The organism is Nitrospirillum guanabarense, assembly GCF_034653355.1.
Classification (GTDB): domain Bacteria; phylum Pseudomonadota; class Alphaproteobacteria; order Azospirillales; family Azospirillaceae; genus Nitrospirillum.
Window position 1 is genome coordinate 1,890,876 of record NZ_JAYEER010000004.1, and the last position, 55,185, is coordinate 1,946,060.

Genomic DNA, 55,185 nt, shown 5'->3' on the forward strand with positions numbered 1-55,185 from the left:
GGTCGGCTGCGCCTTCGACCGTAAGCGCCGGGGCCTGCACGTCGTCGGCTGATTTTTTTTGCGCCGCGGCTGGTAGCGCTACCTCAGCGCCCAAAGAACTCCTTCAGGCGCATGACGGCGCTGTCCAGGATGGCGTCCTGCTTGCTGAAGCAGAAGCGGATGAGGTGGGTGGGCGCTCCCTCCTCGTAGAACGCGCTGACCGGGATGGCGGCCACGCCGGCGTCGGTCGTCAGCCGCCGGCAAAAATCCGCATCGTCCTCGCCTGGGCGCAGGCCGCGGGCGCCGGTGATGTCGGCCACCACGAAGTACGTGCCCTCCGACGGCAGCACCGGAAGCCCGGCCGATTCCAGGCCGGCCGCCAGCCGGTCGCGCTTGGCCTCCAGCGCCGCCGCCAGCAGGCCGAAATAGGCGTCGTCCTTGGCCAAGCCATAGGCCACCGCCGCCTGCAGATTGGGCGGGGTGGTGAAGGTCAGGTACTGGTGCGCCTTGGCCACCGGCTGCAGCAGGTGCGGGGGCGCCGTGACATAGCCCACCTTCCACCCCGTCAGCGAAAAAGTCTTGCCGGCGGAGCCGATGCGCAGGGTCCGCTCCCGCATGCCGGGCAGGGCCATCAGCGGCACATGACGGCGGCCGTCGAACACCAGGTGCTCATAAACCTCATCGCACACCGCCAGGCAGTCATGGGCGATGATCTGGTCCGCCAGCACCCGCAGTTCGTCCGCCGACCAGACCTTGGCCGCCGGGTTCAGGGGGTTGTTCAACACCACCAGCTTGGTCCGCGGGCTGAAGGCGGCGGCCAGCTCATCCGGATCCACGGTCCAGCCCGGCGGTCGCAGGCGCACGAAGCGGGGGATGCCGCCCGCCCGGCGGATGATGGGAACATAGCTGTCGTAGAGCGGCTGGAACAGCACCACCTCGTCGCCCGGCTCGATGAGGCCGAACAGGCAGGCGCCCAGCGCCTCCGTGGCGCCGGAGGTCACCATCACCTCCCTTTCCCAGTCCACGTCCAGGCCGTAGAAGCGCGCGGCGTGGGCGGCCACGGCCTGGCGCAGGGCCGGCAGGCCCATCATGGGCGGGTACTGGTTGTTGCCCTCCAGCAGGGCGCGGGCGGCCACCTGCAGCACATCCTCCGCCCCCCGGTCGTCGGGAAAGCCCTGGCCCAGGTTGATGGCGTTGTGCGCCCCCGCCAGCCGGGACATGGCCTCGAATATGGTGGTTCCGTATTCCGACAGGATGGCGTTACCCGATCGCACCAACGTTCCTCCCACCCGTCTCCGGGCCGCCTCATATCCGACCCATGCGTGATGCCTATCGTCCCGGTCAATCAAGGAATGGTCAAGGCGTTGAAAAGACAAAGGGCCGCAGCGTGATATCCACGCCACGGCCCTTGCCGGGATTGTCAGGACGGGAAGGACGCTCAGGCGTTGCCGGCCGGCGCCTGGAAGGCCAGGCTGGGCACGCTGTCATTGGCGGCCACGTCGTTGGCGGCGGCCAGCACCTGGGCGGGCACGCGAACCTGGGCGCGATGGCGATGACGCCAGGCGTCAAAGCGGCCAAACAGGGGACGCACCAGCCGCGGGGCGTGGTCGCGGGCCCGCACATAGTGCCGACGGGCGGAGACCGAGCTGCGCAGCACCATCAGGCCGCCCACCGCCAGCAGCGGCGTGGAGACCGGGCCGGGGATGGGCAGCGACAGCACGCCCAGGCCCATGACCAGCCAGCCGGAGGCCTGCAGCGCCGGACGGCGCAGGCGGGCGATCTCGACCCTGGGCAAACTGGCAACGGTCAACATGGGGGTGGGTCCCGGCGGAAGGTCGCGGCGTCGGATCGGCCGCGTGGTGAGTGATGACGGGAGATTTGGCCGAAATTGAGATGGAAGCTAGGCCCCCCTGGGGCAATGCCGATTTGTGTGCGCTGCAACCCGATTGGGTAATCCGGTGGAGGCAGCAAAGAAAAAGGGCGGAACCCAAGGATTCCGCCCCTTTCCCAATGATACACCCGGGCCACGGTGGCGGCCCGGAACCGCACTCACGCCGCGGGCGGCGTCCAGCGCAGGACTGGCTTGCGCGCCGCGGCCGTTTCGTCCAGGCGACGACGCGGGGTGTACCGGGGAGCGGCCAGGAAGTGGGCGGCGTCGCTCGCCTTGGCCTTGCCCGCCAGGTGACGCATGGCGCCGATGAACTGGTCCAGCGTGGCCTTGGACTCGGTCTCGGTCGGCTCGATCAGGAAGGCGCCGTGCACGACCAGGGGAAAATACATGGTCATGGGATGGAAGCCTTCGTCGATCATCGCCTTGGCGAAGTCGAGGGTGGTGACGCCCGTGTCCTTCAGGAAGCGGTCGTCGAACAGGGCCTCATGCATGCAGTAGCCGTCGAACGGCACGCTCATCAGGTCCTGCAGCCGCGCCTTCACGTAGTTGGCGTTCAGCACGGCGTCGCTGGAGGCCTGGCGCAGGCCGTCGGCGCCGTGGCTCATGATATAGGCCAAGGCGCGGACGAACATGCCCATCTGGCCGTGGAAGGCCTTCAGGCGGCCGAAGGGCTGGGCATCCCCCTCCACCTCGCCCGCATGCTCCACCAGGCGGAAGCCGTCAGCCCCGTGCACCACGTAGGGCAGCGGGGCGTAGGGGGCCAGCGCGTCCGACAGGACCACCGGGCCGGAGCCCGGGCCGCCACCGCCGTGCGGGGTGGAGAAGGTCTTGTGCAGGTTGATGTGCATGGCGTCCACGCCCAGGTCCGCCGGACGGACCCGGCCGACGATGGCGTTGTAGTTGGCGCCGTCGCAGTAGAAATAGCCGCCGGCGGCATGCACCGCGTCCGCGATCGCCTTCACCTGGGGCTCGAACAGGCCGCAGGTGTTGGGGTTGGTCAGCATGATGCAGGCGACGTCGGGGCCCAGCTTGGCCTTCACCGCCTCGACGCTGACGCGGCCGTTGGCCTCGGCCGGGATGGCATCCACGGTGAAACCGCAGAAGGCCGCCGTGGCCGGGTTGGTGCCGTGCGCGGACTCCGGCACCAGCACGCGGGTGCGGTTGCCCTCGCCCCGGGCCTGCAAGGCGGCACGGATGGCCATCAGGCCGCACAGCTCGCCATGGGCGCCGGCGGCCGGCGACATGGCCACCGCCGGCATGCCGGTCAGGGTCTTCAGCCAGTGGGCCAGCTGGTCGATCAGCTCCAGCGCCCCCTGGACGGTGGACTGCGGCTGCATCGGGTGGATGTCGCCGAAGCCCGGCAGGCGGGCCAGCTTCTCGTTCAGGCGCGGGTTGTGCTTCATGGTGCAGGAGCCCAGCGGGTACATCGCGCTGTCGATGCCGAAGTTCTTCTGGCTGAGGCGCGTGTAGTGGCGCACCACCGTCGGCTCCGACAGGCCGGGCAGGCCGATGCCGGTGCGGGCCTTCAGGCCGCCCAGGCGGCTGGCGACGGCCGGGGCCGCCTCAAGATCCACGCCGGTGACGCCGGGGTTGTCCAGTTCGAAGATCAACGGCTCTTCATGCACCAGGCCCTTATGCCCGGTGAAGGTGCCGACATCGGTGCCCGCCGTCGACTCCGCGTCGGGGGTGGTCTTGCGTCCTTGGGTGTTCATCACAGCGTTCCTCCCAGGGCCTTAACCAGGGCATCCATGTCGTCTTCGGTGGTCGTCTCGGTCACCGCCACCAGCAGCAGGTCGGCGAGGTCCGCCTGGCCGGGGTGCAGGCGGGAAACGGGCACACCGGCCAGGATCGGTTCCGCGGCCAGCGTGTCGACCAGGGCCGCCGCGTCGCCCTTCACCTGGACGGTGAATTCGTTGAAGAAGCCCTGGTTCAGCACGGTCACGCCGGCCGCGGCCAGCTTGTCCGCCAGCTGTACCGCCTTGGCGTGGTTGAGAGTGGCCAAACCGGTGAAGCCCAGCTCACCCAGCAGCGACAGGTGCATGGTGAAGGCCAGCGCGCACAGGCCGGAGTTGGTGCAGATGTTGGAGGTGGCCTTCTCTCGCCGGATGTGCTGCTCGCGCGTGGAGAGGGTCAGCACGAAGCCGCGCTTGCCGTCCGCGTCCACCGTCTCGCCGCAGAGGCGGCCCGGCATCTGGCGCACGAACTTGTCGCGGGTGGCGAACAGGCCCAGATAGGGGCCGCCGAAGTTCAGGCCGTTGCCGATGCTCTGGCCCTCGGCCACCACGATGTCGGCCCCCATGGAGCCGGGCGACGGCATCAGGCCCAGGCTCACCACCTCGGTCACCACCACGACCAGCAGGGCGCCCTTGGCGTGGCAGGCCTCGGCCAGCGGGGTCAGGTCGGCGATATGGCCGAACAGGGTGGGGTTCTGCACGACGACGCAGGACGTCTTGTCGTCGATGGCCGCCGCCAGGTCCTCGATCCCCTTCGGATCAGCCGGCAGGGTCACCAGCTCCACGCCCAGTACGCCGGTGGTGGTGGCGGTGACGTCGCGGTAGTGCGGATGCAGGCCGCCCGACAGCACGGCGCGGTTGCGGCGCGTGACGCGGTTGGCCATCAGCACCGCCTCGGCGCAGGCCGTGGCGCCGTCGTACATGGAGGCGTTGGCCACATCCATGCCGGTGATCAGCGCCACCTGGGTCTGGAACTCGAACAGGTATTGCAGGGTGCCCTGCGTCACCTCGGGCTGGTACGGCGTGTAGCTGGTGAGGAACTCACCACGCGTCAGCAACTGGTCCACCGAGGCCGGGACATGGTGGCGGTAGGCGCCGGCGCCCAGGAAGCTGGGGCAGCTTCCGGCGGGCACGTTGCGGGCGGCCAGGCGCGACAGGGCGCGTTCCACCTGCAGCTCGCCCTGGTGCGGGGCCAGACCCGCGATGGGCTGGGTCAGGTGGGCCGCCGCCGGCACGTCGCCGAACAGCGCGTCCACCGACGGGGCGCCGATGGCCGCCAGCATATCCCGCCGGTCGGCCTCGGTCAGGGGCAGATACCGCATCAGTGCTGACCTTCCACGAAGGCGTCGTAGGCGGCCTGGTCCATCAGGCCGTCCAGCTGGGACGGGTTGGCCAGCGTCATCTTGAAAAACCAGCCAGCGCCCTGCGGGTCGCTGTTCACCAGGGACGGGTCCTCGACCACGGCCTGGTTGCCCTCGACCACCGTGCCGTCCACGGGCGCGAACACCTCACTGGCGGCCTTCACCGATTCCACCACGGCGGCGTCCTTGCCCTTGGTCAGGGCGCGGCCGGCCTCGGGCACCTCGACGAACACGACGTCGCCCAGTTGCCCCTGGGCGAAGGTGGTGATGCCGACAGTGGCGACGTCGCCGTCCAGGCTGATCCACTCATGGTCTTCGGTGAAACGGATGGTCATGGTTCTGCTCCTCGGGGGAAAGGCGTTCAATGGCAAGGCGGGCCCGGCACCGGCCGGGCCACGCGATAGGGATCAGCCGCGGTAGTAGCGCTGCGGCACGAAGGGCATGGCGGCCACCTTGGCCGGCAGGGCCTTGCCACGCACCATCAGCGATAGCGGCGTGCCCACGGCGGCGCTGGCGGCGGTGACGTAGCCCATGGCGACCGGGGCGTTGGCGCTGGGACCGAAGCCGCCGGAGGTGACCTCGCCCACCGTCTGGCCGGCGGCGTCCTGCACTTCGGTATGCTCGCGCGCCGGCGCCCGGCCCTCGGGCTGGATGCCGACGCGGTAGCGCGCGGCGCCCTCGGCCAGCTGGCGGCGGACGATGGCGTCGCCGGGGTAGCCCCCTCCTCCCGCCGGCGCTTGGAGATGGCCCAGGTCAGGCCGGCCTCCACGGGCGTGGTGGTGGTGTCGATGTCATGGCCATAGAGACACAGGCCGGCCTCTAGGCGCAGGCTGTCGCGGGCGCCGAGGCCGATGGCCGCCACCTCGGGCTCCGCCAGCAGCAGGCGGGCCACATCCTCGGTGCGGTCGGCATCGATGCCGATCTCGTACCCGTCCTCACCGGTGTAGCCGGAGCGGGCGATGGTGACGGGGATGCCCTTCAGGCTGGCGGTCACCATGGACATGAAGGGCATGGTGGCGACGTCGGGGATGAAGCGCGCCAGCACGGCGGCGGCGGTGGGGCCCTGCAGGGCCAGCAGGCCCCGGTCGTCGCCCAGGTATTCCACCTCGATGCCCGGCAACCCCGCCGTCAGGTGCGCGATGTCCGGCACCTTGCAGGCGGCGTTCACCACCAGGAACAGGTGATCGCCGCGGTTGGCGATCATCAGGTCGTCCAGGATGCCGCCCTGGTCGTTGGTGAAGAAGCTGTAGCGGATGCGCCCTTCCTTCAGGGCCTTCAGTTCGCCGGGCACCAGCCTTTCCAGGGCATCGACGACACCGTCGCCGCGCAGGATGACCTGGCCCATGTGCGACACGTCGAACAGGCCGGCCTGCTCCCGGGTGTGCAGGTGCTCCTTCAGCACGCCCAGGGGGTATTGCACCGGCATGTCATAGCCGGCGAAGGGCACCATCTTGGCGCCCAGCTCGCGGTGCAGGGCGTTCAGGGGAGTAACGAGCAGGGGCGAATTGGTTTCACTGGCCATAAGCGCTGGGACTCCCGGCGGACGAGTTCCTCCCGCACGGACGGATTCCGTGCGGGCTCGCCCCCCTCTGTCCCGGACCCTGAGAGATTCACGGGCGGCAACCTGTCACCAGGCGTGGCCCGCTTACTCCGTCGGTGGGCTTGTGGCCTCGAACGCCGGAAAGCCACCCCGGTGCCGGGATGGTTCAGGCGTTGCTATGAGGCCGGGCCGCTTTCCAGATGCGCTTCTTCCTCGCGGTCCTTTTGCCTGAGAGTTTCCGGGGGCGGTTGCTCCTTCGGCGCCGGCCCAAGCGGGTAGCCCACTGGGGCCGGTCTCTCCCGCGAGGTGTCATCAGCTTCGCGAGCGCACCCTAATCCAAAGGGCCCCAAAAAGTAAAGGCGGGCCGCTGCCCCGCGACCCGCCTTCCTGGTGGTTCCCCGGCCCTGGCGCCCCTGCCCGGCCGGCCGAACCCTTGACACCGTGCCTTCTATCTCACTTCGCGGCCGGAACCGGCGGCGCCGGCGGCTTGGAATTGAAGCGGATGTTGGCCTCAAGCTGCTCCGGCGTCAGCTGGAAGCCCACCAGCACCTCGTAGTAACGGCCGTCGACTTCCGGGCTCAGCGGGATGAACTGGGTCAGCCGCTCCACCGAACCACCGCTGCCGGTGCTGACGTCCAGCGTGATGTTGTAGGTCTGCTTGGTCAGGATCTTGCGGTCGGCGTCGGTGACGGCGACGAAATAGGTCAGCGGCAGCGGGCCGCCGGTATAGGCCGAACCGGTGCTGGCGCCCACCCGCAGGTTCTCGGTCATGGTCACGCCCTTCTCGCTGTACTCGCAGCGGCCCTCGATATTGGGCATCACCGCGGTGTAGCTGAGCTGCCCATTGGCGCCGGGAACGCCCACCGATGAGGCGTCGCGCACAATGGCCACGGTCGGGCAGCCGGGACGGTAGCCGACGTTCTTGTTGGCGCATGCCGCCAGCGACAGCATGAGAGGCATCCCCAAAAGCAGGGCCAGGCGGCCGCGGGTGCCTTTCCTGGTGGGCGAACCTATATTAGTGTCCGTGTGGATGTTCATTGAAGCGGGGCTCGTCTGGAGTTGGACGCCGGCCGGCGTCGGGGCCACGCGACAATAGAGAAGCAGCCATACCGGCACAAGACATCGCCTGCGCCGTCCCTATATTGAGGGGCGACAAGATTTAACGTAACGGCGCTGGCGATCGACGGACGCGCCGTTTTATGATCCGCCGCCATGATCGGCCCCGTATCCGGGGCTTACCGGAACCGAGTAGACCCAATCACCATGACCAAGCCGACGCTCAACATCCTCCTGGCCTCCCCGCGTGGTTTCTGCGCCGGTGTGGACCGCGCCATCCAGATCGTGGAGGTGGCGTTGCAGCGGTATGGCGCGCCGGTCTATGTCCGGCACGAGATCGTGCACAACCGCTTCGTGGTGCAGGGCCTGGAGGCCAAGGGCGCCATCTTCGTGGAAGAGTTGGACGAGGTGCCGGACGGCCGCCCCGTGGTGTTCTCCGCCCACGGCGTGCCCAAGTCGGTCCCGGCCGAGGCCGAGAACCGGCAGATGCTGTACCTCGACGCCACCTGCCCGTTGGTATCCAAGGTCCATCGTGAGGCGGAGCGTCATTTCGCCGATGGCCGCCAGATCATCCTGATCGGCCACGCCGGCCACCCGGAAGTGGTGGGCACCATGGGCCAGCTGCCGACCGGCGCCGTGCTGCTGGTGGAATCGGAAGAGGATGTGCGCACCGTCCAGGTGGACGACCCGCTGAACCTCGCCTTCGTCACCCAGACCACCCTGTCGGTGGATGACACCGTGCAGATCGTGGCCGCGCTCAAGGCCCGCTTCCCCGCCATCGCCGGCCCGCGCAAGGAAGACATCTGCTACGCCACCACCAACCGCCAGACGGCGGTGAAGGCCATCGCCGAGAAGGCGGACGCCATCCTGGTGCTGGGCGCGCCCAACAGCTCCAACTCCATGCGTCTGGTCGAAGTGGCGGCCAAGCACGGCTGCACCAATTCCATGCTGGTGCAGCGCGCCACCCAGATCGATTGGTCCCTGATGGACAATGTGAAGACCCTGGGCATCACGGCCGGTGCCTCCGCCCCCGACATCCTGGTGCAGGAGGTCATCGAGGCCTGCCGCGAGCGCTATGATGTCCGGATCGAGGAAGTCGCGACGGCGGTGGAGAACATCACCTTCAAGCTGCCGCGCGGCCTGGCTGCTGAATAGATGGTCGGGCGCCGGAGGGGCGTCCGCCCCTTGGGCTAGTCCTCGCGTTTCAGTCCGCTGACGCTCCCAAAACGCTCCGGCGGCCGCGGTCGCCGCCTACGGGGCGTGGCCGAGCGAGAGTCCATGGCATGACAACACGCGCCTACATCCTGTTCGACACCGCCATCGGCACCTGCGCCGTGGTGTGGGGGCCGGATGGGATCGTGGGCGCGCAGTTGCCGGAGGGTGCCGCCGAGCGGGCGGAAGCCCGGCTCGCACGACGCTTTCCCGGTGCCACGGTGGCGGATGAAGGCGACCTGCCGTCCGTCATCATGGAGGCCAGGGCCCGCATCCAGGCCCTGATGGCGGGGAAGGCGGTGGACATCACCGACATCCCCCTGGACCTCACGGGCCTCGATCCTTTCGCCCTCCGGGTCTACGCCGTCACCCGCGCCATTCCGCGGGGGGAGACCCTGACCTATGGCACCGTGGCCGGCCGCATCGGCGCGCCCAGGGAGGCGGCACGCGCGGTGGGCCAGGCGCTGGGCAACAACCCCATCCCCATCCTGATCCCCTGCCACCGCGTCCTGGCGGCGGGCGGCGGCACCGGCGGCTTTTCCGCCCGGGGCGGCATCGACACCAAGTTCCGCATCCTGGCCATCGAGCAGGCCAAGACGGAGAACGAGCCGCCCAGCCTGTTCGACAGCCTGCCGTTGGCGATCAAACCCAGAAGCTGAGAGTTGGACGCCGAAAATGGAACCGGCCCCCGCCGCGCTGCCGGGCGTCCCTGGCCTGGTGGCCGGGTTCCCGGGGCGGCGGGGGCCGGTCGGGACGGTCCCCCGCGAACCGTCCGATGGCGCTATCCGATGACGCCACTGGGGCGACGGCCTTACCAGTGGGCGCGGTAGAAGCTGCGGCTGACGTAGATGTCCTCGCGGTCGGCGTATTGGCTGTCCAGCACCAGGGCCAGGGCGGCATAGACCAGCAGGGTCGAACCGGCGAAGCAGAAGAGGCTGATGACGGTCAGGATACGGACGAACAGGACAGGCAGGCCGGTGTAGCGCGCCAGGCCGGCGCAGACGCCGAACAGGACGGCGCGGCTGGGGTCCTTGGCCAGGCGGTTGCGGCGCATGGTGGCGGAAATACGCTGAAAGCTCCTCATAATCCCCTCTCCACTGTTCAATATGGGCGGGCGTATCGCGCGCCCGGGTCGTTTCGGATGGTCTTGTGATCAGGTCTGCGGGTTGGCGCGGCCGGCCACCCGGGCCTTCAGCGCCTCAAGCTCGGCGGTCACCTTGTCGTCGCCCAGGGCGTCGATCTCGGCGGCCAGGCCGCGCGGTTGGCGCCCCATCTCCATGACCTCGGCCTCGCTTTCCAGCAGGTCGATGTCGCGCTCCAGGGTGCCGTAATGCGACAGCGCCTCTTCCAGGCGGTGGTCGTGGATCTGGCTGCGCATCCGCAGGCGGGCGGTGGCGCTGCGATGCCGGGCCATCAGGCTGCCCTGGCGGGCCCGGGCGTCGGCCAGCTTGGCTTCCAGCCGCGCCACGTCGTCGGCGCCCTTGGCCAGGCTGTCGCTGATGGCCTGGATCTCGCGGCGGATGGGATCGGCGGCGTCGGCCAACCGGGCCTTGGCCACCAGGGCGCCCCGGGCCAGATCCTCGCGGCCCTTGGTCACCGCCAGCTCGGCCTTGCGGTCCCATTCCAGCAGTTCGAACTCGACATCGCGGTAGCGGGCCTCCAGCTCCTTGCGGCGGGCCATGGAGCGCACGGCTTCCGCGCGCACCTCCACCAGCGTGTCCTCCATCTCCTGGATGACCAGGCCGATCAGGCGCTCCGGGTCTTCAGCCCGATCCAGCATGGCGTTCAGGTTGGCATCGATGATGTCGCCGAGGCGGGAAAACAGTCCCATGGCAGGCGTCCTTGAGATGAGGCGGTGGCGGACGAAGGCGGTACTAAGGGAACGCTCAGAACAGGCTGACGATGGCGACCGACAGCAGGGCGGTGACGGCCAGCAGCGGCAGGTGGCGCACGAAGGACGACAGGGCCCGGCGGGTGTGGCCGGTGGAGGTGTGGGCGGTGAAGGTCCGGGTGGCGGCGGTCATGGTCAGGTCGGTCATTTCAATCCCCGTGAACGGAAGCTCGGTTGTCTCGGGGGCCGGTCGCCGGCGGCGGTGTCGGCCCATGTCCCCTTAAAAGCAACCGCCGTGCCAGTTCGGAACTGGCGCATTAACTGTTTGTTTTTGCTGCATAAAAATTTTCACCCCCTGATGCGAAAGGCAATGCTGTGTTCGTTTGCGCCACTAAATCGCCAAATTCACCATTCATGCCGCCAGCGGGCCGCCCTCCGGCCGGAAAAGGCGCGCGCCGGTCCCGGCGGCCATTGACCCCGGCTGGAAATCCCGCTACCTCGCAAGGCATGGCCGTCTATACCGAAGTCACCGATGAGGAACTGCGCGCGTTCATCGCCGATTACGCGATCGGCGAGGTGATCTCGTGCAAGGGCATCGCCGAGGGGGTGGAGAACTCCAATTACCTGCTGGTGACAACGGACGGGCCTTACATCCTCACCCTCTATGAAAAGCGGGTGAACCCGGCCGACCTGCCCTTCTTCCTGGGCTTGATGCGCCATCTGGCGGCGCGCGGCATCGTCTGTCCCCAGCCGGTCCCCGGCCGTGATGGCGAGGCCTTGCGCGTGCTGGCCGGCCGGCCGGCGGTGATCGTCACCTTCCTCACCGGCATGTGGCCCCGCCGCATCCTGCCGGACCATTGCGCCGCCTTGGGCACCGCCCTGGCCCAGTTGCACCTGGCCGGCGCCGACTACGCGACGCCCCGGCCCAACAGCCTGTCGCTGGACGGCTGGCGCGCCCTGGTGGCGGCGACGGCGGACGGCGCCGATGGCGTGAAGCCCGGCCTGAAGGCGGCATTGGCGGACGAGCTGGCGGCCCTGTCGGCGCTGTGGCCCGGCCGCGACGGCCGTCCCGGCCTGCCGCGGGGCGTCATCCATGCCGACCTGTTCCCGGATAACGTCTTCTTCCGCGACGGCGCCCTGTCCGGCCTGATCGACTTCTATTTCGCCTGCAGCGACATGCTGGCCTACGACGTGGCCATCTGCCTGAACGCCTGGTGCTTCGAGCCCGACGGCGCCTTCAACGTCACCAAGTCGCGCCTGCTGCTGGTCAATTACGCCAAGGTGCGACCGCTGACGGCGGCGGAGATGGCGGCCCTGCCCCTGCTGGCGCGGGGCAGCGCCTTGCGCTTTCTGCTGACCCGCCTCTATGACTGGGTGAACACACCCGCCGGCGCCCTGGTGAAACGCAAGGACCCGCTGGAATACCTGCACAAGCTGCGCTTCCACCAGCAGGCCCGCAGCCTGGCCGACTATGGCTTGGCGCCGGAGGATTTGACGTGACTGATACGCCCGCCGCCGCCAAAGCGCCCAGCCCGCGCGTGGAGATCTTCACCGACGGCGCCTGCAGCGGCAACCCCGGCCCCGGCGGCTGGGGCGCCATCCTGCGCTGGAACGGCACGGAGCGGGAACTGAAGGGCGGGGAGCCCGACACCACCAACAACCGCATGGAACTGATGGCGGCCATCCAGGCGCTGGAGACGCTGAAGCGCCCGGTGAAGGTGGACCTGCACACCGACAGCCAGTACTTGCGCGACGGCATCACCAAGTGGATCCACGGCTGGCGGGCCAAGGGCTGGCTCACCGCCGACAAGAAGCCGGTGAAGAACGTGGATTTGTGGCAGCGGCTGTCCGCCCAGGCCGACCGGCACGAGGTGGTGTTCCATTGGGTGCGCGGCCACGCCGGCCACCCCGAGAACGAACGCGCCGACCAGTTGGCGCGGGAAGGCCTGGCGGAAGCGCGCGGGCGTTAGTTCGTTCGCCTCAAACGCCGGCGGGCCATCCGGCCCCTGGCTTAGTCCTCGAATTCCCAGTCCGCCTTCGGCTCCCCGGAAATCTCCGGCGGCTGCGGTCGCGGCCTAGCCGGCTTCCGCCGGCGTGGCGGGTGCGCAACAAGATGGGTGGCGTCATAACAAAGGCCCGCGCCGGTTGGTGGAACCGGCGCGGGCCTTTTGGCGTTATGAGCCTGGTTTTACAGGTTCTTCAGCACCGCCTCGGCGCTGGACACCTCGAAGGCGCCGGGCTTTTCCACGTCCACCCGGGTCACGACGCCGTCGTCGATGACCAGGGCGAAGCGCTGGCTGCGCTGGCCCAGGTTGTAGGCGGTGCCGTCCATGGTCAGACCCAGCTCACGGGTCAGCGTGCCGTTGCCGTCGGGCAGCATGAACACGGTGTCGCCCACGTCATTGGCCTTGGCCCAGGCCTGCATCACGAAGGGGTCGTTGACGGCCATGCAGATGACGGCGTCGACACCCTTGGCCTTCAGCGCGTCGGCGTTCTGAATGAAGCCCGGCAGGTGCTTGGCGGAGCAGGTGGGGGTGAAGGCGCCGGGCACGGCGAAAAGGACGACCTTCTTGCCCTTCAGCAGGGCATCGGTGCTGGTCTCCTGCATGCCGGCATCGGTCAGGTGCTTGATCGAGACGCTGGGGAAGGTATCGCCAACCTGGATCGTCATGGACTGGAACTCCCGTTGATGTTTGGCCTGGAGCATAAAATGCCAGAGGTGCTGGATGGTTCAGGCCCTGTGGTTCTATGTCCCGCGGGGCGCGATGGGCAAGGGAAACGGTTTCCACCCCTTGTCACCCGGCGGCGCCGCGCAATATGACCTGAATAGGGACGGTTCCCCGCCCCCAGGGGCGACGGAACCTTACAGCCATGCTACGCTGAACGCATGGACAGGCAGTATGACAGCGCCGGCCAAGTGGGCCGGCCCCCGTCGGCCTCCTCTGGCGGAGGCCCGGGTGACAAGGGAAGGCGCCGGCCATGAAGGACACCACCATCCGACGTTTCCTGACCGGGCAACTGCTGGTCGCCATGCCATCCATGCCGGATGAGCGTTTCGCCCGCACCGTCATCTACGTCTGCGCCCACACCGACGACGGCGCCATGGGCCTGGTGATCAACCGGCTGTTCGATGGCATCGACGCCGGCGGCCTGCTGGAACAGCTGGGCATCGACGGCGGTGATCCCGAGGATCGGCTGCGCGTGCATTTCGGCGGGCCCGTGGAACCGGGCCGGGGCTTCGTGCTGCACAGCACGGACTATCAGCGCGAGGGGACGCTGCGGGTGGAGGATGAGGTGGCGCTGACCGCCACGGTCGACATCCTGCGCGCCATCACCGAGGGACGCGGCCCTCGCAAGTGCCTGCTGGCCCTGGGCTACGCCGGCTGGGCCGCCGGCCAGCTGGACCAGGAGATGCAGGCCAACGGCTGGCTGCACGTGCCGGCCGATGCCACCCTGCTGTTCGACGACGACATGGACACCAAGTGGGAGCGGGCCATCGCCAAGCTGGGCGTCAGCCTGCCCATGCTGTCGGCCGAGGTGGGACACGCCTGACGGCCCCCCCCGTGCCCGCCTTGCCGCCGCCATCTTCAGCCCGGAGGACGGCGGGCATGACGTCCCTCGCCCTCCGCCGCTCCGTCCGCATCGCCGCCCTGACGCTGGCTCTTCCGCTATGCGCTCACGCGGCTGAAACCCCTCAGCATCTGCGCCTGGGCTACGACGTCTATGTCGGCGGGCTGAAGATGGGCCGCATGACCCTGGAGACGGAGATCAAGGGCGACGACTACCGCGTCACCGTGGCGGCGGCGGCCGGCGACATGCTGGCCCGGCTGATCAAATGGTCCTACACCGCCGAGGCGAACGGGCGTTTCGGCGGGGTCAACGGCGTCGCCCCCCGCCACTTCCACAGCCTGCGCACCCTGCGGGACAAGAGCTGGGACGCGACCTTGAGCTACGCCGCCCCCTACGGCGCGCGCGACACGACCGTGACCTTCACCCAGACGCCGCCCCCCTCGCCCGACGACGCCAACGCCGTGCCGCCGGACCAGCGCCCCGGCACGGTGGATCTGCTGAGCGCCGCCGTCGCCATCAGCCGCCATGCCGAGGGTGGGGACTGCGCCAGCCGCCTGCCCGTCTATGACGGCCGTCGCCGCTATGACGTGTTGATGGAAAGCCGGCCCGGCCGCCACATCGAGAAGTCGGAGTACACGGTGTTCGATGGCGAAGCCATCGGCTGCCACGTCGCCATCCTGCCGGTCGCGGGCTTCCAGCCGGCGGGGCGCGGCAGCCAGAACTTCTGGACGGCGGCGCCGGATGGCAAGCCGCGCGGCTTCGACCTCTGGATCGGCCGGCCGGTGCCGGGCGGCCCGGTGGTGCCGGTGCGGCTGGAGGCGGGCGAGCTGTTCTTCACCCACGTCATCGGTCACCTGGCCCAGGTTGACGTCCTGCCGCCCTCACCCTGAGTCCGTCAGCATCGCGTCCGCCGAAGTCGGCCCCGGCCCACCGCCCATCCCCGTCAGGGGCGCCCCTTCCCACCCCTGACCATCTGGTCAGGATAGGCCGGATGGCGCGATGTCGGCCGCATGGGCCCGCCCGCGCGAATTTTGGTCTTAGACGGCTGAAAACGTTTACGGCTTGGCAACTGTTCAGGGATTATATGAAACAAGGACGCGGGTGTGCGATTGTGGCATGCCGCTACCGCCGCCCCGCTGGCTTCGACCCTTCAGACACCACCCTTTTCGATAAGGTGCCGTCCCCCTGTCCCACGCCGCCCCCTTTCTCGTTTCGGATCAACCGGCCATGAGCTGCGAGGCCACCGAACGCCAGTACGCCGCCATCCCCGTCCGGGTGCAGGACGGGCAGCTGCAGGTGATGCTGATCACCTCGCGGGAGACGCGGCGCTGGGTGGTGCCCAAGGGCTGGCCGGAGAAGAAGCTGAACGCCCGGGGCGTGGCCGCGAACGAGGCCTTCGAAGAGGCGGGGCTGGTCGGCACCATCCACAAGAAGCCGCTGGGCACCTTCCACTATTACAAGGTCATGCCCTCCGGCAAGCGCCTGCCCTGCGCCGTCGACGCCTATCTGTTCGAGGTGGAGCGGGAGTTGGACAACTGGCCGGAAAAAGGCCAGCGCGAACGCCGCTGGGTCAGTCCCTCGCAGGCGGCCCTGATGGTCGCGGAAGGCGGCCTGGTCAGCATCCTGCTGTCCCTGGCCAGCATGGCCGTGGATGAGGAAGGCTGAGGCATTCCCACCCGAGTCCCTGGCACCGGCCTTCCCACACCCTGGCGCGGGCCGCGTCCTGCGCCAGATGCGCTACACTGGTATTCCATTTTTTAAATACACCGTAGCTGGGCGATCACCCTCCGGCGCGCGTATCTAAATTCGCAAAAATGAATTAACAAATCATCCGTTTGCTATATTGTCTCAGCCAAAATGCATAAGAGATGGGCTGTGAACCGACATGCATGATCCAGGTCGCATTCGCCTGAGGTCCCCCGCGCGCCGGCGAGCGCCAACTGCGTGCGCGCACCGAACTTCTTCGTGCCCGGTACCGCCGGGCTAAGCCCCGCATTCCTCCGCAATCCACCTCCCCACCAGGGCGCATCCCGCCGCTGGACCGATTCTCGACACTGAAATCCATGTTTTCAGGAGCATTTGCCGCCATGCATACCGCCACCCCGACCCGTTCCAAGGCCCTTCTGCTCGGCGCCTCTGTCCTGGCGCTCGCCACCTCGTGGCAGGGCCCTGCCCGAGCCGATACCGTGGTTACGGGCAACTCCGGTCCGGTGACCATCACCTCGGGCGGACTGCGGAACGGCGGTCGCATCACCGGCAACTCATACAACGCGGCGGTAACCGCGTCCGGCTCACTGGGATCCATTGTCAATAGCGGCATCATTAACCTGAGCGGCAGTGACTACACCGTCAATTATGGCACGGCAATCGCGCTGCACGGCTCGCTCGACCTGTTCGACAACACGGGAACGGTCTCCAGTCTCATTGCCGCCACCCAAGCCACCATCGGCGCGTTTCGTAATGAAGCGGGTGGATCTTTGACCGCCGTCGCCGCCACCGGCGGTAGCATCGGCAGCTTCGTCAACGGCGGGATCATCGCGCCCCCGCCCAACAGCTACGCTTATCCCGCCGCTATCAATCTCGGCGCCGCAACTATATACGGGTCCAATACTACCTCCGTATTGCCCGCCACCATCGGTACAATCGATAATCAGGCGGGCGCCGTCATCAGGGGAGGCCTGGCGGCGACGGCGGCGTCCATCGGAACGTTGAATAACGCCGGCGTCATCACTGGCAACGTGAACCTGAGCGGTGGTTCCACATACACCGGCACCTCTACCAGCACCTATTCCGGCAGCAATTACAGCAACTACTCGTACTCCAACTCGGGGGCGGTAATCTCCACCATCGGCCTGTTAACCAACGCGGCCGGTGCCACCATCACCAACAGCCTGACCGCCAACGGGGCATCCATCGGAACGCTCGTTAACGCCGGCCTCATCATGGGTGGTGTGAGCCTTGATACAATCTCCACCTCCACCTACACGTCTTCCAGTAACGGTTCCAACAGCGGCACAGATTACAGCTACAGTTCCACCAATGGGGCCGTGACCTCCACTGTCGGCGCGCTCATCAACGCAACCGGCGCCACCATCGACGGCAACGTGGTGGCCCAAGGCGCCTCCATCGGAACATTCAGCAACGCCGGCCTCATCACCGGCCGCATCTACCTCGGCGCTGCCAGCGTCTGGTCCTATTCTTCTTCCTATTCTTCTTCCAATCCGGAAAACAACCACAGCAACAGCACCTACTCTAGCATCGCTTCCTCCATCGGCCTGTTCAGCAACGCTGCCGGCGCCACTATCGCGACTGGGGTCAATATCGGGGGCACGGTCGGGACGCTGGACAATGCCGGGCTGATCGGGTCGATCGACGGCGGTCAGTACTATTACTCCGGCGGTCTCAGCTTTGGGTCTAATTCCCAGGTTGGCGTGATCGTGAACGAGGCGGGGGGAGCATCGGTGGCTATACGGGCCTGGCCCTGGGCGCGACCATCGGCACGCTCAGCAACAGCGGCCTAATCAAAGGGTTAAGCGCCGCAGCCATCACCAGCAGCCTCTCTTCCCGCTACAACTCCGTCACCTCACGTTATGAGTATTCCGGGGCCAGCATCGATACACTGGCCAACTCAGCCGGTGGCAGCATCGTGGGTGCCTATGGCGGCATCTTGTATCAGGGAACTATCGGCACCCTGGTCAATGATGGCCTGATCACCGGGGGCACCACATACGGTACCGGCATTTCCATCAGCAGCTATATGGATAGCCAGGGGCCCGCCTTCAGCGCATCGATCGGCGCGCTGATCAATGGCGCCCATGGCACCATCAGCGGCGGCGGCGGCGTCTCCGCGGTCGGCGCCACCATCGGCAATCTTCAAAATGCCGGTCTGGTCGCCGCCGGCACCTCTGGCAGCGCCATCTTCATTTCGGGTATCTCGAATTACGTTTATGACTACGCCCACGGTACCAGCAGCATCGTCAGTCTCTCCGGCCAGATCAACACCCTGGGCAACAGTGCATCCGGAACCATCACCGGCTACGCCGGCGTCCGGTTGTACGGCGACAGCCACATCGGGACGCTCACCAACGATGGCTTGATCCAGGGCGTGGGTGGTTCTGGTGTCGGGCTGGCCTATAGTTACAACTATAATAACAGCATTCAGAACTCCCGCCTGGACACCCTGGTCAATGGGGTAACCGGCACCATCGCGGGCAACACAGGTATATTTATCGAAGCTGGAACGCTATCCACCCTGATCAACAAGGGCCTGATCAGCGGCACGGAGGCCGGCGTAAATGTACAGAATAACTATTTCTATAGCGGAGCGACCCCACCGCAAATTGACATGTTGGTGAACACCGGTACTATCGCGGCGGCCGGAACCCTGATCGGAACGGTGGTCTACAACGGAACCGGCATCAACTTATTCGGCGCCAACGTCGGCACCATCAGCAACAGTGGTCTAATATCCGGCACTACCACAGCCTTATCGGCATTAGGCTATGATAACGGCCCCTCTGGCACCATCGGTACCATCGGCCTGATCGACAACCTGGCAGGTGGCACGATGGTCGGTGCGGGACAGTCCGCAGCGGTCTTTCTGCAAACCGACATCGATACCTTCCGCAACGCCGGCCTGATCGCCGACCAAGGCGCCTCCACCATCGGGGCAGGTGTAGCCCATTCCGGCGGCACATTGGGCACGCTGCTGAATCTCGCAGGTGGAACAATCGCCGGGGTGGCTAGTGCACTCGCGCTGTCGGCCCAAATCGGCACACTGAGCAATAGCGGCCTGGTGCAGGGCGGTACCATCGGTGTCCGCCTGACCAACTTTGTCTCCAATCTCTCGTCCACCTCGATAGCAACCCCGACCTCCACGCGCATCGCCACGCTGGCCAACAGCGGCACCATCACCGGCGGCGCGAAAGGTATCGAATCCAGCGGCATCATCGGCGACCTGCACAACACCGGCACCATCGCTGGAAGCACCAGCACCGGCGTGGCCAATGTTGGCGGCCTGTACAGCTACTTCTTCTCCTATGACTATTCGCCTTACTTCGGCTGGGGAACCACCATCACCCGGACCTCGTCCAGCGGTGGTGGCACCATCGGCACGCTGGCTAACAGCGGTGTCATCACGGGCGGGCAGAGCGGCATCGTCAACGGGATAGCTTCCACAAGCAGCACCATCGTCACGTCGGTGACGAACCCCTATTGGTACCCCCCTACGGTAACCACCGTGGTCAGCACCACCGGCCCCATCGGCGGTACCATCGGCACGCTGCAGAACAGCGGCACCATCCTGGGCACGGCGACCGCCGGCATCAACAACGGCGCCGCCAACGCCGTCATCAGCACCCTGATCAACAGCGGCCTGATCCAGGGCGGCCAGACGGGCATCATCAACGCCGGCACCATCGGAACCCTGACCAACAGCGGCACCATCACTGGCGCCGTGGCGGCCATCCGCGACAGCGGCACGCTGGGCCCGGTCACCAACACCGGTGTCATCGCCGGCGACATCGTCCACACCGCAGCGTCCGACCTGTCCATCACCGGCGGCAGCGGCACGGTGTTCGGCACCCTGACGGGCGTCAGCGGCGCCCGTGGCACCCTGGCCAGCACAGCCGGTAATGTGACGCTGGGCGGCAACCTGGTGCTGAACGACAGTGTCAGCATCGCAGGCCATACCCTGGTGGAGAATGGCGGCAGCCTGGTGCTAACGGCCCCCACCACCATCACCGGCAACTATGCCCAGACGGGTGGCACGCTGATGGCCCTGGCGGCCGGCGGCACCGTGGGCGGGCTGCAGGTCAGCGGCGGCGCCAGCATCAGCGGCGCCACCGTCGTGCTGACCTCGCAATACGCCTTTGGCCTGACCAGCGGCGCCAGCTACACCATCGTGGCGGCCGGTGACACCGCCTCCAGCTATGCCAGCGTGACCGCGCAGGCGCCGGGCTATACCTCGACCACCGTCACCAGCACGGTGGTGGGCGGACAGACCGACCTGATCGTCAGCGTGGGCAACAGCAGCCTGACCGCCGGCGGCACGGCCACCATCGCCGGCGGCGCCGGCGTCCTGGACCAGATGACGGGCGGCACGCTGGCCATCACCGGCGGCACGCCCACGGTGGGGTCCATCGCCGGCGGCACGCTGACCCAGACCAGCGGTTCGGCCAGCCTGGGCACCGTCACCGGCGGCACCATCACGCTGGCCGGCGGCAGCGCCACCCTGGGCACCATCAGCGGCGGCACACTGACCCAAAGCGCCGGGTCCACCATCGCCGGCACGACGGCGGTGCAGGTCCAGGGCGGCAGCCTGAACCTGGGCGGCACGGTGCAAGCGCCCCTGGCCATCGACGGCGGCCTGGTGGCCTTGAACGGCACCGCCTCCGGCACCGTCACCGTGGGCAGCGGCGGCACCCTGCGCGGGTCCGGCGTCATCACCGGGGCGGCCACCGTGGCCGGTGTGCTGCGTCCGGGCAATTCGCCCGGCACGCTGACCTTCACTAACGGTTTGACCCAGGCGGCCAAGTCGGTGCTGTCCATCGATATCGATGGCACGGGCACCGGCAAGGGGGCTGGCAACTACTCCCGCGTCCTGGTGATGGGCGGCAGCTACGTCATCGGCTCCGGCGCCGTGCTGCAGCCCAACCTGCGCGGCATGACGGGCAGCGCCAGCAACACCTACACCCCGGGCCTGGGCACGGACTTCGCCATCGTGCAGGCGGCTGGCGGCGTGCAGGGCACCTTCGCCGGCATCACCCAGCCCGGCAGCGGGCTGCTGGCCGGCACGCAGTTCACGGCACTGTACGGCAGCAACGCCATCGACCTGTACGTCACCCCCACCTACGGCTCCCTGGCCAGCCTGGGCGCCAGCGCCAACCAGCAGACCATGGGCCGCGTGGTGGCGGGCCTGAGCAGCACCGGCAACGCCGACCTCGCCGCCGTGCTGAAGGCCCTCTACGGCCTGCCCACGGTGGGGGCGTCGCTGGATGCCCTGGCGCAGATCGGCGGCGGCAGCCAGGCGAACATCGTGGCCTACAGCCTGAACCGGGGCCTGGCGGTGACGCAGGTGCTGGGCCAGCGCCTGGCGGCGGTGCGGGACGGCGTGGCGGGCGGCATGCAGGGTACGATGCAGGCCCAGCTGGTCGGCCGCACGCTCTACACCAGCGTCGCCAGCGGCGGCGACGCCGTGGCGATGCCGGTGGCGGACGAGCGCGGGGCGGCGGCCGGCTCGGCGCCGGAGGCGGGCTGGCACTTCTGGGCCCAGGGCCTGGGGGCGTTCACCCGGGTGGACAGTGACGGCAACGCCGCGGGCGGCCACAGCAACACCGGCGGCGGCCTGTTCGGCGGCGACCGCACGGTGGCGCCAGGGGTGACCGTGGGCCTGGCCGGCGTGCTGCTGCAGAGCACCTCGGGCGGGTCCAATGAGACCAGCAGCTACGGCCTGTCGGCCTACGGCAACGTCGACCTGGGGGATGGCCTCTTCGTCACCGGCAACGCCGGCTACACCTACGACCAGTACGACACGGCGCGGACCCTGGGCTTCGGCGGCCTCAGCCGCACGGCCTTCGGCCACACCAAGGGTGACGAGCTGTCGGCGGGTGTCACGGCCGGTTACCGGGTGCGGGTGTCCAACCTGACCTTGGAGCCGCAGGCCGGCATCCAGTGGCTGAAGGTGGGCCGCGACGGCTTCACCGAGACGGGGGCGGGCGCCCTGGACCTGGTGCTGCAGGACCTGGACGCCACCGCGCTGCAGAGCAGCGTGGGCGGCCGGGCCTCGGCCAGCTGGAAGACGGACGGCGGCACGGTGATCACGCCCACGGTGCGGGCGGCCTGGCTGCACGACTTCCGCGACCGGGCGCTGACCAGCCAGGCCGCGCTGGCGGGCACCACCTTCGCCGTGACCGGCCCCGACACCGGCGCCAACGCGCTGGGGATCGGTGGCGGCCTGACGCTGCAGGAAGGCGACAACCTGAACCTCTACGCCAACTACGACGGCACGCTCCGCCGGCACGAGACCGACCACGTCTTCACCGCCGGCTTCCGCCTCAGCTGGTAAGACGGGCGTAAGGCGCACAGATGGCAACGGCCCGGGCGGCATCCACCCGGGCCGTTGCCATATCCTGGGACATAACCGCCTGACGCGGTCTGGGCCAGCCCATCGCCAGCGAGCGGCCCACGCCAAGCCTGGCCAATGACGACATTTCGGCGCTGGCACGCGACCAGCCGGCGGGCATCGGCATCGACCGCCACCATGGTATCCTGAAGGCGCTGAAGGGAATCTAACCGCGCCAGTCGTCGCGCAGGATGCCGTACAGCACATGGTCGGCCCAGCGGCCGTCGATGCGCAGGTAGCCCCGGGCATAGCCCTCCCGCACGAAGCCCACCTTTTCCAACAGGCCCTGGCTGGGCTGGTTGGTGGGCAGGCAGGCCGCCTCCACCCGGTGCAGGCCCAACTGGCCGAAAGCGAAGCCCAAACTGGCCTTGGCCGCCTCGCTGGTATAGCCGCGGCGGGCGTAGGGCTTGCCCACCCAATAACCCATGGTGCCCATCTGGGCCACGCCCCGGCGGATGTTGGACAGACCGATGCCGCCCACCAGCCGGTCGCTGGAGCGCTCGAAGATCAGGAAGCTGTAGGCCTCGTCATTGCGCCATTCCGCCGTGTGCCGGCGCACCCGGCGCAGGAAGGAGGAGCGCAGCAGGGCGTCGGCCGGCCAGGTGGGTTCCCACGGGGCCAGGAAGTCCCGGCTGCGCTCGCGCAGGTCCGCCCACTCCCGCCAATCCTTGACCTGGGCCGGGCGCAGGTAGACCTGCGGCCCGTCCAGGCGGATGGCCGGTGTGCTCAGGATATCGGCATGTAACAGCCGTATCACCGCCTCAAGCCCCTCCCTACCCCCATCACCGCCGCCCCACCGTTACCGGCTTCAATGGCCCAGCCGGGCCCGGATGCGGTCATACGATTCCAAGCCGGCCAGCGGCCCCAGGGCCGTCACCACCGGCTCACTCTCCAACAGCCGGAGGGCGCACCGTTCCACGGCGTCCACGTCCACCGCGTTCACCCGGGCCAGCATCTCCGCCACCGGAATGGGGCGGCCGTGGATCAGCATCTGCTGCCCCACCTGCTCGCACCGCGCCATGCTGCTTTCCAGGGCCATGACCAAGCTGGACTTCAGCTGGGCGCGGGCGCGCGCCACCTCATCCTCGCGGATGCTGCCCACCAGGTTGGCGACCTCGCCACAGACCACGGGCACCAGTTCAGCCACCTGTTCCGGCCCCGTACCGGCATAAATGCCGAACAGGCCCGTCTCGGCGAAATGGCTGGCGAAGCTGTAGATGCTGTAGACCAGCCCGCGCTTCTCCCGCACCTCCTGGAACAGGCGGGACGACATGCCGCCGCCCAGCAGGGTGGACAGCACCTGCGTCGCGTAGTTGTCCTCGTGATGGACGCCCACCGCCTCGAATCCCAGCACGACGTGGGTCTGTTCCAGATCGCGCTCGTCCCGGAAATCGCCGCCGTGATAGCTGGCCTTTTCGTGCGTCCAATCCCGATGCTCCGGCAGGGCGCCGAACATCTCGGCCGCCATGTCCACCATACGGGCGTGCTCGATGCGGCCGGACGCCGCCACCACCATCGCCGGGCCGGAATAGTGACCCTGGACATAGGCGTTCAGGTCATCGCGGCTGAGCCTCTCCACGATCTCCGGCAGGCCCAGCACCGGGCGGCCCAGCGCCTGGCCGGGGAAGGCCGTCGCCTGGAAATGGTCGAAGATGATGTCGTCGGGCGTGTCTTCGGCCTGGCCGATCTCCTGCAGGACGACCGTGCGCTCCTTGGTCAGCTCGTCGGCGTCCAGGCTGGCGTGCTGCACCATGTCCGCCACGATGTCCAGGGCCAGGCCCGCATCCTCCTTCAGCACCTTGCCATAATAGGCGGTGTGCTCCCGCGTGGTGTAGGCGTTCAGGTGCCCGCCCACGTCCTCGATCTGCTGGCTGATCTGATAGGCGTCGCGCTTGGGTGTGCCTTTGAACAGCATGTGCTCCACCAGGTGGGCCACGCCGTTGACCTCGGGCGCCTCGTCCCGCGTGCCGACGCCCACCCAGACGCCCAGCGACACCGTCTCCACCCCGGTCATGCTGTCGGTGACGACGCGCAGGCCGTTGTCCAGCGTGGTGACCTGGATTCCGCCGCCGTCGCTCATCGGGCGGCTCCCGTGACGCGGGATTTGGAGCGCACGAAGGCTTTCACCGCCTCGACGTCGTTGGGCAGCACGGACACCCGTTCCTCCCGTTCATAAAGGTCGGCCAGATGGCGGGGCAGCGGCGGGTGCACGCCAGTGGCGGCCTTGACCGCGTCCGGAAACTTGGCCGGATGGGCGCAGGCCAGCGACACCAGCGGCACCTCGGCCGGCACGGTGCCGGCGGCGCGGGCCTGGGCGGCGGCGTGCACGCCCACCGCCGTGTGCGGGTCCAGCAGATAACCCGTGGTCTCGAACACCCGGCGCATGGTTTCCGCCGTCTCATGCTCATCGGCGCGGAAGCCGTCGAACAGGCCGCGCGCCTCGGCCAGCTGGCGCTCGTCCACCGTGAAGCGGCCGCTGGCGGCAAAGCCATCCATCACGCCCGTGACGGCGGCACCGTCACGGCCCAGCAGGTCGAACAGCAGGCGTTCGAAGTTGCTGGACACCTGGATGTCCATGCTGGGGCTGATGGTGGGAACCACGCCGTTGGTGGCCATGGTGCCGGATTGGAAGAAGCGGGTCAGGATGTCGTTGCTGTTGGTGCCCACCACCAGGCGCTGGATGGGCAGGCCGAGGGCCCGGGCGCCGTAGGCGGCATAGACGTTGCCGAAGTTGCCGGTGGGAACCGAGAAGGCCACCGGCCGGTCCGGCGCGCCCAGGGCCACGCCCGCCGCCACGTAGTACACCACCTGGGCCAGGATGCGGGCCCAGTTGATGGAGTTGACGGCGGAGATGTTCAGCTCATCCCGGTAGGCCTGGTCATTGAACAGGGCCTTCACGATGGCCTGGCAGTCGTCGAAGGTCCCTTCCAACGCCACATTATGCACGTTGGGCGACAGCACGGTGGTCATCTGCCGGCGCTGCACCTCGGACGTGCGGTCCTTGGGGTGCAGGATGACGATGTCCACCAGCTCACGGTCGCGGCAGGCCTCGATGGCGGCGGAACCGGTGTCGCCCGAGGTGGCGCCCACCACGGTGATACGACGGCCGCGCTTGGCCAGCACATGGTCGAACAGGCGGCCCAGCAGTTGCAGCGCCACGTCCTTGAAGGCCAGGGTGGGGCCGTGGAACAGTTCCAGCACCCAGTCCTCCTGCCCCAGCTGGGTCAGGGGGGTGACGGCGGCGTGGGCGAAGCTGCCATAGGCGTCATGCACCAGGGCGCGCAGCTCATCCTGGGATATCGCGCCGCCCATGAAGGGGGCCATCACGCGGGTGGCCAGCTCGCCATAGCTGAGGCCGCGCAGGGCGCGCAGAGCGGCGGCGTCGAAGGCCGGCCAGGCCGACGGCACGTACAGGCCGCCGTCACGGGCCAAGCCCGCCAGTAGCGCATCCTCAAAGCCCAAGGCCGGCGCCCGGCCCCGCGTGCTGATATAATCCACCCTAGGCATCCATCCCTTGGCCCAACTCGAACCCCTACAGTAGCCAGTGGCGCCAAGGTCCCGCAAGCCCGCCAGCCACCCATGGAAACATGGGTGATTCGCATGGGAAGACCAGCGGCGTGTCAAGGCCCCGGCGCGGCGTTCCAGGACATCCAATTTTCCCGGAAATGACACTTGGAAACCGCCTCCCGTTGCGTTGCAATAGAACCGACGGCCGGGGCTCGCCTCCGCCGTTCAATAGCAACATTCCCCGCCAGGATGGACCGGACGAGGCATCGTTCCGGAACGCCGTGGGGTCTTCGAGATGGGGCGTTCCGCGGCACCATGGGGCTGATGCACGCGATCATGCTGGCCGGCACCCTGGCGGTGGTGGCGGGCCTGATCATCCTGGTTCTGGGCAAGTTGGGCGAGGCGGCGGTGGAACGCCAGCCGGACTTCCGTCATGCCCTCGGCCGCCTACCCCTGGGTGCCCAGATCGAGAATTGGTTGGAGGCGCGCGAGGCGGAGGTGCGCGCCGAGCTGACGGTCCTGCAAGGCGCCCTCGGCGAGGTGCGCCGCCGCCGCTACGCCCTGGACAAGGACCTGGAGGACGCGCGCCGCAGCGCCCAGGCCCCCGTGCGCGTGGTGGGGCGCGAGGACGCCGGCCTGAACCGCTTCGTCGCCTGGATGGTCAACCGTCTGGTGCAGCAGGCCCAAGGCGACGCCAAGACCGCCGTGGCGCTGGACCCCGAATGGGCCGGCCCGCAGATGATCGAGGTGTGGTCGGAAAACCTGGCCGACGCCCGGCGCGACCTGCAGCGCTATTTTCCGGCACCCTTGGGCTATGTGCTGTTGAGCATCCAGCTGGCCAACAGCGGCAAGGCCGACGCGGCCGCGCAGAAGGAGAGCACGGCATGATCGCCTTGATGCTGACCCTGCTGGCGGTGACGGTCACGGCGGGCCTGACAGGGGAACGCGCCTGGAGCCGCGTCAGCGAGGCCAAGGCCCGCCGGCGCCAGGCCCTGAACCGGCAACGTGAGCAAAGCCAGCGCATCCGCCGCCTGGCGCGCGCCACCTACAGCCTGAAGCAGCAACGCCGCCACATCCAGCTGACCATGGAGACATTGCAGGACGAATGCGCGCGGCTGGAGCAGGACATCAAGCGCATCGCCCGCCCGGAAAACCGCATCTTCGTGCTGGAAGAGCGCCGCAACCCCGCCGACGCCGCCTGGATCGCCACGGTGGAGGTGGGCGGCACCGTCGCCGACAGCGCCCTGCCCGCCGCCGTGCCGTGGCAGCGCCGCCGCTTCCTGCTCTGGGCCGGCGACGACGAGGGGGCAAGGGCACGCCTGGAGCGCCGCTTTCCCCATGGCAGCGGCTTCCGCGTCAGCCAGCTGATGCTGCGCCCCAGCCACGCCGCCGCCCCGCCGGTCGCCACCAGCGGCGGCTTGGAGACGAGGGCGGCGAAGGCCGCGCGCATTGCGGCGAGTTAGGGCAAGTGCGTTCAGCCGGAGACGTACTCAACTCTAAATCAATTCCGCTCTCACCGATTATTCCTCTTTCAAATAGTAGTCCGTTATCGTGCAGGTGGAAGATTCGTAGGTTATCCCCATCTTTTTGCCAGCAGTCTTAGCCGTCATAACGGTCGACCAAAATCTGTCCATCAAATCAGCAGATGCAGTGCTGGGTAGGTTCAGCTGACCACTTGGGCATTGACTCGCAGAGGTGTACCAAACGACCACGTGGGGCATGTAATCCTGCAGCCGCCACTTTGTAGGCACTTCCTCGATAACGGCCCCTGCCGCATAAGATGCGGTGGGTAGAAGTAAGAATGACGAGACCAATAGGCCGACAATTCTCTTCATAAAAAGCCCCCAGATGACTGCGACCGCCGCTCACGCCCGCAGGGGCCTTGATATCATGGCGCTCCCCGCTCCGTCTCCACCCGGCTGAAGCGCAAGTAGGCGATGACCGCCAGGGCCACGGCCAGGCAGTACCAGGTGATGGCGTACTGCAGATGGTCATTGGGGATGGTGACGCGGGTCTGGCCGCCCACGGGGAAGCCGCCGGGGTTGGGCGTGGCGCCGGCTTCGACCACCACGGGCTCCGGCACCTCGGTCCCCGCCTTGGCCGCCATGGCGGGCAGGTCGTACCATAGCCAGAAATTGTCGTTCACCAAGTTGTCCGGTTGCATCCAGCCGCGCGGCGGCGGCACGCGGGCCACCCCGTCCACCGTCACCTCGCCTTCCAGCTGGCCTTCAGGCCGGCGCGCCGGGTCCTTGCCCTGGGTGGGGACCCAGCCGCGATCGACCAGCACCACACCGCCGCCGTCCGCCCGCACGAAGGGCGTGACGACGTCGTAGCCGGGGGCCCCCTTCAGCGAGCGGGCGCCCAGATACAGCTCATGATCGTTCAGGAAATGGCCGGTAATGCGCACCCGGCGGTAATCCCAGGCCTTGGGATCATCGATCTTGGCCGGCAGCTCGGCCGGGGCGGCCGCCATCTGCTGCTGGATGTGGTCCAGGATGCCCTGCTTCCAGAACAGGCGCTGCACTTGCCAAGTGCCCAGGCCCGCCATGAACAGGATGGCGCCGCCAGCCACCAAGCCGCCCCAGAAGGTCGGGCGGAAGCGCCGACGGCCCTTCGCGACGGGGCCCGGGGTGGCGCCGGTGGGGGAAGCGGTGGACGAAGAAGTCATGCGCCAGGATTCCTATCGCTGTCACTATCGCCATGTCCGGGCGTGTCTTCGGGAGGCCCCTCGAATTCGGCCCGGCGGTAGCGGTATTGCAGGGCGAACACCACGCCCTTGGCCGGGCGCAGCAGGCCCAGCGTGCCGCCCAGGATGACCACGCCCCAGACCAGGGCGGTCAGCCACAGGGGCCAGTCCACCCGCATGGACACCATCAGCGCGATGGGCACGATGACGAAGCCCAGGATGAAGATCAGGAAGACGGCCGGGCCGTCGCCGCTGTCTCCCCGGGCCAGTTCCAGGCCGCAGACGGAGCACCGCTCCGCCACGGTGAGGAAGCCCACGAACAAATCGCCCCGACCGCAGCGGGGACACTTGCAGCGCAAGCCCGCCAGGATCGGGGCGACGGTGGAGGCATCAGAGTCCAAGGTTCATTTCCGTCAGGAACGGAACGACGGTCCCGGCATCAGTGCGGGATCACGCCGCGCGGCGTGGAACCCCACCAGTAGATGCTGACGAACAGGAACAGCCAGACCACGTCCACGAAGTGCCAGTACCAGGCCGCCGCCTCGAAACCAAAGTGGCTCTTGGGTGTGAAGTGGCCGGCGCGGGTGCGGAAGAAACAGACGATCAGAAAGATCGTTCCGACGATGACATGAAAGCCGTGGAAGCCGGTCGCCATGAAGAAGGCCGAGGTGTAGGCGTTCTGGGCGAAGCCGAATTCCGCGTGGATGTATTCATAGGCCTGGAAGCAGGTGAACAGCAGGCCCAGCAGGATGGTGAAGCCCAGGGCCTTGGCCGCCTCCTTGTTGCGGCCCTCGACCAGCGCATGGTGCGCCCAGGTGACCGTGGTGCCGGACAGCAACAGGATGACGGTCATCAGGATGGGCATGTCGAAGGGGTTGACCGGCTCGATCCCCTTGGGCGGCCAGACGCCGCCGTTGGCGGCCACCCGCCCGATCTGCTGCGCCTCGTTGAAGTAGATGCTGGTGTCGAAGAAGGCCCAGAAGAAGGCGACGAAGAACATCACCTCGGACGCGATGAACAGCGTCATGCCGTAGCGCAGGCCGATCTTCACCACCGGGGAGTGGAGCTTGCGCACCACCGATTTGCCGATAACGTCGCGCCACCATAAGAACATCACGCTCAACACGCCCAGGCCGCCGATGATAGCCAGGATCCAGCCATGGCCGTGCATTCCCAGCACGGTGCCGCTGGTCAGCAGGCCGGCCGCGATGGAGGCGACCAAGGGCCAGGGGCTGGGGTCCACCAGGTGATAGGGCTGCTTTATGCCCTCAGAATTCCCGGGAGCGGAGTGAGCCTGGACATCAGCCATGTTCTTGTTTCCCTCGGATCAAAACAACGCGGTGGTCGTCAGATAATGGCGGACATTGCCGCCCCGGTCCTTATCGGTGCCCTCCCTGATCCCCCGCGTTCGGGGGACTGGACACTCCCTTGGTAAACGTTCCTGCCCCGCCCGTCCAGAGGTTGTACAGTGGCGAAGCCGTTGCCCGGGTACGCTTTAGCCGCCGGGGCGCCCCGTAGGCGCCTGGTCCTGAACGGCTGCCGCCGTCTGGTCGGCCGCCAGGAAGAAGGTGTAGGACAGGGTGATGGTGGCCACGTCCTTCATGTGCGGGTCGTCGGCCAACGAGGGGTCGACGAAGAAAGTCACGGGCATGTCCAGTTCCTGCCCCGGCTCCAGCCGCTGGCGGGTGAAGCAGAAGCACTGGATTTTGTTGAAATAAATGCCGGCCTTGTCGGGCGTGACGTTAAAGGTGGCGGTGCCCACCAGCGCCTTGTCCGACAGGTTCTTGGCGTGGTAGCGGATCTCCCGAACCTCTCCCAGCTTGACCTGCACGGCGTTCTGGTTGGGACGGAATTGCCAAGGCAACTCGCGGTTCACTTCGGCATCGAAACGAACGGTGACGGTGCGGTCGATGACGCGGTCGGCCCCCTTTTCCGCCACCTGGGTGGTGCCGCCGAACCCCGTGGCTTTGCAGAACACCTGGTAGAGCGGAACGGCGGCGAAGCTGAGCCCGACCATGCCGGCCACGATGGTGAGCGCCCCCACCAGCATACGGCGGTTGCGCCGGGCCAAATCAGGCCCTGCTGGCGGTGTGGGTGGGGAATCGGGACCTGGTGTGTCAGCCAACCTGTCGCCTCCCTGGCTTTGACGACGGCCTTCCCGGTGGACGGCCGTCCTTGCACGCCGGTGGCGGGTTCGCCCCGCCTAATTCTCTTTTGAAAAAAGCGGTGTTACTGGCCTTGCGCGTGCAGGCCCATGCGAACGATGGCCACGACATAGATCAATGCCACGAAGCCCAGCAGCGAGAAGAATAGCGCCAGGTTCTTGCCACGCTGGCGGCGCGCCCGCTCGGCCGCGTCGAGGACTGGCTCAGGCGAGGAGGTGCCAGCGGGGGTACCAGTGGGATTGAAGGTGTTGGCCATGCGGTCAGGGTTCCTATGCGGAGGGGCCCTCAAAAACGTGAGGGTCAGGCCACCAGCTTCTCACCGATCAGGATGGCGAGCAGCAGGAAAAGGTAGAGGATGGAATAGGCGAACATCTGCTTGGCGGCGCGGTGGGTCTTGTCCAGCATGACCCGGACGGCGCAGAGGATGAACAGCAGGCTCAGTACCGTGGCGCCCACCAGATAGGCCATGCCGCCCACGCCGAACCAGTGGGGCGCGATGGCGATGGGCAACAGCAGCAGGGTGTAGACCAGCATCTGCCGCTTGGTCGCGGCCTCGCCCGCCACCACGGGCAGCATGGGCACGCCGGCGCGGCTGTAATCGCCGCTGCGGAACAGGGCCAGCGCCCAGAAGTGCGGCGGCGTCCAGAAGAAGATGAGGCAGAACAGCAACACGGGGCCGATGCTGACGTCGCCCGTCACCGCCGCCCAGCCGATCATGGGCGGGAAAGCCCCGGCGGCGCCACCGATGACGATGTTCTGCGGCGTGCGGCGCTTCAGCCACATGGTGTAGACGAAGACGTAGAAGGCGTTGGCCACGCCCAGGATGGCGGCGGCCACCCAGTTGACCGCCAAGCCCATCAGCAGAACGGAGGCGACGGACAGCACGACGCCGAAGGCCAGCGCCTCATCCGGGTTGACCTTGCCCTGGGGGATGGGCCGGCCACGCGTACGCTCCATGACCGCGTCGATGTCGCGGTCGTACCACATGTTGATGGCGCCGGCGGCACCGGCGCCCACGGCGATGCACAGCAGGGCCACCACCGCCAGCACCGGGTGCAGGTTGCCCGGGGCCACCACCAAGCCGGCCAGGCCGCTGAACACCACGAGCGACATGACCCGGGGCTTCAGCAGGGCGATGTAGTCGGCCACACTGCCCGGCAGGCTGGCGGCCTGGGCGGGGACGGTCTGGCCTTCGAAGGCGGTATCAGTCATCTGTCTTCGCATCTCATCCGACGTCGTCGGCTCCATGCGGGGAACCGACGGCGTCTTTAATCAGGCAAAACCGCGCGGGAAGCCACCCCTCCCGCGCGGTCGTCGCCTATGCAGCCGGTGCCACCCTCAGCACCTCACTTGATGCGGGGCAGAACCTCGAACTGGTGGAACGGCGGCGGGCTGGACAGGGTCCATTCCAGCGTCGTCTCACCCGTGTTCCAGTAGTCGGCGCCCACGCGCCGGCCGAACATCAGGGTATAAAGGGCCATCACGACGAAGAACAAGGTCGAGCCGAAGGAAATATAGGCCCCGATGGAGGAGATCTGGTTCCACATGTGGAACGCGTCCGGGTAGTCCGGGATACGGCGCGGCATGCCCTGCAGGCCCAGGAAGTGCTGGGGGAAGAAAATCAGGTTCACGCCGATGAAGGTGGTCCAGAAGTGCAGGTGGGCCGCCCATTCCGGATGCTCGCGCCCCGACATCTTGCCGATCCAGTAGTAGTAGCCGGCGAAGATGGCGAACACGGCGCCCAGGCTCAGCACATAGTGGAAGTGGGCGATGACGTAGTAGGTGTCGTGCAGCATCACGTCCAGGCCGCCGTTGGCCAGCACCACGCCGGTGACGCCGCCCACGGTGAACAGGAAGATGAAGCCGATGGCCCAGACCATGGGCGGCTTGAACTCGATGGAGCCGCCCCACATGGTGGCGATCCACGAGAAGATCTTAACGCCCGTGGGCACGGCGATGATCATGGTCGCCGCGGTGAAGTAGGCGCGCGTGTCGACGTCCAGGCCCACGGTGAACATGTGGTGCGCCCAGACGATGAAGCCGACCACGCCGATGGCGACCATGGCGTAGGCCATGCCCAGATAGCCGAACACCGGCTTGCGCGAGAAGGTGGACACGATCTGACTGATGATGCCGAAGGCCGGCAGGATCATGATGTACACTTCGGGGTGCCCGAAGAACCAGAACAGGTGCTGGAACAGCAGCGGGTCGCCGCCGCCGGCCGGGTCGAAGAAGTGGGTGCCGAAGTTGCGGTCGGCCAGCAGCATGGTGATGGCGCCGCCCAGCACGGGCACGGCCAGCAGCAGCAGGAAGGCGGTCACCAGCATCGACCACACGAACAGCGGCATCTTGTGCAGGGTCATGCCCGGCGCCCGCATGTTGAAGATGGTGGTGATGAAGTTGGCCGCCCCCAGGATGGAGGAGGCGCCCGCCAGGTGCAGGGCGAAGATGCCCATGTCGACCGAGGGGCCGCTGTGGCCCACGGTGGAGGACAGCGGCGGGTAGATGGTCCAGCCGGTGCCGGCGCCGGGTCCGATCAGCGAGGACGAGACCAGCAGCAGGAAGGCCGGGACCAGCAGCCAGAAGCTGATGTTGTTCAGGCGCGGGAAGGCCATGTCGGGCGCGCCGATCATCAGCGGCACGAACCAGTTGCCGAAGCCGCCGATGACGGCGGGCATGACCACGAAGAACACCATGATCAGGCCGTGGGCGGTGATCAGCACGTTCCACTGCTGGCCGATGTCGGCCGACAGGTGGTTCAGCACCTGGATGCCCGGCTCCTGCAGTTCCATGCGCATGATCACCGAGATGGCGCCGCCGATGAGGCCGGCGATCACGGAGAAGATGAGGTAGAGCGTGCCGATGTCCTTGTGGTTGGTCGAGAACAACCACCGCTTCACGAACCCGGGCTTATGGTCGTGATGCGCGTCGTGAGCCGTATCGTGGGCTGCGTGCGCCATAATTCCAGTTCCCCTCGTTAATCTCTGCCGGGGTTAAATGTCAGACGGGGCGGGCTCAGCGCGCGGCGCCATTGTCCGTCGCCAGGGCGGTCTTGGTGGCCCCTTTCGCCGCCTCGAGCGACGCGAGGAACTCGCGGCCCGCGTCGATGCCGGCGGTCTTGGTCTTCTCGGCCCAGGCCTTGTAGTCCTCCTTGCTGACGGCATGGACGACGATGGGCATGAAGCCGTGGTTGGTGCCGCAGATCAGCGTGCACTGGCCGTAGAAGGTGCCTTCCACACTGGCCTGCAGCCAGGTCTCGTTGATGCGGCCGGGCACGGCGTGCAGCTGCACCCCCAGCGAGGGCACGTACCAGGAGTGGATGACGTCGGCGCCGGTCAGCAGCAGGCGGACGGGCGTGCCCACGGGCACCACCATCTCGTTGTCCACGGTCAACAGGCGGGGCTGACCCGGCTTCAGGTCGCTGTCGGAGACGATGTTGCTGTCGAAGGAGATGTCGTTGTTGTCCGGATATTCGTAGGACCAGTACCACTGGTGCCCGGTGATCTTCACCGTCATCTCAGGGTTGGGCGTGCGGTCGCCGTAGTAGAGGACGCGGAAGGACGGCACGGCCACGATCACCAGGATCAGCACCGGCACCACGGTCCACGCCACCTCAAGCAGCGTGTGGTGGCTGGTCTTTGAGGGGACCGGGTTCGCGCGCTTGTTGAAGCGCACCATGACCGTCAGCAGCAGCAGCGACACGAAGGCGACGATGCCGACGATGATGTAGAGCAGCAGGTTGTGGAAGTTCTCCAGCTGCACCGCCACGGGCGAGTAGGCATGCTGCATGCCCAGCTTGCCCGCCTCGGGCAGGCTCACCACCGGGTCGGCCAGCGCCACCGAAGCGCGCCCCGCCAGGGCCGTCAAAAGGGCCGCGAAGGCGGCGGCGTTCTTGCGTACGGACATCCCTTACCACTCTCTCGTTGCCGGGGACGCGTGACACGTCCCACCCGAAGATTGTCCTGGTGACCCACGCCGGCCCCACACGCCCCCTGTTCAGGCGCCGCGCCAAACGCGGGATGCCGTCCCATCCTCCCGTTTATTATGGGGGCCCGTCCTGGATCGACCCGCCCCCGCCCCCACCTCCCGTTGCGGGGACGAAGCGGCGACGGCGTCGGCTATCGGGGCACCTGTCCGGGAGTTTAGACCCAGCATCGCAAGCACCCCCGATGGTTAAGGGACACCTGCATCGTGGCAGACCATAACGTTCCCAATCCTTGACGTAAAGCGGACAACGCGTCCCAGCGCATACCGTTGGGCGCACTGACCCGCCCGCCGGACCCGCCAGGGTGGCGCAAAACCGGCCCGGCGCTACAGCCTTGGCGTGCTTGAGGATTCCCGGTCTCATCCACCCCTGCTTTAGAAGGACGGCCTTTCCCCTGGCGATGGCGGCACCGACACGCCATGTTATGGAGGTTACGCCCCGCCCGGGTGGCCAGCCCCGCCGCCGCCCCGGCTTTTCGGCCCGTTCCTTGGAGTTTCGCGACCATGAGCCTGCTCGCCCAGACCGACGATCTGTTCTTCACCCGGGCCGGACTGGACCGCGCGCGCACCGAATTGATCGTCGCCGACGCGCTGAAGGGCGGCGACGATGGCGAGCTGTTCCTGGAGTACGCCCAGTCCGAAGGCGTGTTCTGGGACGATGGCAAGCTGAAGAGCGCCAGTTTCGACACCACCCAGGGCTTCGGCCTACGCTCCGTCGCCGGGGAGACCACCGGCTTCGCCCACGCCTCCACCCTGACGGAGGAGGCGCTGAAGCGCGCGGCCGCCACCGTGCGCACGGTACAGGCCGGCCATGGCGGCACCTATGCCGAGCCGCCGGTGGGCACCAACCGCGCCCTCTACGCCGCCGACAACCCCTTGGCCCTGGTGCCGTTCGAGGCCAAGGTGAAGCTGCTGGCCGACATCGATGCCTATGCCCGGGGCCGCGACCCCCGTGTGCGCCAGGTCAGCGCCAGCCTGTCGGGCGAGTGGCAGGCGGTGCAGATCATCCGCGCCGACGGCCACCGCGTGGCCGACATCCGCCCGCTGGTGCGCCTGAACGTCTCCGTCGTCGTGGGCGAGGGCGACCGCATGGAGGCCGGCAGCTTCGGCGCCGGCGGCCGCCTGGCCTATGAGCGCTACATGCAGCCGGAGACCTGGCGCCACTATGTGGACGAGGCCCTGCGCCAGGCCCTGGTCAACCTGGCCGCCATCCCGGCGCCGGCGGGCGAGATGCCCGTGGTGCTGGGCCCGGGCTGGTGCGGCGTGCTGCTGCACGAAGCCATCGGCCACGGGCTGGAGGGCGATTTCAACCGCAAGGCCACCTCGGCCTTCTCCTCCCTGATCGGGCAGCGGGTGGCCGCCCCCGGCGTCACCGTGGTGGACGACGGCACCCTGGAAGGCCGCCGCGGCTCCATCACCGTGGATGACGAGGGCACGCCCAGCCAGTGCAACACCCTGATCGAGGACGGCATCCTGGTCGGCTACATGCAGGACCGCATGAACGCCCGCCTGATGGGGGTGAAGCCCACGGGCAACGGCCGGCGCCAGGGCTTCAGCAGCGTGCCCATGCCGCGCATGACCAACACCATGATGCGCTCCGGCGACCGCACGAAGGAGGAGATACTGGCCTCGGTGAAGCGCGGGCTGTACGCCGTGAACTTCGGCGGCGGCCAGGTGGACATCGTGTCGGGCAAGTTCGTCTTCTCCGCCTCGGAAGCCTATCTGATCGAGGACGGCAAGATCGGCCCGTCGGTGAAGGGGGCCACCCTGATCGGCAACGGCCCGGACGCGCTGACCAAGGTCACCATGATCGGCGACGACAGCTGCCTGGACGAAGGCATCGGTGTCTGCGGCAAGCAAGGGCAGAGCGTGCCCGTTGGCGTGGGCCAGCCGACACTGCGCATCGACGGCCTGACCGTCGGCGGCACCGCGGCCTGATCCGAACGGGCGGGAAGCGGCCATGGGCAAGAGTCCCGATGAGATGATGGCCGCCATCCTGCGCAACCTGCCGGCCAAGACCGGGCGGGACGCCGCGGCGTGGGCCATCCTGATCAAGGCGGAAGGGCCGTCCGATCCCAAGGCCTGCGCCCGCTGGCTGAAGCAGGCCCACGGCCTGGGCGGCGCCACCGCCCAGGTGCTGGCGGCCCATGCCCTGGGCGGCATCCACGACATGGCCCCGGAACAACGGCTGGACAAGTTGTATGAGGGGCGGGAGGCCTTGCGTCCCATCGGCGACCGGCTGACGGCGCTGGCCCACGGCCTGGGCGCCGATGTCACCAGCACCGTGCTGTCCACCATGGTCTCCTTCAGCGCCGGGCTGAAGTTCGCGGAGGCCAAACCGGCGGGCAAGGGCCGAGTCGACCTGGGCCTGGCCCTGGGCCGCGAGCCCCTGCCCCTGACCCCGGTCAAGACCGCCGACCCCAGCGACCGCATCACCTATCGCATCCCTCTGGCCTCGGTGGACGACATCACCGGCGAGGTCGCCGCCTGGCTGGCCCGCGCCCACGCCAGGGCCGCCGCCACCCGCGCCTGAATTTTCATCGCCGCCACGACAGCCGGCCCCATCATCCCGCGTGCTTTAAGGGCGCGGGCGAACGGAGGGGCCAACGGCATGGGTGCACGATTGATGTCATCAATTCTGGTCACAGCCTTGCTGGCGATGGAGCCCATGGGCATGGCCCTGGCACAGGATGCCGGCGGCCAGGACACGCCCGGCAAGGACACCACCAAGGACCCGGCCGCGCCTCCGGATACCGCCGCCGCCGAAACCAAGGCGGCGGACGCCCCCGCGACCACGGATGCCCAGACGGCCCGGAAGCCGGCCAGGAAGCGGTGCGCCACCACCGGCAGCCGCCTGGGTGGCGACTGCCAGGCCGGCACGCAGGCCGATCCCCGGCAGGTGCTGGAGAACCGCACCAACCCCTCCGGCATGCCCCCGCATTAAGCGATCTTTGCACCTTTTGGTGTTTCCTGCGGTGCGGATGCGCCAGACGCAGGACTGGATGGAAACCGGTATCAATTTCGCAACGCTTCCGGTCAAAAGACCGGTTGCCCACGTCACCACAGTGCGCATAAATCCGTTTGTTGCATCTTTGATATCGAACGGAGTTTTTATGCGTCACCATCCGTTATTGGCAGCAACTTTTGGCTTCGCTTTGCTCACCGTCGGCTGCCAGACCCAGCCGGACACCGCCCAGACGGCAAACGCCGCCGCGCCCAAGGCCGCCCAGCAGCGTTGCGTGAACACCGGCAGCCGCCTGGCCGGCAATTGCAACGATGTTAGCCACGCCGACCCCAAGGATATGCTGAACCGCCCGCTGGGCACCAAGGTCCCTGGGTCTTAAGGCCCGCTTCGCCGCCTTTCACAAGGGTCGCCACCGGTTTCCGAGGGGAAGCCCGATGGCGATAGGGAGGAATCCCCGGCCTGGCCGGGTAAAACGACAAGGTCCGCTATACGGCCATTCTCAGTTCAGTAGGCGTATTCGGCGTAGACCCGATCGATATCGCCGCCCCATTCCCCGTTGAACTTGTTCAGCAGTTCCGTGGCCGGCGAAACACCGCTGTCCACGATCTCCTGCAGCGCCTCCAGGAAATGGCTCTCGTTGTCGCCCATGCCGGCCAGGCGCGCCCGGTTGTCCAGGCCACTGCGCGAAATGGCCACCGTCCGGCGCGCCAGATCCAGGACGGTGCCCTTGCGGAAGGGCGTGTCCAAGCCCAGGCGTGGCACGTTGTTGCGCAGCTGCGCCCGCTCCTCCTCCGTCCAGTCCTTGATCATGTCCCAGGCGGCATCCAGCGCCGTGGTGTCGTACAGCAGGCCCACCCAGAGGGCCGGCAGGGCGCACAGCCGAGCCCACGGGCCGCCGTCGGCGCCACGCATCTCCAGGAAGCGCTTCAGCCGCACCTCGGGGAACAGGGTGGTCAGATGGTCCACCCAGTCGGTGATCCGCGGCCGCTCCCCCGGCAGGGCGGGCAGTTCGCCCCTCAGGAAGGCGCGGAAGTCCTGGCCCGACGCGTCGATATATTGGCCGTCGCGGTAGACGAAGTACATGGGCACGTTCAGCGCGTGGTCGGCATAGCGCTCGAAGCCGAAGCCCTCCTCGAACACGAAGGGCAGGTCGCCGCAGCGGTCGGGATCGGTGTCCGTCCACACATGGCTGCGCAGGCTCTGGAAGCCGTTGGGCTTGCCTTCCTTGAAGGGGCTGTTGGCGAACAGGGCCGTGGCGATGGGCTGCAGCGCCAGGCTGACCCGGAACTTCTTCACCATGTCGGCTTCGGAGCTGAAGTCCAGGTTGACCTGCACCGTGGAGGTGCGGGTCATCATGTCCAGGCCCATGGTGCCCTTCTTGGGCATGTAGTCGCGCATGATGCGGTAGCGGCCCTTGGGCATCCAGGGAATCTCTTCCCGCTTCCACTTGGGATTGAAGCCCAGGCCGATCATGCCTATGCCGAGGTCGGCGCCGATCGCGCGCACCTGGGCCAGGTGCTCCGACACCTCGCCGCAGGTCTGGTGGATGGTGCTGAGCGGCGCGCCCGACAGTTCGAACTGCCCGCCCGGCTCCAGCGTGATGCTGGCCTGGCCCTTGGTCAGGGCGATGATGTTCTCGCCCTCCTTCACCGGTGTCCAGTCGTAGCGGGACGCCATCTCAGTCAGGATGCGGCCGATGCCCTGCTCGCCCTCATAAGGCAGCGGGCGGTTATCACCCAGGCGGAAAGCGAACTTCTCGTGTTCCGTGCCGATGCGCCAGGCATCCGCCGGCTTGCAGCCCTGCTCCAGGTATTCGACCAGCTCGCGGCGGTCGGTGACGGGGGTACCCGGGCTCTTCGGCGGCGCAGACATCTGGTCGGTCCTTCTTTACAAGGCTTGGCTTCACAAGGCTTGGGTATCAAAGCGCGGCTGGGGGCCGGGAACAGGGAACGGGACACTCAACGGAACGGCGGGCGCGCGTCCTGCCCTGGGGCGGCGGTCCAGTCGCCCGCCAGCGCCTGCCACAAGGCAAGCACAGCGAAAGCGGCCGTGTCCGCCCGCAGGATGCGTGGACCCAGTCCTACCGGGACAACAAAGGGTGTTTTGGCAAGCTGGTCAAGCTCACCGGGATGGAGGCCCCCCTCCGGTCCCACAAGGAACGCCGCTTTGCGCCCTAACGCAGTAGCATCCGTCACAGCCGCCGCCAGGGGCCGGGCCGCCCCCGTCTCCGCCGCCACGAACAGGGTGCGATCCCGGGTCAGCGGATGGGTGGGCCAGCCGGCCAGCACGGCCGACAGGTCGGCCAGCGGATCGACCACGGGGACGGACAGCCGCTCGCACTGCTCCGCCGCCTCCATCGCGTTCGCGCGCAGACGGTCCAGGTTCACGCGCGGCACGTCGCCCCGGCGGGTCAGCACCGGGCACAGGCGGGCAACGCCCAGCTCCGTCGCCTTTTCCACCACATATTCCGTGCGCCCGCCCTTCAGCGGGGCGAACAGCAGCCAGACGTCCGGCACGGCCACCGGCGGCCGGGTCTGTTCCAGCAGGGTGACGGCGCCGCCGGACTTGGTGAGCGCCGATATCTCCCCCAGCCATTCGCCCCCAGCCTCGTTGAACACCAGCAGCCGGTCGCCTGGCGCCTGGCGCAGCACCCCCCGCAGATAATGCGCCTGGTCGCCCGACAGGTCGGCGGTCTGGCCGGCCGCGAGGGGGGCGTCGAGATGCAGGCGGGTGCGGGGGCGGTCGGCCATGGTCGATCGTGCGGATGGAAAGGAGGCGGAACAGGAGAGGTCTAGATGCGGAACAATCATTCCTTTGTCCATTCTACCATTTAACACTCAAGCATTTTTCGAGGGTCAGCCCGGCCGGCTGAAGGGTGACCGGCCGCCCTGTTCCCGCTAAGGTCCCTGCACACGGACCCGAACAAGGCTTCCCCGCATGCCCAGCGAGACCAGCGGCTCCATAGGCGCCGGCCACACCGACATCCGCCAAGGCGACTGGATCGACCGCCATCTGCCCGCCTATGCCCGCCCCTACGCCCGGCTGGCGCGGCTGGACCGGCCCATCGGCACCTGGCTGCTGCTGCTGCCGGGGCTGTGGTCCATCGCCCTGGCGGCCGAGCCGGGACACCCGCCCAACCTCTGGCTCATGCTGCTGTTCGCCATCGGCTCCGTCGTCATGCGCGGGGCGGGGTGCACCATCAACGACATCATCGACCGCAAGTTCGACGCCCTGGTCGAGCGCACCCGCGTGCGCCCCATCCCCAGCGGCGCCGTCAGCGTGCCCCAGGCCATCGCTTTCCTGGGGGCCCAGTGCCTGGTGGGCCTGGGCGTGCTGGTGCAGATGAACCGCGCCACCATCGTCATGGGCGCCGCCAGCCTGGTGCTGGTGGCGGCCTACCCCCTGATGAAGCGCGTCACCTGGTGGCCCCAGGCCTTCCTGGGCCTGACCTTCAACTGGGGGGCCCTGCTGGGCTGGGTGGCGGTCAGGGGCGACCTCGCCTGGCCGCCCGTGTTGCTCTATGCCGGCGGCATCCTGTGGACCCTGGGCTATGACACCATCTACGCCCACCAGGACCGCGAGGACGACGTCAAGGTGGGCGTCAAGTCCACGGCGCTCCGCCTCGGCGCCGCCTCCAAGCGCTGGATCCTGGGCTTCTACGCCGGCGCCACGGCGCTGTGGGCCTTGGCCCTGCTGACCGCCGGCGTCCACCCGCTGGCCTACCTGGGCGTGGCCCTGACCGGCGGCCTGCTGCTGCGCCAGGCCTGGCAGTGGCGGCCGGAGGACCCAGCCGACAGCCTGGCCGCCTTCCGCGCCGCCCGCGTCGCCGGCTGGGTGTTCCTGGCCAGCGTCATCCTGGGCATGGCGGCCGCGTCTTGAGTGACATCGACCGCGCCGCCTTCATCCGCGCCAACACCGCCCCCGAGGCGCCGGCTCTGGTGCCGGAGCTGACCCTGCTGACCGCCAGCGAGATCACACCCCTGTGGCAGGCGACGGAGGCGACGCTGGCGGCCAAGGATTTGCCGCCCCCCTTCTGGGCCTTCCCCTGGGCCGGCGGGCAGGCCGTCGCCCGCCATGTGCTGGACCATCCGGAGCTGGTACGGGGCGCCCGGGTGCTGGATTTCGCCGCCGGAAGCGGGCTGATCGCCATCGCCGCCGCCAAGGCGGGGGCGGCCTCCGTCCTGGCGGTCGAGATCGACGCCTACGCCATCACCGCCATAGGCCTCAACGCGGGGCTGAACGGCGTGAGCGTGACGGCTGTGGAGCGCGACGTCGTGGACCAGCCCCAGCCCGATATCGACGTCGTTCTGGTGGGCGACGTCTGTTACGAGCGGCCGATGGCGGAGCGGGTCATGGCCTGGCTGCGCGGCCTGGTCGGCGCCGGCGCCCTGGTCCTGATGGGCGATCCGGGACGCACCTACCTGCCCAAGCAGGGCCTGACCCCGCTGGCCACGTACCGCGTGCCCACGACGCTGGAGCTGGAGGACCGCACCCACCGCGACAGCGTCGTCTGGCGGGTGGAGGCTTGACCTGGCGGGGCCGTATCCGCTCCTTTACCGCCTATTCCTACCCTGGACGTTTCCCCATGCCCTATGCCTCCTTGCGTGAGTTCATCGACCGGCTGGAACAGGCGGGCCGCCTGGTGCGGGTCAAGACCCCGGTATCGACCGTGCTGGAGATGACCGAGATCCAGACCCGCCTGCTGGCCGAGGGCGGCCCCGCCGTGATCTTCGAAAATGTCATCAAGGCGGACGGCACGCCGTCGGACATGCCGGTGCTGGTCAACCTGTTCGGCACGGTGGAGCGGGTGGCCTGGGGCATGGACCGGGAACCGCATGAGTTGCGCGACGTGGGGGAGACGCTGGCCTTCCTGAAGCAGCCGGAGCCGCCACGCGGCCTGCGCGACGCGTGGGAGATGCTGCCCCTGGTGAAGACCGTCATGGCGATGCGCCCGCGTACGGTGGGCAGCGCGCCCTGCCAGGAGGTGGTGCTGACCGGCGACCAGGTTGACCTTGGCCGCCTGCCCATCCAGAGCTGCTGGCCGGGGGAGCCGGCGCCCCTGATCACCTGGCCCCTGGTGGTGACCCAGGGACCCACCGCCAACGACAAGGACGGCCTGGCGGAGGATCGCTTCAACCTCGGCATCTACCGCATGCAGGTGCTGGGGCGCGACCGCACCATCATGCGCTGGCTGAAGCATCGCGGCGGGGCCCAGCACCATCATCGCTGGAAGGCCGCCGGCAAGCGCGAGCCCCTGCCCGCCGCCGTGGTGCTGGGCGCCGACCCCGGCACCATCCTGGCCGCCGTGACCCCGGTGCCGGAGACGCTGTCGGAATACCAGTTCGCCGGCATGCTGCGCGGCAAGAAGGTGGACCTGGTCGACTGCAAGACCGTACCGCTGAAGGTGCCGGCCCAGGCGGAGATCGTCCTGGAAGGCTATGTCTCGCTGGACGAGTACGCGGACGAGGGTCCCTACGGCGACCACACCGGCTATTACAACTCGGTGGAGAAGTTTCCCGTCTTCCAGGTCACGGCCATCACCATGCGCCGCGACCCCATCTATCTCTCCACCTTCACCGGCCGGCCGCCCGACGAGCCCTCCGTCCTGGGCAAATCCCTGAACGAGGTCTTCATCCCCCTGCTGCGCCAACAGTTCCCGGAGATCATCGATTTCTGGCTGCCGCCGGAAGGCTGTTCCTACCGCATCGCCGTCGTCTCGATGCGCAAGGCCTACCCGGGCCACGCCAAGCGGGTGATGATGGGCGTGTGGTCCTTCCTGCGGCAGTTCATGTACACGAAGTGGGTGATCGTGGTCGACGACGACATCAACGCCCGCGATTGGAAGGACGTGATGTGGGCCGTGTCCACCCGCATGGACCCGGCGCGCGACATCACCGTCATCGAGGGCACGCCCATCGACTACCTGGACTTCGCCAGCCCCAACTCGGGCCTGGGTGGCAAGGTCGGCCTGGACGCCACCAACAAGCTGCCCCCCGAAACCCACCGCGAGTGGGGCGAGAAGATCGCCATGGACCAGGGCGTGGTCGACGAGGTCAGCCGCAAATGGGCCAGCTATGGCCTGCCGGGGACTGGGAAGCCGATCTGGCGGAAGTGAGCCCGACGCCTAACATCAGCCGCCGCCGGAACCGCTGTCGCTTTCCGGTTGGCGGCTGATGCGCAGGGTGGCGCCATCGGGCCGCGCGATCTCGACAATGGTCTCCAACCGGGTCAGGCGGCGCTCATGATCGGCCAGCGCCTGGCCGTCTCGCGGCGCAAATCGGAAACGGCGCCGTCCAACCGCTGCACCCGTTCCTCAATCAGCACGACGGTGCGCAGGCCGCTGAGGATCTTTTCGCCGAAACTCGTGAGGAGCGACGCTCCCGCACCTCATCGATCGCCGCCTCGGCTTCGGCGATGGATCGATCCAGGCTGGCCATGATGCGTGGAGCGGCGTCCGCCGGGGTAGCCAGCAGCGCCTCGATCTCTTCGCGGCTTTCCACCAGATCGTCTTCAGCGACCCGGCGGCGCACGAATTCAGAGGTGGAAACACCCAGGCGCTTGGCCTGGGCGGTGAGTCGCCGCTCCTCCATCGGCGTCATCTGAACCACCAGTCGGGCCGTCGCGGCCATCGCCATCTCCCTCATGCCCATGGACAAGGCATGGACATGATCGCACCAGGAGCTGGGGGCGGCAGGCCATGGTCAGTAGATGTCCCTAATCGCCGCCGCCAGCCACATGACCGTCGCCGCGTCCGTCTCCCGCGCGCCGGGCTGGACGAAGCCGAAGTGCAGCAGGTGCTGGTCCACCACCGCCGGGGCCATGCCGCAGGAGGCGTGGACTTCGGTCACGCCGGTCTGGCGGATGAGGTCCACGGCGTTGTCAGGGGTCACACCACTGCCGGCCATGACGCTGATGCGGCCCTGGGCATGTTCCACCAGCTCGGCGATGGTCTCCGTCCCCTCCACCGCGCTGCGGGCGCAGCCGGAGGTCAGCACGCGCTCGAAGCCCAGCTCGATGGCGATGTCCAGCGCCTCTATGGGGTCGGGGGTCAGGTCGATGGCGCGATGCAGGGTCAGGCCCAGGCCGCCGGCCCGGTCGACCAGGATGGCCAGGGCGGCCGCGTCCAGCTCGCCATTGGGCAGGCTGGCGCCCAGCACCACGCCGGGCAGGCCCAGGGCCCGCACCGTGTCGATATCGTCGCCCATGACGTCCAGGTCGGCGGGGCCATAGACGAAGTCGCCCGGGCGGGGGCGGATCATGGCGTAGGCCGGCCGTCCGCTGGCCGCCGCCAGCGCCATCAGGCCGCGCGACGGCGTCAGGCCGCCCACCACCAGGGCGGCGCACAGCTCCAGCCGGTCGGCGCCCCCCTTGATGGCGGCGGCCACCCCCGCCGGGCTGTCCACGCACACCTCAAGCCGCACACGATTCGTTTCCGCCCGGGTCATCCCCGCAGTCCCCCTTCAGCCCTGTTCCGTTACTGGTCCTGTTCCAACCACCGGATGCCCAGGATGGCCGCCCCCAGCATGCCGGCCGCACCGCCCAGCGCCGTGGGCAGCAGCAGCGGCGTACCCGTGCGGCGCAGGATACGGGCCCGCACCGCCGCGTCCAACGCCGAAACGAGGGCGGCATCGGACGAGAGGCCACCGCCCACCGGCACCAGGCCGGGGCCGACGGCGTTCACCACCACCGCCAAGGGATCGGCCACCAGATCGACATAGATGTCGATCGTGCGCATGGCGTCCCGCTCGCCGGCGTGCCAAGCCGCCGTCAGCGCCTGGCTGTCCAGCCACACGCCGTGCAGGGCATGGTGCAGGCGCTCCAGCCCCCGGGCGCCGCCGATGGTGTCGACACAGCCCGCCTGGCCACAGCCGCACGGCAGGCGCGCCAGGGTGACGCTCGGGTCCCCGGTCACCTGCTTCACCACCGGCCCGTGGCCCCATTCGCCGGCCCCGGGCACCAGCCGGCCGCCCACGACCAGGCCGCCGCCCACGCCAGTTCCCAAAATGATGCCGAAGACGGTATCCTGGCCGCGCGCCACCCCCACCGTCGCCTCCGCCAGGACGAAGCAGGCGGCGTCGTTGCCCACCACCACGGGGCGGCCCAGCGCCGCCGTCAGATCGGCCACCAGGGGCGTGCCCGTCAGGCAGGGGATGTTGGCGCATCTGGCCAGCCCCGTGGCGGGGTCGATGTCCCCGGCCAGCGCCAGGGCCACCGGCGCATCCTCGGGCCCAGGCGGCCCATTTACGTGGGCTTGGGCGATCAGCCCCGCCAGCGCCTGGACGAAGGCGGCGCGGTCACGGGCCGGCGTCGGCACCCGCCCGACACGGGTCACCGCCCCTGTCACCGCGACATCTGTACTGGCTGTCCCCAGGGAAATGTATGACCCGCCGATATCGAAACAGTATATCAAGATTGAAATCTTCTTTCGTTAATGTGCCCGGTTTTATAGGAAACCGCCGGCACCTTATCGGCGTTGGGAAAGAATGGGGAATGGTTGGGATGGACGGGAACGGAACCGACAAGCTTTGCGCACCCCTTCCAGCCAACCCCACCATCAGCGACGTGGCCGAACGGGCCGGCGTATCGCGGGCGGTGGCGTCCCGGGCGCTGTCGGACGAACAACGGCCGGTGTCGGCGGAGAAAAAGGCGCGCGTGCTGCAGGCGGCGCAAGAGCTGGGATTCCGCCCCAACCTGCTGGCCCGCAGCCTGACCACCAAAAGCGTCAACTTGGTGGCCGTCGTCGTCAACCACATCCATGACTTGAGCGACCTGGATCTGTTCGACGCCCTGCTGGAGGCCGTCCAGAACACGGGCAAGCAGGTGATCTTCATCCGCGTCGGTTCCAGCGACCGGGTGGAGTCTTTCCTGCGCACCGGCGTCGCCTATCACGTCGACGCGGCCGTCGTCTTTTCCGACTTCGCCGACGCCGCCACCGCCCGCACCCTGTTCCGCACCGACAAGGTGCTGATGCTGAACGGCCGGCATGACCGTGAGTTGCCCGCGGTGATCCCGAACGAAGGGGTGGGCATAGCCGAGGCCGTGGCCCATGCCGCGCGCCAGGGCGTGAAGACCGCGGCCCTGGTGACCGGGCGCCTCACCTCCGCCCTGGAGCAGGCGCGTATCCGTTTGTACCACACCGCGCTGGCCGCCCAGGGCATCCGCCTGACGGCCAGCCTGCAGGGCGACTATTCCTACGCCAGCGGCCACAAGGCGGGGGAGGAACTGGCCCTGACGTCCCGGCCGGATGCCGTCTTCTGCACCTCCGACGCCATGGCCATGGGCGTGCTGGACCGGCTGCGGGCGGATTTCCCCGGCGGCCGCGCCACCACAACGCGCCTGTACGGCTACGATAACCTCTCGCTGACGGATTTCGACGCCTATCCCATCTCCTCCATTGGCTATGACAGGCGGGCCTATGTGGCGGCGGTCATCGCGGTGCTGAGCGGCGGCGCCACCGGTCCATGGCCCCTGACCCTGCCCACGCGTTTCCATCCCCGGCTGACCGGCTGACCGGCCGACGGTGGTCAATTGGCGGTCAGGGTGGGGACGGCCGCGTCCTTGCCCCACCATTTGCGGTAGTTGGCCTCATACGCGCCGGACTTGATGTAGTCGGCGACGAAGCCGTTCAGCCAGCGCAGGAAGTCGATGTCGCCCTGGGCCAGGCCGATGGCGATGGGGGCGTTGGAATAGAGGTCGGGCAGCGTCTTCAGGCTGGGGTTGGTGCTGGCCAGGTAGTCCATCATGGACAAATCCTCGATGCCGGCGTCCACCCGCCGCTGCACCAGCAGCAGCACGCCGTCGGGCGCGAAGGTGTCGGTGAAGACCAGCTTGGCCCCCGGCACCGCCTGGCGCAGGAACGCCTCGCCCGTGGTGCCCCGGCCCACCACCACTTTCTTGCCGGCCAAGTCGGACAGCTGGTTGATGCCGGCGCTCTTCTGCGCGATGACGCGCAGGCCCACACGGTTGTAGGGGATGGTGAAGGCGATGGTCCTGGCCCTCTCCGCCGTGGCCGTCAGGTTGGCCACCGCCACGTCGATCTGCCCCGACACCAGCATGCTGACCCGGGCGTCGCCGGAGACGTCGGTGTATTCCACCCCCACCCCCAGCTTGTCCGCCAGGCGCCTGGCCACGTCGACGTCATAGCCGGCCGGCGCGTTGCGGTCGTCACGGAAGCCCACCGGCTCCCCGCCCAGCGACACCCCCACCCGCAACACCCCGCGCTGACGGATGTCCTCCAGCTTGCCCGCCCAGGCGGGAGCGGCGATCAGCATGACGGCGAGCACGGACAAGAGCTTACGGAACATCTGGCACCTCATACCGTGCGCGCGATGCGTTCCTCGGGCGCGGACAGGGACGGATCCCAATACCAATACCGGATGGCGGGACCACAGCGGAAGCTGACCACCTCATGATTACCACGGGCGTCCAGCGCGTGGATGACCACCCCGGCCAGGAAGCCCTCGCGCAGTTCCCCCAGGTCGGCCACCGCCAGCTCCACCGCTTCAGCCAAGGACTTGCCCAGCTGCAAGGCCAGCACGATGGACCGCGCCGTGCCGCAGCGCACCGTCATCTCCCCCGTGTGGGTGCAGGCGGCGGCGCCATAGCGGCTGTCGGCATAGAAGCCGGCGCCGGCGATGGGCGAATCACCCAGGCGGCCCGGATACTTCCAAGCCCAGCCCGAGGTGCTGGTGGCCGCGTGCAGGTCGCCGCCGGCATCCCGGCCCAGGAAGACCGTGGTGTCGCGCACCCGCTCCGGATCGGTGATGGCGCGGCTGAGCGGCGCCAGAGGGATGTTGGGGAAGGCGGCGAGATCCGCCGGCGGCAATTCCTTCTCCAGCCGTTCCCACCACACCCGCCGCGATTCCTCCAGCAGGGTGGGTTCCGCCTGGAATCCGCATTCCAGGGCGAAGCGGCGGGCGCCGTCGCCGGTCAGCAGGGTGTGCGGCAGCCGGCGCATGACCTGCAGCGCCACCGCGCTGGCCGGTATGACGTCGCGCAAGGCGCCCACGGCCCCCACTTGGCGGGTACCGCCGTCCATGACGCCGGCGTCGAACTCCATCTCCCCCAGCATGTTGGGCCAGCCACCGTAGCCGACGCTGCGCACCGTCGCCTCGCGTTCCACCCGCGCGATGCCGGCCACCAGGGGGTCGGGGCCCCGCTCCCCCGCCCTCAGGCGGTCAATGGTGGTCTGGAATCCGGGCCAGGCTTCGGAATTGGCGATCAGGATCATGCATGCACTCCGGCGGTGGGCGCCATCTTGGACAGGAATTGATGGATGCGAGGATGGGCCAGGCCCCCGTCCGCGGCGAAGAACTGGTCCGTGGGCAGGTCGACGATGAGGCGTCCCTGGTCCAGGAAGACGATGCGGGTGGAGATGCGGCGGGCGAATTCCACCTCATGCGTCACGAACAGCATGGTGGTGCCCCCATCCCCGATTTGGCGGCCCGCCAGCCGGCCCAGGATCGCCAGCACCTCGGCCGTCATCTCCGGATCGAGCGCGCTGGTCACCTCATCCAGCAGCAGGTAGCGCGGGTTCATGGCCAGCGCCCGGCAGATGCCCACGCGCTGGCGCTGCCCGCCCGACAGCTGGCCGGGATAGGAGTTGGCCTTGCCCGCCAGCCCCACGCCGGCCAGCAGATCGCGGGCCTGCGCCTCCACCTCATCCTTGGGGCGCTTCAGCACAAGTTCCGGCGCCAGGGTGACGTTCCGCAGTACGCTCATGTGGGGATAGAGGTTGAACAGCTGGAACACGGTGGCCGATAGGCGGCGCGCCTGGGCCAGTTGGCGCGGGTTGGCCACGTCCAGCCCATCGACGGTGATGCGGCCGCCGTCCAGCGTCTCCAGCCCGTTGATGCAACGGATCAGCGTGCTTTTGCCCGAGCCGCTGGACCCCAGGATGGTCACCACCTCCCCCGGCGCCACCGTCAGGCTGACCCCGTCCAGCACCGTGTGGGCGCCAAAGCGCTTGACCACGCCCTCCACCGCTATCATGCCGTCATCCCCCTAAAGCCCCAGCGGGGCTGCATGGGCGCGCAGCCGCCGCTCCCATCGATTGCCCAGCAGCGTCAACGTCTTGGCCGCCGCGAAATACAGCACGCCCACCATGGTCCACACCGCGAAGGGCCGTAAGGTGCGCAGGTTCAGGATGTCGCCCGCCTTGGTCAGGTCGACCACCCCGATGACGGAGACCAGGGAGGTCACCTGCAACTGGTTGACCGCCAGGCCCACCAGCGGCGCCATGGCGAAGGCGGCCGCTTGGGGCCCCAGGATATGGCGCACCAGCTGGACGCGACTGAGACCGAAGGCGCGCGCCGCCTCGACCTGGTCCCGCCCCACCGCGTCCAGGCCGGCCAAGGCGATGAAATAGACGAAGGCCGCGGTGTTGGCCGACAGGGTCAGGCTCGCGGCGAAAACGGGCGTCAGCGGCTGGTGGATCAGGGCCGGCACCCCGAAGAAGACCAGGAACAGCTGCACCAGGACGGGGGAATTGCGCAGCAGTTCCAAACCGGTGTGTAACAGGGCGCCCAGCGCCGGCACGCGGAAGTGGCGCACCACGGCCGCCCCGGATCCCAGGACCAGCCCGATCAGGAAGGTGCCCGCGAACAGGCCCAGGCTGACGCCCAGACCCTGGGCCAGCAAGGCGCCGTCATGCCAGGTGAAGCCGGCGTGCCGCATCAGGCCCCGCCCCCCATCGCCCCGTTGGCCATCATGTGCCGGTTCAGGCGCCGATGCAGGGCGTCGATGCCCAGCGACACGGCGTAGGTCAGGCCGGCGTAGGCGGCTAGCAGGAAGGCATAGACCTCGAACGGGCGATAGGTTTCCGACGCCACGCCCCGCGCCGTCCCCGTCACCTCGTCCAGCGTGATCATGGACAGGATGGACGAGCTGAGCACCAGGTTCACGAAGACGGACCCCAGGGGCCGGATGGCGGTGCGCAGGGCGATGGGCAGGACGATGCGGCGGATGATGGCAAGCCGCGACAGGCCGCCGACCTTCGCGGCCTCCACCACCCCGGGCTCGATCGCCAGGATGCCGCTGCGCACCACGTCACTGCCATAGGCGCCGCCCACCAGGCTGAGCGCCAACACGCCGGTCCAGAAGGCGTCGATGTACACGCCCACCTCGGGCAGGCCGTAGAACAGGAAAAAAACCTGCACCACGAAGGGCACGTTGCGGAAGACGTCGACATACAGCCGCGCCAGGCGCCCGGCCCAGCCCCTGCCGACGGCGAGCAACCCCAGCGCCGTGGCCAACGCGAAGGCGCCGGCGATGCCCAGCGCGCAAACCTCCGCCGTCAGCGCGGCGCCCGCCAGCAGCGTGTCCAGATGAGGCGTCAGCACCGTGAGGTCGAAGGCCAAGGGCGATCCCTGTTTGGTGAAATCGGTTTCAGTTAGGAGAGCGTATCACCCGCGCCATCCTCAACACCATGGGGAATCGATGTCGCCGATGCCAGAAAAGAAAACAGGGCCGCGGGGTTGGCGCCCGTGGCCCTGTAAGGTTGATGGACTACTTCCGGGAAGAAACCCGAAAGGTTGACCGAACGAACCGGGGCGGCAGATCCCCGTAGTGGTCCATTCGACCGACCGAATGCGTCAGGCGGGGCAGCCTTCGCGCATTGGCCAGGGGACCCTAGCCGCGGTCGGTAACAAACGGATGTCACTCTTTGATAGGCTAAGAAACAAATCGTTGCAATTGTGCTTTCAGTTACCTTTCAGAAACATTTCCCGCGACCCGGCACCATTTCCCCATGGCGCCAACGCCTTCACCCCAAGGTCAGGCTTCCCCCGGGGGCCGCGACCTGGCAAGCTGGCATCGAATGCCCACATGTGGCCTCAGCCCTTTGTTTCGCCCCCCAACGGGGCACCCTGATCCGAGCCTGGAGCTTCCGCACCCATGCCCCCCCTGCCCCCTGACGCCACCGCCGCCGGCATCCTGGACGATCTGCTGACCCTGGCGCGCAAGGCCGGCGCCGACGCCGCCGACGCCCTGCTGGTGGACAGCGCCGCCATGTCCATGAGCCAGCGCCTGGGCAAGCCGGAGGAGGTGCAGCGCGCCGAATTGGGCGATCTGGGCCTGCGGGTGTTCGTGGGCAAGCGCCAGGCCATCGTCTCCTCCACCGACCGCAGCCCGGCGCTGCTGAAGGAATTGGCGGAGCGGGCGGTGGCCATGGCCCGGCTGGTGCCGGAGGATGATTTCTGCGGCCTGGCCGATCCTGACAGCCTAGCCCGCGACTGGCCGGATCTGGACCTGTGCGATCCGTCCGAACCGGTGGCCGAGGATCTGCTGGCCCAGATCGCGGAGCTGGAGGAGACGGCGCTGGCCGTGCCCGGTGTCAGCAATTCCGAAGGGGCGGACGCCGGCTGGTCGCGCTCCACCGTCACGCTGGCGGCCAGCAACGGCTTTTCCGGCGGCTACAGCGTCAGCCGCCGCAGCCTGTCCGTCTCCGTCCTGGCCGGCAGCGGCACGGGCATGGAACGGGACTACGACTATCATTCCACCATCTATGCCGGCGACCTGGAGTCGCCCGTCACCATCGGCCGCCGCGCCGGTGAACGGGTGGTGGCCCGCCTGAACCCGCGCAAGGTGGCGACGCAGGCCGTGCCCGTTGTGTTCGACCCGCGCGTGGCCGGCGGCCTGGTCGGCCACCTGGCGGGCGCCATCTCCGGCGCCGCCATCGCGCGCGGCACCAGCTTCCTGAAGGACAAGATGGGCCAGGCGGTGTTCGCGCCCAACATTACCATCGTCGACGACCCGCATATCCGCCGGGGCCTGCGCTCCAAGCCTTTCGACGCCGAGGGGCAGGCCAACAGCCGCCGCAACCTGATCGACGGCGGCGTGCTGACCACCTGGCTGCTGGACTGCCGTTCCGCCCGCCAGCTGGGGCTGGCCTCCACCGGCCACGCCGCGCGCGGCACCGGCGGCCCGCCGGGCCCCAGCGCCACCAACGTCTATCTGGCCCCGGGCGAGGAGACGCCGGAACAGCTGCTGGCCGACATCCGCCAGGGCTTCTACGTCACCTCGCTGATGGGCAGCGGCGTCAACGGCATCACCGGCGACTACAGCCGGGGCGCCTCGGGCTTCTGGATCGAGGACGGCAAGATCGCTTTCCCGGTGGCCGAGGTCACCATCGCCGGCAACCTGAAGGACATGTACCTGACCCTGCGGCCGGCCAACGACCTGGAATTCCGCCACGGCGTGGACAGCCCCACCCTGCGGGTGGAAGGCATGACGGTGGCCGGCACCTGAGGCGGGCTGGCATTCCCGCCGCTCTCTCGGCTAAGTTACCGGTAACAGAAACCGAACAGCCTTGAGGGAGGCAGCCCCATGACCTTCACCCTGAACCGCCGCGGCCTGGCCCTGGCCGCGCTGGCCGGCGCCGCCCTGGCGCGATCCGCGAAGGCCGACGGCTCGCCGGCCACCGACCTGGTGCAGCTTTCGCGCCAGCGCCGGGATCCGGACGCGCTGCTGCCCCTGTGGCCCGGCACCCCGCCGGGCGGCGAGGGCGTGGCGGTCAAGGACGCCGTCACCGACCACGGCCCCATGGGCGGCCCCCCCGACCGCTCGGCGGAGAGCGTGTCCACGCCCACGCTGGCCTTTTTCCGCAGCGCCAGCCCCGGTCCGCGCGCCACCATCCTGGTCATCCCCGGCGGCGGCTACTCCAGTGTGTGGTTCGACAAGGAAGGCTATGAGATCGCCCGCTGGCTGAACGCCACCGGCCTGCACGCCGCCGTCCTGACCTACCGCCTGCCCGCGCAGGGCTGGAGGAATGGGCCGGACGTGCCGCTGCAGGATGCGCAGCGTGCCATGCGCCTGCTGCGCCACAAGGCCAAGGCCTGGGCGGTGGACGGCGGTCGCATCGGCATCATCGGCTTCTCCGCCGGCGGCCACCTCGCCGCCAGCCTGCTCACCCGCCATGACGCCGCCGTGTACACGCCCGTGGACGAGGCCGACAAGCTGCCCGCCGGCCCCCAACTGGCCTGCCTGGCCTATCCCGTCATCTCGATGGACGAGTTGCTGACCCATCCGGGCTCGCGCCAGCACCTGCTGGGCAGCAGCCCGTCGGCCGAGCAGGTGAAGGCCTATTCGCCGGACCAGATTGTGCGGACGGGTGCCTGCCCCACCTTCCTGTTCCACGCCGCCGATGACGACGCCGTCCCGGTGGGCAACAGCCTGGCCATGTTCCAGGCCCTGCGCCGGCAGAACGTGGCGACCGAGATGCATATCTTCGAATCCGGTGGCCACGGCTTCGCCATCCGCGACACGCCGGGCCGGCCCGCCGAACCCTGGCCGGATCTGTACCGCCGGTGGCTTGGGCGGCATGGGTTTGTGTGATCCGAAATGATAGTGTGGCCGCTTGGGCTTGGCATTCGTTCCGAGGATGCATGATCACCCGAAAAAGAAGCCTCGACCCGCTGTTCATGGTCGGCGTCCTGCTCATGTTCGTGTCCAGCCTGCCGACGAAAGCCGGCGAGCTTTACACCGTCGATGTGGCGCGGCTGCGGCCGCTCAGCCAATGGCCGGAAAGCATCGCCTTCATTGTCCAGGATGGGAAAGGCGTGAAAGTGCAGGTCGCCGCCAATTCGCTGGACGACCCGAAAAGCGCGACGCTCAAGAACCTGTCAGGACAAACAATTGATGGCGCGGAGGTTTCCGACGAATACCTAGGCCAGAACCTGCATATGGGGGGCCAAACCGTCCTCGAGGCCACCGAGGCAACGCTGGGCAAACAGACCAGCGTGAGATCGTCACCCCTCAACGGCAGCTATTTCAACGTCATCAGGAATGATTGCGGATCCGTTATTCGTTCGACACTCGACATTGAAAATAACGGCATCACTACGCGCAAAATCATCCTCTACATCATGGATGACTATCAGCCCGTCACCATATCTTGCGATGGCGAACGCCCAGTGGCCCCCTATGACAAGACTCGCCTGATTGCGGCGGACTACCACGTCCTTCCCTTGAAGGACGGCAATATCCTGCTGTGGGGGGTCGGGCACCTACCTATGCCGTTCGCGATCAAGGTCCGGCCGGACCTGAGCGACCTTCCCAAGCCTCCCCACGGCCGGCTTATCGCGGCGGACTGGAAGACGGTGCTTGCCCTCCAGAGCCGAATTGAAGGCCCTAAGGGTTTGCCGCCTTCGCCTGAGGACGACCTTGACCCACAACTGGCTCGGGCCATCACCGATGCCATCGTCGCGGGCTTTCCAGCCCGCTAAGGAATCAGCGGCACGGGGACCAGTCCCCACGCCGCCTGCTCCTCATTCACCTCAATTCACGATCTTCCATTGCCCATCGGGCTGGCGGCAGGCAGTGCCGGTGACGGTCTGCTTGCGGCCGCCCACGGTGGCCACGCTCTGGTATTCGCGGCAGTAGTTGTCGGCCAATTCCTGCCAGGTCTTGACCGGGGTCATCTGATAGCGCGCGCCGTTGTCGGGATTGTTCCAGACGATCTGCTGGCCGTCCGGCGCCTTTTCCATGGCCTGGGCGAAGCAGCCCTCGTCACTCTGGTCCATGCTGTTGAAGGCGGCGTTGCCGGCCAGGGCGCCCAGCAGCACGCCGGCGCCGGTCATGGCCGCC

Annotated in this window: 55 protein-coding genes, 1 pseudogene and 1 riboswitch (2 of these 57 running past the window's edge); of the genes and pseudogenes, 23 read left to right on the top strand and 33 right to left on the bottom strand. The window is 68.1% G+C overall.

Annotated features, from left to right (window positions below):
• Positions 1-52, top strand: partial view of a hypothetical protein gene (locus tag UAA55_RS26770; protein ID WP_322956621.1) — the 3' portion only. 134 nt of this gene lie to the left of the window's left edge; only the last 52 of its 186 coding nucleotides appear in the window; its start codon lies off the left edge, out of view; the stop codon is at positions 50-52.
• A gap of 31 nt (positions 53-83) precedes the next feature.
• Here UAA55_RS26770 and UAA55_RS26775 read toward each other — a convergent pair whose 3' ends face one another.
• The 7 genes and pseudogenes from UAA55_RS26775 to UAA55_RS26805 all read right to left on the bottom strand — a co-directional run bounded on the left by UAA55_RS26775 (position 84) and on the right by UAA55_RS26805 (position 7,455).
• Positions 84-1,253, bottom strand: coding sequence for an aminotransferase (locus UAA55_RS26775; RefSeq protein ID WP_322956624.1), 1,170 nt, complete (start codon positions 1,251-1,253; stop codon positions 84-86).
• Between the two features lie 164 nt (positions 1,254-1,417).
• The gene (locus UAA55_RS26780) at positions 1,418-1,792 is read right to left on the bottom strand and encodes a hypothetical protein (protein WP_322956626.1); all 375 of its coding nucleotides are present in this window, start codon (positions 1,790-1,792) and stop codon (positions 1,418-1,420) included.
• A 236-nt stretch (positions 1,793-2,028) separates the two neighbouring features.
• Complete coding sequence (gene gcvPB, locus UAA55_RS26785) at positions 2,029-3,582, bottom strand: aminomethyl-transferring glycine dehydrogenase subunit GcvPB (protein ID WP_322956628.1); 1,554 nt, start codon at positions 3,580-3,582, stop codon at positions 2,029-2,031.
• Complete coding sequence (gene gcvPA / locus UAA55_RS26790; protein WP_322956630.1) at positions 3,582-4,925, bottom strand: aminomethyl-transferring glycine dehydrogenase subunit GcvPA; 1,344 nt, start codon at positions 4,923-4,925, stop codon at positions 3,582-3,584. Before gcvPA ends, gcvPB begins: the two co-directional genes overlap by 1 nt.
• Positions 4,925-5,299, bottom strand: coding sequence for a glycine cleavage system protein GcvH (gcvH, locus tag UAA55_RS26795; protein ID WP_322956632.1), 375 nt, complete (start codon positions 5,297-5,299; stop codon positions 4,925-4,927). Before gcvH ends, gcvPA begins: the two co-directional genes overlap by 1 nt.
• A gap of 72 nt (positions 5,300-5,371) precedes the next feature.
• Positions 5,372-6,486 (bottom strand): annotated as a pseudogene (gene gcvT, locus UAA55_RS26800) (glycine cleavage system aminomethyltransferase GcvT).
• A gap of 224 nt (positions 6,487-6,710) precedes the next feature.
• A riboswitch (glycine riboswitch) is annotated at positions 6,711-6,816 on the bottom strand.
• A gap of 141 nt (positions 6,817-6,957) precedes the next feature.
• Positions 6,958-7,455, bottom strand: a complete 498-nt coding sequence (locus UAA55_RS26805) for a hypothetical protein (RefSeq protein WP_322956634.1) — start codon at positions 7,453-7,455, stop codon at positions 6,958-6,960.
• 312 nt (positions 7,456-7,767) lie between these two features.
• Between UAA55_RS26805 and ispH the strand changes: the two genes are divergently transcribed.
• Positions 7,768-8,715, top strand: coding sequence for a 4-hydroxy-3-methylbut-2-enyl diphosphate reductase (gene ispH, locus UAA55_RS26810; protein ID WP_322956636.1), 948 nt, complete (start codon positions 7,768-7,770; stop codon positions 8,713-8,715).
• Positions 8,716-8,843: 128 nt separating this feature from the next.
• Positions 8,844-9,431, top strand: a complete 588-nt coding sequence (locus UAA55_RS26815; RefSeq protein WP_322956638.1) for a methylated-DNA--[protein]-cysteine S-methyltransferase — start codon at positions 8,844-8,846, stop codon at positions 9,429-9,431.
• Positions 9,432-9,583: 152 nt separating this feature from the next.
• Here the strand turns inward: UAA55_RS26815 and UAA55_RS26820 are convergent, their stop codons facing one another.
• The 3 genes from UAA55_RS26820 to UAA55_RS26830 form a co-directional block, all read right to left on the bottom strand.
• Positions 9,584-9,856 carry a PspC domain-containing protein gene (locus UAA55_RS26820; protein WP_322956640.1) on the bottom strand — a complete coding sequence of 91 codons (273 nt, stop codon included), beginning with the start codon at positions 9,854-9,856 and terminating at the stop codon, positions 9,584-9,586.
• Between the two features lie 69 nt (positions 9,857-9,925).
• Positions 9,926-10,603, bottom strand: a complete 678-nt coding sequence (pspA, locus tag UAA55_RS26825; RefSeq protein ID WP_322956642.1) for a phage shock protein PspA — start codon at positions 10,601-10,603, stop codon at positions 9,926-9,928.
• Positions 10,604-10,658: 55 nt separating this feature from the next.
• On the bottom strand, positions 10,659-10,811 hold the full coding sequence (locus tag UAA55_RS26830) for a hypothetical protein (protein WP_322956644.1): 153 nt from the start codon (positions 10,809-10,811) through the stop codon (positions 10,659-10,661).
• Between the two features lie 299 nt (positions 10,812-11,110).
• Here UAA55_RS26830 and UAA55_RS26835 point away from each other — a divergent pair, with 299 nt between their 5' ends.
• Positions 11,111-12,103, top strand: a complete 993-nt coding sequence (locus UAA55_RS26835) for a homoserine kinase (protein WP_322956646.1) — start codon at positions 11,111-11,113, stop codon at positions 12,101-12,103.
• Positions 12,100-12,573, top strand: coding sequence for a ribonuclease HI (gene rnhA / locus UAA55_RS26840; RefSeq protein ID WP_322956648.1), 474 nt, complete (start codon positions 12,100-12,102; stop codon positions 12,571-12,573). Before UAA55_RS26835 ends, rnhA begins: the two co-directional genes overlap by 4 nt.
• A gap of 218 nt (positions 12,574-12,791) precedes the next feature.
• On the opposite strand, the gene UAA55_RS26845 is transcribed toward rnhA, so the two are convergent.
• On the bottom strand, positions 12,792-13,274 hold the full coding sequence (locus tag UAA55_RS26845) for a peroxiredoxin (RefSeq protein WP_322956650.1): 483 nt from the start codon (positions 13,272-13,274) through the stop codon (positions 12,792-12,794).
• 308 nt (positions 13,275-13,582) lie between these two features.
• On the opposite strand from UAA55_RS26845, the gene UAA55_RS26850 reads away from it, so the two are divergent.
• From UAA55_RS26850 to UAA55_RS26870, 5 genes are all read left to right on the top strand, one after another.
• Positions 13,583-14,155 carry a YqgE/AlgH family protein gene (locus UAA55_RS26850; protein WP_322956652.1) on the top strand — a complete coding sequence of 191 codons (573 nt, stop codon included), beginning with the start codon at positions 13,583-13,585 and terminating at the stop codon, positions 14,153-14,155.
• 56 nt (positions 14,156-14,211) lie between these two features.
• Positions 14,212-15,063 carry a DUF3108 domain-containing protein gene (locus UAA55_RS26855; RefSeq protein WP_322956655.1) on the top strand — a complete coding sequence of 284 codons (852 nt, stop codon included), beginning with the start codon at positions 14,212-14,214 and terminating at the stop codon, positions 15,061-15,063.
• A 337-nt stretch (positions 15,064-15,400) separates the two neighbouring features.
• The gene (locus UAA55_RS26860; RefSeq protein WP_322956657.1) at positions 15,401-15,838 is read left to right on the top strand and encodes an NUDIX hydrolase; all 438 of its coding nucleotides are present in this window, start codon (positions 15,401-15,403) and stop codon (positions 15,836-15,838) included.
• A gap of 422 nt (positions 15,839-16,260) precedes the next feature.
• Positions 16,261-17,694 (top strand): beta strand repeat-containing protein, encoded by a 1,434-nt coding sequence (locus tag UAA55_RS26865; protein WP_322956659.1) that lies wholly within the window; start codon positions 16,261-16,263, stop codon positions 17,692-17,694.
• Between the two features lie 146 nt (positions 17,695-17,840).
• A complete protein-coding gene (locus UAA55_RS26870) occupies positions 17,841-22,238 on the top strand; it encodes an autotransporter domain-containing protein (protein ID WP_322956661.1) in 4,398 nt (1,465 codons plus the stop codon).
• A gap of 223 nt (positions 22,239-22,461) precedes the next feature.
• Here the strand turns inward: UAA55_RS26870 and UAA55_RS26875 are convergent, their stop codons facing one another.
• The 3 genes from UAA55_RS26875 to thrC are packed head-to-tail and all read right to left on the bottom strand — an operon-like array spanning position 22,462 to position 25,793.
• Positions 22,462-23,052: a GNAT family N-acetyltransferase gene (locus tag UAA55_RS26875; RefSeq protein WP_322956663.1), complete on the bottom strand. Its 591-nt coding sequence runs from the start codon at positions 23,050-23,052 to the stop codon at positions 22,462-22,464.
• A 51-nt stretch (positions 23,053-23,103) separates the two neighbouring features.
• The gene (locus UAA55_RS26880; RefSeq protein ID WP_322956665.1) at positions 23,104-24,375 is read right to left on the bottom strand and encodes a M16 family metallopeptidase; all 1,272 of its coding nucleotides are present in this window, start codon (positions 24,373-24,375) and stop codon (positions 23,104-23,106) included.
• Positions 24,372-25,793 carry a threonine synthase gene (gene thrC, locus UAA55_RS26885; protein ID WP_322956667.1) on the bottom strand — a complete coding sequence of 474 codons (1,422 nt, stop codon included), beginning with the start codon at positions 25,791-25,793 and terminating at the stop codon, positions 24,372-24,374. The genes UAA55_RS26880 and thrC overlap by 4 nt, the downstream gene beginning before the upstream one ends.
• Positions 25,794-26,117: 324 nt before the next feature.
• On the opposite strand from thrC, the gene UAA55_RS26890 reads away from it, so the two are divergent.
• Complete coding sequence (locus UAA55_RS26890) at positions 26,118-26,690, top strand: hypothetical protein (RefSeq protein ID WP_322956669.1); 573 nt, start codon at positions 26,118-26,120, stop codon at positions 26,688-26,690.
• A complete protein-coding gene (locus UAA55_RS26895) occupies positions 26,687-27,265 on the top strand; it encodes a hypothetical protein (protein ID WP_322956671.1) in 579 nt (192 codons plus the stop codon). Before UAA55_RS26890 ends, UAA55_RS26895 begins: the two co-directional genes overlap by 4 nt.
• Positions 27,266-27,690: 425 nt before the next feature.
• On the opposite strand, the gene UAA55_RS26900 is transcribed toward UAA55_RS26895, so the two are convergent.
• From UAA55_RS26900 to coxB, 8 genes are all read right to left on the bottom strand, one after another.
• On the bottom strand, positions 27,691-28,470 hold the full coding sequence (locus UAA55_RS26900) for an SURF1 family protein (RefSeq protein WP_322956672.1): 780 nt from the start codon (positions 28,468-28,470) through the stop codon (positions 27,691-27,693).
• Positions 28,467-28,889 carry a DUF983 domain-containing protein gene (locus UAA55_RS26905; protein WP_322956675.1) on the bottom strand — a complete coding sequence of 141 codons (423 nt, stop codon included), beginning with the start codon at positions 28,887-28,889 and terminating at the stop codon, positions 28,467-28,469. Before UAA55_RS26905 ends, UAA55_RS26900 begins: the two co-directional genes overlap by 4 nt.
• Positions 28,890-28,927: 38 nt before the next feature.
• Positions 28,928-29,797 carry a cytochrome c oxidase subunit 3 gene (locus UAA55_RS26910; protein WP_322956677.1) on the bottom strand — a complete coding sequence of 290 codons (870 nt, stop codon included), beginning with the start codon at positions 29,795-29,797 and terminating at the stop codon, positions 28,928-28,930.
• 186 nt (positions 29,798-29,983) lie between these two features.
• Entirely contained in the window at positions 29,984-30,559 is a 576-nt protein-coding gene (locus tag UAA55_RS26915; RefSeq protein WP_322956679.1) for a cytochrome c oxidase assembly protein, read from the bottom strand.
• Between the two features lie 158 nt (positions 30,560-30,717).
• Positions 30,718-30,909, bottom strand: coding sequence for a hypothetical protein (locus UAA55_RS26920; RefSeq protein WP_322956681.1), 192 nt, complete (start codon positions 30,907-30,909; stop codon positions 30,718-30,720).
• Positions 30,910-30,953: 44 nt separating this feature from the next.
• Positions 30,954-31,865: a heme o synthase gene (cyoE, locus tag UAA55_RS26925; protein ID WP_322956683.1), complete on the bottom strand. Its 912-nt coding sequence runs from the start codon at positions 31,863-31,865 to the stop codon at positions 30,954-30,956.
• Between the two features lie 134 nt (positions 31,866-31,999).
• Complete coding sequence (ctaD, locus tag UAA55_RS26930) at positions 32,000-33,613, bottom strand: cytochrome c oxidase subunit I (protein ID WP_322956685.1); 1,614 nt, start codon at positions 33,611-33,613, stop codon at positions 32,000-32,002.
• 55 nt (positions 33,614-33,668) lie between these two features.
• On the bottom strand, positions 33,669-34,559 hold the full coding sequence (gene coxB / locus UAA55_RS26935; protein ID WP_322956687.1) for a cytochrome c oxidase subunit II: 891 nt from the start codon (positions 34,557-34,559) through the stop codon (positions 33,669-33,671).
• A gap of 582 nt (positions 34,560-35,141) precedes the next feature.
• On the opposite strand from coxB, the gene tldD reads away from it, so the two are divergent.
• From tldD to UAA55_RS26955, 4 genes are all read left to right on the top strand, one after another.
• Positions 35,142-36,575, top strand: coding sequence for a metalloprotease TldD (gene tldD, locus UAA55_RS26940; RefSeq protein WP_322956689.1), 1,434 nt, complete (start codon positions 35,142-35,144; stop codon positions 36,573-36,575).
• A gap of 22 nt (positions 36,576-36,597) precedes the next feature.
• Complete coding sequence (locus UAA55_RS26945) at positions 36,598-37,170, top strand: DUF5655 domain-containing protein (protein ID WP_322956691.1); 573 nt, start codon at positions 36,598-36,600, stop codon at positions 37,168-37,170.
• Between the two features lie 93 nt (positions 37,171-37,263).
• Entirely contained in the window at positions 37,264-37,581 is a 318-nt protein-coding gene (locus UAA55_RS26950; RefSeq protein ID WP_322956693.1) for a hypothetical protein, read from the top strand.
• A gap of 37 nt (positions 37,582-37,618) precedes the next feature.
• Positions 37,619-37,981 (top strand): hypothetical protein, encoded by a 363-nt coding sequence (locus UAA55_RS26955; protein WP_322956695.1) that lies wholly within the window; start codon positions 37,619-37,621, stop codon positions 37,979-37,981.
• A 125-nt stretch (positions 37,982-38,106) separates the two neighbouring features.
• Here the strand turns inward: UAA55_RS26955 and UAA55_RS26960 are convergent, their stop codons facing one another.
• Together UAA55_RS26960 and UAA55_RS26965 are read right to left on the bottom strand one after the other, a co-directional pair.
• On the bottom strand, positions 38,107-39,474 hold the full coding sequence (locus tag UAA55_RS26960; protein ID WP_322956697.1) for a glutamate--cysteine ligase: 1,368 nt from the start codon (positions 39,472-39,474) through the stop codon (positions 38,107-38,109).
• 86 nt (positions 39,475-39,560) lie between these two features.
• On the bottom strand, positions 39,561-40,352 hold the full coding sequence (locus UAA55_RS26965) for a 16S rRNA (uracil(1498)-N(3))-methyltransferase (protein WP_322956699.1): 792 nt from the start codon (positions 40,350-40,352) through the stop codon (positions 39,561-39,563).
• Between the two features lie 187 nt (positions 40,353-40,539).
• On the opposite strand from UAA55_RS26965, the gene ubiA reads away from it, so the two are divergent.
• The 3 genes from ubiA to UAA55_RS26980 are packed head-to-tail and all read left to right on the top strand — an operon-like array spanning position 40,540 to position 43,717.
• Entirely contained in the window at positions 40,540-41,481 is a 942-nt protein-coding gene (gene ubiA / locus UAA55_RS26970) for a 4-hydroxybenzoate octaprenyltransferase (RefSeq protein ID WP_322956701.1), read from the top strand.
• Positions 41,478-42,131: a class I SAM-dependent methyltransferase gene (locus UAA55_RS26975; RefSeq protein ID WP_322956703.1), complete on the top strand. Its 654-nt coding sequence runs from the start codon at positions 41,478-41,480 to the stop codon at positions 42,129-42,131. Before ubiA ends, UAA55_RS26975 begins: the two co-directional genes overlap by 4 nt.
• A 56-nt stretch (positions 42,132-42,187) precedes the next feature.
• Positions 42,188-43,717: a UbiD family decarboxylase gene (locus UAA55_RS26980; RefSeq protein ID WP_322956705.1), complete on the top strand. Its 1,530-nt coding sequence runs from the start codon at positions 42,188-42,190 to the stop codon at positions 43,715-43,717.
• 202 nt (positions 43,718-43,919) lie between these two features.
• Here UAA55_RS26980 and UAA55_RS26985 read toward each other — a convergent pair whose 3' ends face one another.
• From UAA55_RS26985 to UAA55_RS26995, 3 genes are all read right to left on the bottom strand, one after another.
• Positions 43,920-44,231 (bottom strand): plasmid mobilization protein, encoded by a 312-nt coding sequence (locus UAA55_RS26985; protein ID WP_322956706.1) that lies wholly within the window; start codon positions 44,229-44,231, stop codon positions 43,920-43,922.
• Positions 44,232-44,303: 72 nt separating this feature from the next.
• Positions 44,304-45,047, bottom strand: a complete 744-nt coding sequence (locus UAA55_RS26990) for a copper homeostasis protein CutC (RefSeq protein ID WP_322956707.1) — start codon at positions 45,045-45,047, stop codon at positions 44,304-44,306.
• A gap of 29 nt (positions 45,048-45,076) precedes the next feature.
• Positions 45,077-46,012, bottom strand: a complete 936-nt coding sequence (locus tag UAA55_RS26995; RefSeq protein ID WP_322956709.1) for an ROK family protein — start codon at positions 46,010-46,012, stop codon at positions 45,077-45,079.
• Positions 46,013-46,101: 89 nt separating this feature from the next.
• Here UAA55_RS26995 and UAA55_RS27000 point away from each other — a divergent pair, with 89 nt between their 5' ends.
• The gene (locus tag UAA55_RS27000; RefSeq protein ID WP_322956711.1) at positions 46,102-47,112 is read left to right on the top strand and encodes a LacI family DNA-binding transcriptional regulator; all 1,011 of its coding nucleotides are present in this window, start codon (positions 46,102-46,104) and stop codon (positions 47,110-47,112) included.
• A gap of 14 nt (positions 47,113-47,126) precedes the next feature.
• Here the strand turns inward: UAA55_RS27000 and UAA55_RS27005 are convergent, their stop codons facing one another.
• Genes UAA55_RS27005 through UAA55_RS27025 form a run of 5 tightly spaced genes read right to left on the bottom strand, consistent with a single transcriptional unit; the run spans position 47,127 to position 50,960 of the window.
• Positions 47,127-47,906: a transporter substrate-binding domain-containing protein gene (locus UAA55_RS27005; protein WP_322956712.1), complete on the bottom strand. Its 780-nt coding sequence runs from the start codon at positions 47,904-47,906 to the stop codon at positions 47,127-47,129.
• Between the two features lie 8 nt (positions 47,907-47,914).
• Positions 47,915-48,832, bottom strand: a complete 918-nt coding sequence (locus tag UAA55_RS27010; protein WP_322956714.1) for a N(4)-(beta-N-acetylglucosaminyl)-L-asparaginase — start codon at positions 48,830-48,832, stop codon at positions 47,915-47,917.
• Entirely contained in the window at positions 48,829-49,593 is a 765-nt protein-coding gene (locus UAA55_RS27015) for an amino acid ABC transporter ATP-binding protein (protein ID WP_322956715.1), read from the bottom strand. The genes UAA55_RS27010 and UAA55_RS27015 overlap by 4 nt, the downstream gene beginning before the upstream one ends.
• Positions 49,594-49,605: 12 nt before the next feature.
• Positions 49,606-50,277, bottom strand: coding sequence for an amino acid ABC transporter permease (locus UAA55_RS27020; RefSeq protein ID WP_322956716.1), 672 nt, complete (start codon positions 50,275-50,277; stop codon positions 49,606-49,608).
• A complete protein-coding gene (locus UAA55_RS27025; RefSeq protein ID WP_322956717.1) occupies positions 50,277-50,960 on the bottom strand; it encodes an amino acid ABC transporter permease in 684 nt (227 codons plus the stop codon). Before UAA55_RS27025 ends, UAA55_RS27020 begins: the two co-directional genes overlap by 1 nt.
• 535 nt (positions 50,961-51,495) lie before the next feature.
• On the opposite strand from UAA55_RS27025, the gene UAA55_RS27030 reads away from it, so the two are divergent.
• The 3 genes from UAA55_RS27030 (at position 51,496) to UAA55_RS27040 (ending at position 54,824) form a co-directional block, all read left to right on the top strand.
• A complete protein-coding gene (locus UAA55_RS27030) occupies positions 51,496-52,848 on the top strand; it encodes a TldD/PmbA family protein (RefSeq protein WP_322956719.1) in 1,353 nt (450 codons plus the stop codon).
• Between the two features lie 78 nt (positions 52,849-52,926).
• Complete coding sequence (locus tag UAA55_RS27035; RefSeq protein ID WP_322956720.1) at positions 52,927-53,934, top strand: alpha/beta hydrolase; 1,008 nt, start codon at positions 52,927-52,929, stop codon at positions 53,932-53,934.
• Positions 53,935-53,984: 50 nt separating this feature from the next.
• Positions 53,985-54,824, top strand: coding sequence for a hypothetical protein (locus UAA55_RS27040; RefSeq protein ID WP_322956721.1), 840 nt, complete (start codon positions 53,985-53,987; stop codon positions 54,822-54,824).
• 51 nt (positions 54,825-54,875) lie between these two features.
• On the opposite strand, the gene UAA55_RS27045 is transcribed toward UAA55_RS27040, so the two are convergent.
• Positions 54,876-55,185: the 3' portion of an RT0821/Lpp0805 family surface protein gene (locus UAA55_RS27045; RefSeq protein ID WP_322956723.1), read on the bottom strand. Its footprint extends 68 nt past the window's final position; only the last 310 of its 378 coding nucleotides appear in the window; its start codon lies off the right edge, out of view; it ends in the stop codon at positions 54,876-54,878.

What these genes read in the sequence shown, in the direction of transcription:
- UAA55_RS26780 (WP_322956626.1), bottom strand. Translation starts at nt 1,792, where the DNA reads ATGTTGACCGTTGCCAGTTTGCCCAGGGTCGAGATCGCCCGCCTGCGC.
- gcvPB (WP_322956628.1), bottom strand. Translation starts at nt 3,582, where the DNA reads ATGAACACCCAAGGACGCAAGACCACCCCCGACGCGGAGTCGACGGCG.
- gcvPA (WP_322956630.1), bottom strand. Translation starts at nt 4,925, where the DNA reads ATGCGGTATCTGCCCCTGACCGAGGCCGACCGGCGGGATATGCTGGCG.
- gcvH (WP_322956632.1), bottom strand. Translation starts at nt 5,299, where the DNA reads ATGACCATCCGTTTCACCGAAGACCATGAGTGGATCAGCCTGGACGGC.
- UAA55_RS26805 (WP_322956634.1), bottom strand. Translation starts at nt 7,455, where the DNA reads ATGCTGTCGCTGGCGGCATGCGCCAACAAGAACGTCGGCTACCGTCCC.
- ispH (WP_322956636.1), top strand. Translation starts at nt 7,768, where the DNA reads ATGACCAAGCCGACGCTCAACATCCTCCTGGCCTCCCCGCGTGGTTTC.
- UAA55_RS26815 (WP_322956638.1), top strand. Translation starts at nt 8,844, where the DNA reads ATGACAACACGCGCCTACATCCTGTTCGACACCGCCATCGGCACCTGC.
- UAA55_RS26820 (WP_322956640.1), bottom strand. Translation starts at nt 9,856, where the DNA reads ATGAGGAGCTTTCAGCGTATTTCCGCCACCATGCGCCGCAACCGCCTG.
- pspA (WP_322956642.1), bottom strand. Translation starts at nt 10,603, where the DNA reads ATGGGACTGTTTTCCCGCCTCGGCGACATCATCGATGCCAACCTGAAC.
- UAA55_RS26830 (WP_322956644.1), bottom strand. Translation starts at nt 10,811, where the DNA reads ATGACCGACCTGACCATGACCGCCGCCACCCGGACCTTCACCGCCCAC.
- UAA55_RS26835 (WP_322956646.1), top strand. Translation starts at nt 11,111, where the DNA reads ATGGCCGTCTATACCGAAGTCACCGATGAGGAACTGCGCGCGTTCATC.
- UAA55_RS26845 (WP_322956650.1), bottom strand. Translation starts at nt 13,274, where the DNA reads ATGACGATCCAGGTTGGCGATACCTTCCCCAGCGTCTCGATCAAGCAC.
- UAA55_RS26850 (WP_322956652.1), top strand. Translation starts at nt 13,583, where the DNA reads ATGAAGGACACCACCATCCGACGTTTCCTGACCGGGCAACTGCTGGTC.
- UAA55_RS26855 (WP_322956655.1), top strand. Translation starts at nt 14,212, where the DNA reads ATGACGTCCCTCGCCCTCCGCCGCTCCGTCCGCATCGCCGCCCTGACG.
- UAA55_RS26860 (WP_322956657.1), top strand. Translation starts at nt 15,401, where the DNA reads ATGAGCTGCGAGGCCACCGAACGCCAGTACGCCGCCATCCCCGTCCGG.
- UAA55_RS26865 (WP_322956659.1), top strand. Translation starts at nt 16,261, where the DNA reads ATGCATACCGCCACCCCGACCCGTTCCAAGGCCCTTCTGCTCGGCGCC.
- UAA55_RS26880 (WP_322956665.1), bottom strand. Translation starts at nt 24,375, where the DNA reads ATGAGCGACGGCGGCGGAATCCAGGTCACCACGCTGGACAACGGCCTG.
- UAA55_RS26890 (WP_322956669.1), top strand. Translation starts at nt 26,118, where the DNA reads ATGGGGCTGATGCACGCGATCATGCTGGCCGGCACCCTGGCGGTGGTG.
- UAA55_RS26895 (WP_322956671.1), top strand. Translation starts at nt 26,687, where the DNA reads ATGATCGCCTTGATGCTGACCCTGCTGGCGGTGACGGTCACGGCGGGC.
- UAA55_RS26900 (WP_322956672.1), bottom strand. Translation starts at nt 28,470, where the DNA reads ATGACTTCTTCGTCCACCGCTTCCCCCACCGGCGCCACCCCGGGCCCC.
- UAA55_RS26910 (WP_322956677.1), bottom strand. Translation starts at nt 29,797, where the DNA reads ATGGCTGATGTCCAGGCTCACTCCGCTCCCGGGAATTCTGAGGGCATA.
- UAA55_RS26920 (WP_322956681.1), bottom strand. Translation starts at nt 30,909, where the DNA reads ATGGCCAACACCTTCAATCCCACTGGTACCCCCGCTGGCACCTCCTCG.
- cyoE (WP_322956683.1), bottom strand. Translation starts at nt 31,865, where the DNA reads ATGACTGATACCGCCTTCGAAGGCCAGACCGTCCCCGCCCAGGCCGCC.
- ctaD (WP_322956685.1), bottom strand. Translation starts at nt 33,613, where the DNA reads ATGGCGCACGCAGCCCACGATACGGCTCACGACGCGCATCACGACCAT.
- coxB (WP_322956687.1), bottom strand. Translation starts at nt 34,559, where the DNA reads ATGTCCGTACGCAAGAACGCCGCCGCCTTCGCGGCCCTTTTGACGGCC.
- tldD (WP_322956689.1), top strand. Translation starts at nt 35,142, where the DNA reads ATGAGCCTGCTCGCCCAGACCGACGATCTGTTCTTCACCCGGGCCGGA.
- UAA55_RS26945 (WP_322956691.1), top strand. Translation starts at nt 36,598, where the DNA reads ATGGGCAAGAGTCCCGATGAGATGATGGCCGCCATCCTGCGCAACCTG.
- UAA55_RS26950 (WP_322956693.1), top strand. Translation starts at nt 37,264, where the DNA reads ATGTCATCAATTCTGGTCACAGCCTTGCTGGCGATGGAGCCCATGGGC.
- UAA55_RS26955 (WP_322956695.1), top strand. Translation starts at nt 37,619, where the DNA reads ATGCGCCAGACGCAGGACTGGATGGAAACCGGTATCAATTTCGCAACG.
- UAA55_RS26960 (WP_322956697.1), bottom strand. Translation starts at nt 39,474, where the DNA reads ATGTCTGCGCCGCCGAAGAGCCCGGGTACCCCCGTCACCGACCGCCGC.
- UAA55_RS26965 (WP_322956699.1), bottom strand. Translation starts at nt 40,352, where the DNA reads ATGGCCGACCGCCCCCGCACCCGCCTGCATCTCGACGCCCCCCTCGCG.
- ubiA (WP_322956701.1), top strand. Translation starts at nt 40,540, where the DNA reads ATGCCCAGCGAGACCAGCGGCTCCATAGGCGCCGGCCACACCGACATC.
- UAA55_RS26980 (WP_322956705.1), top strand. Translation starts at nt 42,188, where the DNA reads ATGCCCTATGCCTCCTTGCGTGAGTTCATCGACCGGCTGGAACAGGCG.
- UAA55_RS26985 (WP_322956706.1), bottom strand. Translation starts at nt 44,231, where the DNA reads ATGGCCGCGACGGCCCGACTGGTGGTTCAGATGACGCCGATGGAGGAG.
- UAA55_RS26990 (WP_322956707.1), bottom strand. Translation starts at nt 45,047, where the DNA reads ATGACCCGGGCGGAAACGAATCGTGTGCGGCTTGAGGTGTGCGTGGAC.
- UAA55_RS27000 (WP_322956711.1), top strand. Translation starts at nt 46,102, where the DNA reads ATGGACGGGAACGGAACCGACAAGCTTTGCGCACCCCTTCCAGCCAAC.
- UAA55_RS27005 (WP_322956712.1), bottom strand. Translation starts at nt 47,906, where the DNA reads ATGTTCCGTAAGCTCTTGTCCGTGCTCGCCGTCATGCTGATCGCCGCT.
- UAA55_RS27010 (WP_322956714.1), bottom strand. Translation starts at nt 48,832, where the DNA reads ATGATCCTGATCGCCAATTCCGAAGCCTGGCCCGGATTCCAGACCACC.
- UAA55_RS27015 (WP_322956715.1), bottom strand. Translation starts at nt 49,593, where the DNA reads ATGATAGCGGTGGAGGGCGTGGTCAAGCGCTTTGGCGCCCACACGGTG.
- UAA55_RS27020 (WP_322956716.1), bottom strand. Translation starts at nt 50,277, where the DNA reads ATGCGGCACGCCGGCTTCACCTGGCATGACGGCGCCTTGCTGGCCCAG.
- UAA55_RS27030 (WP_322956719.1), top strand. Translation starts at nt 51,496, where the DNA reads ATGCCCCCCCTGCCCCCTGACGCCACCGCCGCCGGCATCCTGGACGAT.
- UAA55_RS27035 (WP_322956720.1), top strand. Translation starts at nt 52,927, where the DNA reads ATGACCTTCACCCTGAACCGCCGCGGCCTGGCCCTGGCCGCGCTGGCC.
- UAA55_RS27040 (WP_322956721.1), top strand. Translation starts at nt 53,985, where the DNA reads ATGATCACCCGAAAAAGAAGCCTCGACCCGCTGTTCATGGTCGGCGTC.